General features: G+C 45.8%; 40 protein-coding genes and 1 pseudogene (1 of these 41 cut by a window edge). 35 read left to right on the top strand and 6 right to left on the bottom strand.

The annotated features are described in order from the left end of the window. The 4 genes and pseudogenes from CYJ37_RS27525 to CYJ37_RS22855 all read left to right on the top strand — a co-directional run. Positions 1 to 210, top strand: a pseudogene (locus CYJ37_RS27525) (hypothetical protein); the annotation flags it as partial. A gap of 430 nt (positions 211 to 640) precedes the next feature. Further along, positions 641 to 1258 (top strand): SLATT domain-containing protein, encoded by a 618-nt coding sequence (locus CYJ37_RS22865; protein WP_094769785.1) that lies wholly within the window; start codon positions 641 to 643, stop codon positions 1256 to 1258. Positions 1259 to 1270: 12 nt separating this feature from the next. Beyond that, positions 1271 to 2590 (top strand): nucleotide-binding domain-containing protein, encoded by a 1320-nt coding sequence (locus CYJ37_RS22860; protein WP_094769786.1) that lies wholly within the window; start codon positions 1271 to 1273, stop codon positions 2588 to 2590. Positions 2591 to 3062: 472 nt separating this feature from the next. Then, the gene (locus CYJ37_RS22855) at positions 3063 to 4112 is read left to right on the top strand and encodes an NAD(P)/FAD-dependent oxidoreductase (RefSeq protein ID WP_094770026.1); all 1050 of its coding nucleotides are present in this window, start codon (positions 3063 to 3065) and stop codon (positions 4110 to 4112) included. A 43-nt stretch (positions 4113 to 4155) separates the two neighbouring features. Here CYJ37_RS22855 and CYJ37_RS22850 read toward each other — a convergent pair whose 3' ends face one another. Continuing rightward, positions 4156 to 5685, bottom strand: a complete 1530-nt coding sequence (locus CYJ37_RS22850; RefSeq protein WP_101552083.1) for a PH domain-containing protein — start codon at positions 5683 to 5685, stop codon at positions 4156 to 4158. Beyond that, complete coding sequence (locus CYJ37_RS22845; protein WP_022543275.1) at positions 5682 to 6176, bottom strand: PH domain-containing protein; 495 nt, start codon at positions 6174 to 6176, stop codon at positions 5682 to 5684. Before CYJ37_RS22845 ends, CYJ37_RS22850 begins: the two co-directional genes overlap by 4 nt. Before the next feature lie 333 nt (positions 6177 to 6509). Here CYJ37_RS22845 and guaC point away from each other — a divergent pair, with 333 nt between their 5' ends. The 3 genes from guaC (at position 6510) to CYJ37_RS22830 (ending at position 9315) form a co-directional block, all read left to right on the top strand. Then, positions 6510 to 7493: a GMP reductase gene (gene guaC, locus CYJ37_RS22840; RefSeq protein WP_094767991.1), complete on the top strand. Its 984-nt coding sequence runs from the start codon at positions 6510 to 6512 to the stop codon at positions 7491 to 7493. Between the two features lie 132 nt (positions 7494 to 7625). Further along, entirely contained in the window at positions 7626 to 8159 is a 534-nt protein-coding gene (locus tag CYJ37_RS22835; protein ID WP_101552161.1) for a sigma-70 family RNA polymerase sigma factor, read from the top strand. Continuing rightward, on the top strand, positions 8143 to 9315 hold the full coding sequence (locus CYJ37_RS22830; protein ID WP_101552081.1) for a hypothetical protein: 1173 nt from the start codon (positions 8143 to 8145) through the stop codon (positions 9313 to 9315). Before CYJ37_RS22835 ends, CYJ37_RS22830 begins: the two co-directional genes overlap by 17 nt. Positions 9316 to 9347: 32 nt before the next feature. On the opposite strand, the gene CYJ37_RS22825 is transcribed toward CYJ37_RS22830, so the two are convergent. Beyond that, positions 9348 to 10556 (bottom strand): MFS transporter, encoded by a 1209-nt coding sequence (locus tag CYJ37_RS22825; RefSeq protein WP_101552079.1) that lies wholly within the window; start codon positions 10554 to 10556, stop codon positions 9348 to 9350. Between the two features lie 182 nt (positions 10557 to 10738). On the opposite strand from CYJ37_RS22825, the gene CYJ37_RS22820 reads away from it, so the two are divergent. Together CYJ37_RS22820 and CYJ37_RS22815 are read left to right on the top strand one after the other, a co-directional pair. Continuing rightward, entirely contained in the window at positions 10739 to 11263 is a 525-nt protein-coding gene (locus CYJ37_RS22820; protein WP_101552077.1) for a sigma-70 family RNA polymerase sigma factor, read from the top strand. After that, the gene (locus tag CYJ37_RS22815; RefSeq protein WP_101552075.1) at positions 11253 to 12563 is read left to right on the top strand and encodes a DUF4179 domain-containing protein; all 1311 of its coding nucleotides are present in this window, start codon (positions 11253 to 11255) and stop codon (positions 12561 to 12563) included. The genes CYJ37_RS22820 and CYJ37_RS22815 overlap by 11 nt, the downstream gene beginning before the upstream one ends. Positions 12564 to 12605: 42 nt before the next feature. Here CYJ37_RS22815 and CYJ37_RS22810 read toward each other — a convergent pair whose 3' ends face one another. Beyond that, positions 12606 to 13805 carry an MFS transporter gene (locus tag CYJ37_RS22810; RefSeq protein WP_101552073.1) on the bottom strand — a complete coding sequence of 400 codons (1200 nt, stop codon included), beginning with the start codon at positions 13803 to 13805 and terminating at the stop codon, positions 12606 to 12608. Beyond that, positions 13802 to 14278, bottom strand: coding sequence for a MarR family winged helix-turn-helix transcriptional regulator (locus CYJ37_RS22805; RefSeq protein WP_165352692.1), 477 nt, complete (start codon positions 14276 to 14278; stop codon positions 13802 to 13804). Before CYJ37_RS22805 ends, CYJ37_RS22810 begins: the two co-directional genes overlap by 4 nt. A 153-nt stretch (positions 14279 to 14431) precedes the next feature. Here CYJ37_RS22805 and CYJ37_RS22800 point away from each other — a divergent pair, with 153 nt between their 5' ends. The 20 genes from CYJ37_RS22800 (at position 14432) to CYJ37_RS22705 (ending at position 35722) form a co-directional block, all read left to right on the top strand. Then, entirely contained in the window at positions 14432 to 17629 is a 3198-nt protein-coding gene (locus tag CYJ37_RS22800) for a DEAD/DEAH box helicase (RefSeq protein WP_101552071.1), read from the top strand. A gap of 34 nt (positions 17630 to 17663) precedes the next feature. Then, positions 17664 to 18338 (top strand): YdeI/OmpD-associated family protein, encoded by a 675-nt coding sequence (locus CYJ37_RS22795; RefSeq protein ID WP_101552069.1) that lies wholly within the window; start codon positions 17664 to 17666, stop codon positions 18336 to 18338. Between the two features lie 212 nt (positions 18339 to 18550). Then, entirely contained in the window at positions 18551 to 19090 is a 540-nt protein-coding gene (locus tag CYJ37_RS22790) for a bifunctional transcriptional activator/DNA repair enzyme AdaA (protein WP_180827428.1), read from the top strand. Then, positions 19087 to 19986, top strand: coding sequence for a DNA-3-methyladenine glycosylase family protein (locus CYJ37_RS22785; protein WP_101552066.1), 900 nt, complete (start codon positions 19087 to 19089; stop codon positions 19984 to 19986). Before CYJ37_RS22790 ends, CYJ37_RS22785 begins: the two co-directional genes overlap by 4 nt. Further along, positions 19979 to 20467 (top strand): methylated-DNA--[protein]-cysteine S-methyltransferase, encoded by a 489-nt coding sequence (locus CYJ37_RS22780; RefSeq protein WP_101552064.1) that lies wholly within the window; start codon positions 19979 to 19981, stop codon positions 20465 to 20467. The genes CYJ37_RS22785 and CYJ37_RS22780 overlap by 8 nt, the downstream gene beginning before the upstream one ends. A 90-nt stretch (positions 20468 to 20557) precedes the next feature. After that, on the top strand, positions 20558 to 20863 hold the full coding sequence (locus tag CYJ37_RS22775; protein ID WP_308302727.1) for a DnaJ family domain-containing protein: 306 nt from the start codon (positions 20558 to 20560) through the stop codon (positions 20861 to 20863). 176 nt (positions 20864 to 21039) lie between these two features. Further along, entirely contained in the window at positions 21040 to 21360 is a 321-nt protein-coding gene (locus CYJ37_RS22770) for a YrhK family protein (protein WP_257964289.1), read from the top strand. A 282-nt stretch (positions 21361 to 21642) separates the two neighbouring features. Beyond that, entirely contained in the window at positions 21643 to 22635 is a 993-nt protein-coding gene (locus CYJ37_RS22765) for a LacI family DNA-binding transcriptional regulator (protein WP_101552062.1), read from the top strand. A gap of 176 nt (positions 22636 to 22811) precedes the next feature. Then, the gene (locus tag CYJ37_RS22760) at positions 22812 to 24095 is read left to right on the top strand and encodes a sugar ABC transporter substrate-binding protein (protein ID WP_101552154.1); all 1284 of its coding nucleotides are present in this window, start codon (positions 22812 to 22814) and stop codon (positions 24093 to 24095) included. Between the two features lie 101 nt (positions 24096 to 24196). After that, a complete protein-coding gene (locus CYJ37_RS22755; RefSeq protein ID WP_101552060.1) occupies positions 24197 to 25453 on the top strand; it encodes a carbohydrate ABC transporter permease in 1257 nt (418 codons plus the stop codon). A gap of 2 nt (positions 25454 to 25455) precedes the next feature. Continuing rightward, the gene (locus CYJ37_RS22750) at positions 25456 to 26304 is read left to right on the top strand and encodes a sugar ABC transporter permease (protein ID WP_101552059.1); all 849 of its coding nucleotides are present in this window, start codon (positions 25456 to 25458) and stop codon (positions 26302 to 26304) included. Between the two features lie 26 nt (positions 26305 to 26330). After that, positions 26331 to 28391 carry a beta-galactosidase gene (locus CYJ37_RS22745; RefSeq protein WP_101552057.1) on the top strand — a complete coding sequence of 687 codons (2061 nt, stop codon included), beginning with the start codon at positions 26331 to 26333 and terminating at the stop codon, positions 28389 to 28391. A gap of 161 nt (positions 28392 to 28552) precedes the next feature. Further along, positions 28553 to 29542 carry a LacI family DNA-binding transcriptional regulator gene (locus CYJ37_RS22740; RefSeq protein WP_009792476.1) on the top strand — a complete coding sequence of 330 codons (990 nt, stop codon included), beginning with the start codon at positions 28553 to 28555 and terminating at the stop codon, positions 29540 to 29542. Positions 29543 to 29566: 24 nt separating this feature from the next. Further along, positions 29567 to 30757, top strand: a complete 1191-nt coding sequence (locus CYJ37_RS22735; protein ID WP_101552055.1) for a galactokinase — start codon at positions 29567 to 29569, stop codon at positions 30755 to 30757. Then, positions 30754 to 31743 carry a UDP-glucose 4-epimerase GalE gene (galE, locus tag CYJ37_RS22730; protein WP_009792474.1) on the top strand — a complete coding sequence of 330 codons (990 nt, stop codon included), beginning with the start codon at positions 30754 to 30756 and terminating at the stop codon, positions 31741 to 31743. Before CYJ37_RS22735 ends, galE begins: the two co-directional genes overlap by 4 nt. A 12-nt stretch (positions 31744 to 31755) precedes the next feature. After that, positions 31756 to 33255 (top strand): UDP-glucose--hexose-1-phosphate uridylyltransferase, encoded by a 1500-nt coding sequence (galT, locus tag CYJ37_RS22725; RefSeq protein WP_101552053.1) that lies wholly within the window; start codon positions 31756 to 31758, stop codon positions 33253 to 33255. Positions 33256 to 33299: 44 nt separating this feature from the next. Continuing rightward, complete coding sequence (locus CYJ37_RS22720) at positions 33300 to 34346, top strand: aldose epimerase family protein (RefSeq protein ID WP_101552051.1); 1047 nt, start codon at positions 33300 to 33302, stop codon at positions 34344 to 34346. Positions 34347 to 34656: 310 nt separating this feature from the next. Beyond that, a complete protein-coding gene (locus CYJ37_RS22715; RefSeq protein ID WP_101552048.1) occupies positions 34657 to 34926 on the top strand; it encodes a hypothetical protein in 270 nt (89 codons plus the stop codon). A gap of 6 nt (positions 34927 to 34932) precedes the next feature. Next, complete coding sequence (locus CYJ37_RS22710) at positions 34933 to 35487, top strand: GNAT family N-acetyltransferase (protein ID WP_101552152.1); 555 nt, start codon at positions 34933 to 34935, stop codon at positions 35485 to 35487. 34 nt (positions 35488 to 35521) lie between these two features. Further along, entirely contained in the window at positions 35522 to 35722 is a 201-nt protein-coding gene (locus CYJ37_RS22705; protein ID WP_101552046.1) for a transcription initiation factor TFIIIB, read from the top strand. 104 nt (positions 35723 to 35826) lie between these two features. Here CYJ37_RS22705 and CYJ37_RS22700 read toward each other — a convergent pair whose 3' ends face one another. Further along, positions 35827 to 36135 (bottom strand): hypothetical protein, encoded by a 309-nt coding sequence (locus tag CYJ37_RS22700; RefSeq protein ID WP_101552044.1) that lies wholly within the window; start codon positions 36133 to 36135, stop codon positions 35827 to 35829. A gap of 273 nt (positions 36136 to 36408) precedes the next feature. Between CYJ37_RS22700 and CYJ37_RS22695 the strand changes: the two genes are divergently transcribed. From CYJ37_RS22695 to CYJ37_RS22670, 6 genes are all read left to right on the top strand, one after another. Next, positions 36409 to 37428 (top strand): NADP-dependent oxidoreductase, encoded by a 1020-nt coding sequence (locus CYJ37_RS22695; RefSeq protein ID WP_101552042.1) that lies wholly within the window; start codon positions 36409 to 36411, stop codon positions 37426 to 37428. Positions 37429 to 37714: 286 nt separating this feature from the next. After that, on the top strand, positions 37715 to 39247 hold the full coding sequence (locus CYJ37_RS22690) for a response regulator transcription factor (protein WP_180827421.1): 1533 nt from the start codon (positions 37715 to 37717) through the stop codon (positions 39245 to 39247). A 13-nt stretch (positions 39248 to 39260) separates the two neighbouring features. Next, complete coding sequence (locus CYJ37_RS22685) at positions 39261 to 41006, top strand: cache domain-containing sensor histidine kinase (protein ID WP_248138479.1); 1746 nt, start codon at positions 39261 to 39263, stop codon at positions 41004 to 41006. A 167-nt stretch (positions 41007 to 41173) separates the two neighbouring features. Then, entirely contained in the window at positions 41174 to 42463 is a 1290-nt protein-coding gene (locus CYJ37_RS22680; protein WP_101552038.1) for an ABC transporter substrate-binding protein, read from the top strand. Between the two features lie 124 nt (positions 42464 to 42587). Further along, positions 42588 to 43538 carry a carbohydrate ABC transporter permease gene (locus CYJ37_RS22675; RefSeq protein WP_374703166.1) on the top strand — a complete coding sequence of 317 codons (951 nt, stop codon included), beginning with the start codon at positions 42588 to 42590 and terminating at the stop codon, positions 43536 to 43538. After that, a protein-coding gene (locus CYJ37_RS22670; protein WP_022543283.1) for a carbohydrate ABC transporter permease crosses the window boundary here: on the top strand, positions 43531 to 43840 show its start. The gene runs 515 nt beyond the window's last position; 310 of the gene's 825 nt are visible here — the first part of the coding sequence; its start codon is at positions 43531 to 43533; its stop codon lies off the right edge, out of view. Before CYJ37_RS22675 ends, CYJ37_RS22670 begins: the two co-directional genes overlap by 8 nt.

The following is a 43840-nucleotide window of genomic DNA, read 5'->3' as shown; positions in this document are numbered from 1 at the left end:
ATCCATTATGATGATTTATGGCCAAATGTGGAATGGATTCATCCAACCGAGTTCCCTAATCTTGATTGGAAAAAGGTAGCAACGTTCATTGATATACATGAAGTTGGATTCACTGTAATAACTAATGATAATAGAATCAATAGTACAATAAAAATGTTAAATTACATTCCAAAAGAGTACGAAATTGACCTTGATAACTGTGATATTTGATTTCAGTGTTCTTAAAGTAAAGGGTGCTTATGTTCCAGATCAGCTGCTACACCAGGCAGCTTTTCTTATTTGATAAAAGGGGCAGGTTTGTTGAAGAACCAGATCCTAAACCTCCAGAGGAACATTTGGAGAGTCGGAACCAGGTGGAACCACTCCTGAATAGCAGGCATTTGGTCCTAACGAATTTTTTAACTTCTCTATTACAGAAAGTAATCAATTCCTTTTTAAAACCACCTAAGAAGGTATTCGGCTGCCTTCGGGTTAACTTCAAATAATTTTTATAACCTTGACGGCCTAATAAGCCCTTTTACAACAACCAGTATAGATAAAAATTCATTAATATTTAATAGAATATTGACAAGGTTACAATTGTAAATATTTGTTATAATAGATATATTATTCAAGGTACTGGGGAATAGGGAGGATTATATTGGACAAGAACAGCCTTTTAAAATCCATTGCGTTGAAAGGGTATGATGTAGGTTTCGGCGCAAAAAAGCATTTCGCAACTTATGATCTAGCAGCCAAAGCTCCCAACCTTTTTGCACTAGGAACTTTGACTGCCGGTGTCATTCAACTAGCTTTTGAGATAGAGGATGATATCAATAAAATACTTTCTGTCTTTTTGATTTTTATCGGTATTGTGACTATTTTTATCAACATATTTTCGGATAGAAAAAAGGAATATGAGGATGCAGGAGTCAAAATAAACCGGATTTATCAAGACTTACGCAATTTATATTTCAGTGTGCAAGGAGCAAATGAAACAGATAAAGAAGAGTTGGAAAGGCACGAAACCGAATACAAACGTTTGGTTGGAGAATTTAACAACACCGGCATTACACATCAAATGATGTTTAGTGATTGGTACGCACACTATAAGTTCTTCGTGCAATTAGAGACGGACTGGATAGAGGAACAACGTCCGTTTAAATTTCGAGATAAAGTTCCATTGGCCCTTAGATGGACTCTATATGCAATTGGAGCAGTTGTCCTTATAACAATTGTGACAATTGTTGTTTTATTTGTTCAAAATACATTTTTCTAATAGGGGGAAATAATGGGGATAGAAGCTGCTTTTGAAGAATTTGTAGAATATCTGCAGGATATCAAATTAGAGGATAAGGAAACCCGCCTAAAGAGAATTACCAAAAAGTTAAACAAAACCTATTATGAGGGAAATGACAGTGAAGTTGAACATTTCCTCTTAGTAGGGTCTCTTGGCCGCCATACAGCTATAAATGGTGTCAGTGATGTAGATGCTGCTTTTGTGCTTCCACGGGAGGTTTATAACCAATTTAATAAGCGAAGCGGAAATAAACAATCTCAATTGTTACAGGATGTCAAAAGCACGCTGTTGGAGCTATCTCCACGAACCATTATTCGAGGGGATGGACAAGTGGTGGTCCTTGAATATAAGGATTATGATGTGGAATTACTTCCTTGTTTTGAGTTGGAGGATGGTTCCTTTTTATACCCAGACTCCAATAATGGAGGACGTTGGAGGACTACTAATCCTCTTCCTGAAATCACTGCAAGTGAAATCAAAATTGATGAAACCAACGGCCACTTCAAAAATGTATGTAACTTGGTCCGAGCTTGGAAAAATCAACAAGGCTTCAAGATGGGTGGCCTGTTAATCGATACGTTGGTTTATAAATTTTTCAACCAAAATACCAAGTACAATGAGGCTGAGTTTTCGGATTATCCTCAGTTGTTGAAGGACTTATTTTATTTCCTTAAAGAACTGGATAAAGAGCAAGAATATTGGAAGGCTTTAGGCAGCAACCAGCATGTTTATAACAAGGATGGGAAGTTCGTCACAAAGGCCAAAAATGCTTACAATAAAATCAAGGATATTGGTAATGACAGTAATGAAATGTATGCCAAAATGCAAGAACTGTTTGGAACCAAATTTCCAAACCTTGTTGAAGAACAAGTTGAGAAAAGTCTTTTCACTCAATTTGCATCTAAAAATACAGAAGAGTTTATTGAAGACAGATACCCGGTGGATATAAGATATTCCGTTAGCATTGATTGCTTTGTATCGCAAGATGGATGGAGAGATAGAACCCCGCTGCGCCACTTGCCTTTCTTGAGAAGTGATAAACGATTGGAATTCTCCATCGAGCCGCTGGATGTAGATTGGGATTATGATGTTCTCTGGAAAGTTAGGAATGTCGGGGAAATCGCTCACCAAAGAGATAAAATACGAGGTGAAATAACCGAGGGAAACCTTGGGAAGTATCGTCACAAGGAAAGAACAGAATTCAAAGGCGAGCATTATGTTGAAGTGTACATTATCAAAAATGGGATAGTAGTAGCAAGGGATAAAATTGATGTTCCAATTAATATTGATAGGGCCCGTATTTCCGTATGATTAATATGATTGAATCGAAAGGCAGCTTGTATAGCTGCCTTATTTTTTGGGGAATGTATCGTAATTAGCTCTAGTCGATAGCCAATGAGCAATTAAATAAAGTACGAGATAAATGAGCTAAAGGTGCAACAGTCCAGTAATAAACGGCTAAGTTTGTGAAGAAATGCACTTAAACTATCGAGTGCTTTAGTTTACCAAGCAATTATTACAAAATGGAACTTCCAAAAATGAGGAAGTTCCATTTTTATTTATAATCTCAACATTGAACTTTAACAGTCTTATTTAAAAAGCAGAATGATACACCGATTAAACGGCCATGATTCCGGCCTGTCAATTATGCACCAGCCTGGTGAGACAGAAAAAAGAGAAACTGTGACATTTCGGATAAGTTTATTGTTGTGCTGGAGGGTAAAAAGGAGTATATTTAAATGAGAATGATAATCAATTCTATTGGTTATGAGGAGTGAGCGGAATGAATCAGCAGGAGATTTTTGATGTCACCATTATCGGCGGGGGGCCAGCAGGCCTTTATTCAGCCTTTTACAGCGGCCTCAGGGAAATGAAAACAAAACTGATTGAATTTCAGCCGCAGCTTGGCGGAAAAATACATGTTTATCCTGAAAAGATGATTTGGGACGTCGGCGGCCTGACGCCAACTCCAGGTGCAAAGCTGATTACACAGCTGGTAGAGCAGGGGCTGACCTTTGATCCGGAGGTTGTGCTTAATGAAAAGGTGGAAGCGATCTCCCGCGGGGAGGATGGAATTTTTGTCCTTTCCGGATCTTCGGGAAGGCTGCATTATTCAAGGACAATCATTGTCGCTGTAGGCAGCGGAATTCTGAATCCTCAGAAGCTGAACATAGAGGGCGCTGAACGGTTTGAGGTTTCCAATCTGAATTATACGGTAAAATCACTGCAGCATTTCAAGGATAAAACGGTCATCATTTCAGGCGGCGGCAATTCTGCGATTGATTGGGCGAATGAGCTGGAGCCGGTCGCACGCCAGGTGTATATCGCTTTCCGGAAGGAGAACCTTTCCGGACATGAGGCGCAGGTGTCCCAGCTTCTCGGGAGCTCAGCCATCTGCCTTGGCTGCACGTCTATCACAAAGCTGATTGCCGGTGAAAGCCATGAGGAGATTGAAAAGGTAGAGCTGACCAATTGTGAAACAGGAGAAGTTTCTTATCTGGATGTGGACGAAGTCATCATCAACCATGGCTATGAGCAGGATGCTTCATTATTGAAGAATAGCGGATTGAAGATTGATATTGCCCAGGATTTCTATATTTCCGGGAACAGCTGCAGTGAGTCATCCATTGAGGGTCTCTATGCAGCAGGGGATATCCTTCAGCATGAAGGCAAGCTTAACCTGATTGCAGGCGCGTTCCAGGATGCTGCCAATGCGGTGAACAAAGCAAAGCAATACATCCAGCCGGACGCCGGCAGGGCCGCGATGGTCTCGTCCCATAATGATGTATTTAAGCAGCGCAACCGCAAGATTGTCCAGCAGATGATTAAATAATAGACGTAAAGGCAGGTACCCTGATTTGGGCGCCTGCCTTTTTTTAGTATTCTTGATACTTGATTTCCGTTCCTCTTCCCACATACCATTCATAGAAGTCTGCCGCCATTTCTTTCGGCACATCATCAAGGCTGGAATGGAGGACCGGCTTGGCTCTGTTGACGGTTTCAATTGAAGCGAGTCCGAGCCACTTTTGAAAAAGATTGCTTGTTACGCTGACCTCGATCACCTTTTCCCGTTTAGAAATGAACAGTGAAGTGGATAGGCTTCCGGATTTCATCTGGATGAACTGACTGTTCAGAGTGTATCTTGTATTCCAGTAATCCAGGATTCTCAACAGGGCTATGATGATTAGGAGGCCAGCAGAAACGAACAGCCAGGCTCTCTCTGTATCAAGGATTTCAGGCTTGAACCATGCCAGCCCTGCAGTGGCCAGAATCCACACCCAGCTTGGCTTTAACAGGCGGATCCAGAAAGACTTCCCTGGCAGCCGCTTCATTTCCCTGGTGACCTCGTATTGCGGCAGGATTTCAGAAATCATTTCATAGGCTCTTTTAACAGGGAGGAACGGATACAATGTGCTGATTTCAGGCGAATCCTCACCGAGGCTTACACCGCCGGCGCTTGTCAGCTTTACTTCTGCAAGTCCCAGCAGCCTTTTGATGGGCGGCTGTTTCACCTCAATAGCCTGCACCCTCTCTTTTAAAATGGAGAATCTGGATTCATCGAGCACTCCCTGGACGATATAGATCCGTTCCTGATCTGAGGAAATTTCATATTTCCCGTATTTAAGATAAGTCCTTGCCACTCCGATCCCGGTCGAAACGAGCAGCAGAAGGATTAGGATGCCAGCAAGAAGAAGACTTGAACCCATCAATGCGGCAAAAAGGCCCTGGGCCTGCTCATCCAGGTCAAATACTTCATCGATTTTAAAATAAATGGACACAATGGCGGAAAAAAGGACAAGAAAGCTGAAGGAAGTGAATGATGCTTTAAGGATGTCCTTTTTTCCAGGGGTAAAATGGACGATCCTCCCGGCAGGAAGCACAGGCTGTGCAGTTTGCTCGTTTCCGGCTTCCTGGCCAGCCGGAGGAGCGTCCGCCGGATCCACAAGTGAAATGCCTTCCTCCTGCGGACGGGAAACATGTTCTTCCAGCTTTTCAGCTTCTTCCTTTCGGATGACCTTGAATTCAATCGCTGAATCTGCGCCTGTCATTCCTGTTTCAAACCGGATTGAAGTCAACCCGAATATCCGGTGAAAAAGGGAGGTGCGGTAATTCACATTCTGTACCTTTGAAAAAGGGATGGTCTGATTCGATTTGGTAAAAATCCCTTCTTTTAAATGAAAGGAACTGCCGTCAAGCTTATAGGTGCTTGTCAGCCATTTCAGGACAATTGAAACAGCGGAAACAGCCATGAAAAGGAAGAATACCAGCCTTCCGTATTTAACATACGCAGCATCAGAGCCAAATTTGATAACAAACAGAAAGAAAACGATGAATATGGAACCCTTCACCAGCTGGTAAAGATTCATCAGCATGATAAGCGGGTGATGGCGTTTTTCCTCGATCATTGTTCCACTTCCTTTATTTTGGCGAAACGGGCAATCGTATCCCGCAGCTGCATAGCCACTTCGTCAGGCAATGCAGGAATAGTGTGGGAAGAGCCCATCGTTTCAATCGAGATGGAATAGAGGCCATATCTCCTCATCAATGGTCCCTGGCTGGCAGATACAGATTGGATTTTTGTCATAGGGACCAGCTGGTGCTTCTCGGTAATCGCCCCGAACTTCAGCTTCAGGAATTCCTCGTCCACTCCATACCGCCAATTTTTATAAAGCAGCATCGGCCTGATGATCGACCAGGGAATAGAGAGAACTGTAATCACCACTAACCCAATCAGAATCCACCCGATCCACTCTTTCCATGCAAAATAATGATCCAGATACAATAGTATGCCGAGAACGGCGAAGGCAATAATGTCGCCGATCATATCGGCCGTAATCCAAACTTTTACCGCGTTTTTTGATAATCTGTTTTGAGGCGGTGCGATCCGCGATTCCAAAAATACCACTCCTGAAAACAATTTAATAGAAAGATTAAGTCCTTATGTTACTTACGTCGAAGGTTCTCATAAAGATTCATTTAATTTTGCGGATAAGAGGGGGATTTCTAGTTTACAGCCTGTTTCACACGAAAAATGGAATGTATCTGTTTTCAAAAGATATTTCACTTGTAAAATACGAACATTATTATAAGTTGACTTTTTATCGTTCGTGTATTAAACTCTTTAATGGGTTGGGGCAATAAATGCCCGCCGAATAATAATAATAGTGACTCTGGATGCTTCCGAGGAAGCAGGACCTTGATTTTATACACATATAAGGAGTGTTTACTCATGGATAATGTATTTGATTACGAGGATATTCAATTAATTCCGGCAAAATCAATTGTGAACAGCAGGACTGAGTGTGATACAACGGTTGAGTTTGGAGGACGCACCTTTAAGCTGCCGGTTGTGCCTGCCAATATGCAGACAATTATTGATGAGCGCATTTCCATTCAATTAGCAGAAAAGAATTATTTTTATATCATGCACCGCTTCCAGCCTGAGAAGCGCCTTGCATTTGTAAGGGATATGAAATCACGCGGATTATATGCGTCAATCAGCGTCGGTGTTAAAGAGGAAGAATACACTTTCGTTCAGCAGCTGGCTGAGGAAAATCTGGTTCCTGAATATATTACAATCGACATCGCCCATGGCCATTCCAATGCAGTGATCAAAATGATTCAGCATATCAAGCAGCTCCTTCCGGGAAGCTTTGTCATCGCAGGAAATGTCGGCACGCCTGAAGCAGTCCGTGAGCTGGAGAATGCGGGTGCTGATGCAACGAAAGTTGGAATCGGGCCAGGGAAGGTCTGCATTACGAAAATCAAAACCGGCTTTGGAACCGGCGGCTGGCAGCTGGCGGCATTAAGATGGTGCGCCAAGGCAGCAAGCAAGCCGATCATTGCGGATGGGGGCATCCGCACACATGGCGATATTGCCAAATCAGTCCGTTTCGGCGCTTCTATGGTCATGATTGGTTCCCTTTTTGCGGGACATGAAGAATCTCCTGGAGAAACAGTCGAAGTCAACGGGAAGCTGTACAAAGAATACTTCGGATCTGCTTCCGAGTTCCAAAAAGGCGAAAAGAAGAACGTGGAAGGCAAGAAAATGCACGTTGAATACAAAGGTGCTTTAGAAGATACGCTGATCGAAATGGAACAGGATCTACAGTCCTCCATCTCCTATGCGGGAGGAAACAAGCTGTCCGCCATCAAGAATGTGGACTATGTTATTGTCAAAAACTCCATCTTCAATGGAGATAAAGTATACTAATCAGCAAGCCGCCTGTCCTGGATAGGCGGTTTTTTGCTGCATTCAGAGGATAAAAATGAAATAAGAGAGACTATTTTTGAAACCAGAACATGTTCGGAATTGTCTAACTGCCGGGAAGAAGGGGGGAAGGAATTGGAGAAAATAGAAAGAGACCAACTGCTTACAGAAGCCATGGATGCATATGGGCATTATCTGACACGGCTCGCTTATGCCTTCGTGAAAGACGAAGCGAAAGCTGAGGATATCATCCAGGAGGTATATATCCGCTATTATCTGAAGCTGGAACAATTTGAAGGCCGGTCCAGCGTTAAAACCTATTTATACAGAATGACCGTGAATGAATGCAAAAACTACCTGAAAAGCTGGTCTTTCCGAAAAATAGATCTTTTTAATAGAAAAAGTGTGATGCCTTCATCCCATTTTAACCCTGAAGAGGAAGTGCTGAGGCGGGAGGGGGAAAGCTGGACTTTCCGGCTGATCGACAGGCTGCCGGCCAAATATAAGGAAGTCCTTTGGCTCCATTATTATGCAGAGCTTTCTGTAAAGGAGATCGGGGATATTTTGAAGTGCCCGGCCAATACGGTGAAAACCAGGCTGGCCAGGGGAAGGAAAATGGCGCGGCTGACAATGGGAGAGGAGGAGATTGAAGATGCCAAAGAATATTAAAAAGGAACTTGAGGACAGCATCCCGGATCATATCACCATGTCAGGCAGGCAGAAGCGGACAATTTTAACAAAGGCAGCCAAACGCCTCGAACGCAAGCCCCGACGCAGCAGCAGGCTCATTCTGCCCCTTGTCAGTGCTGCCGCTATCCTCGGGCTGTCGGGCATACTTGCCGCACCCTATGTCCAGGAGCAGCTGGAAGAGAATGAAGTACGGCAGCAGCTTGAAGATTCTTTAGAAAAAGTGACGGTTCCAGATGCAAGCTATCCTTCTTTAATCAACTCTAAATATATTGGGGACACCAAAGAGCTGGTCTACACAGACGGAAAAGGGTTCTATTCCTTTAATAAGGAAACGAAAACAACAGAGACGCTGGTCAAGCCGGAAGAGGGGGCAGGCTTGTATGAATTTGCTGTGGATGCCAATTGGCTTGTGTGGAACAGCGGGGTAAAGGGTTATGCATTAAATCGGCAGACTCAGGAAATGGAAGAAATTCCAAACGAGTTATTTGGTGATTATCAGGTTTATGGAAACCTGTTGAGTTATCTTTCTGTAGGTACTGACGATCAATTCACCGGATATAAACTGCTGGATTTACTGACATTGAAAGAAAGTAATTTGCATGAGCTCACAGGAGAAGGCACAAACAGCCAGACATCCCTTGATGACGGACATATTGTCATACCAGAAACCATTGTGGGAGATGGTGAAAAAAGTATTCTTTTTACCCTCTATGACTTGAAAAGCGGGGAAGAGAAAAGGGAGTTCACAGTTCCCTATGACCGGGCTGTGAATGTAACACTGACGGATGAGAAAATCTATGCGGAGCTTTACAATGACGAGGGGCCCCCGGTTTTGGCGTATATCAGCCTGGATGACGGAAAGCTCCACAAGGTAAAGACTCCTCCCTTCGATGCTTATGCTGTATACGAAGATTACCTGGCTTTGAGTATACCGGAAAAAGAAGATTCAAATTCGGTCAAACTGTACAGGGTCATTGATAATCGTGCAGCGGCCCTGCCTTCCTTCGAGCATGTAGAAGAACGGCTGGTAAAACCGAGGTTTACAGATGACGGGGTGCTTGTGGTAAACGGGGAAGGCGAGGACTTTTCTATGTATCTATTGGATACGGGTAAGGTCGAGGCAAACGGAAATTAAAAAACGGCACCCATCTAGGTGCCGTTTTCTGGTTATCCGGCTTTCTCAGCCAGCTCCATCCCGTTTTTCAGGCTCTTGAACCTCAGGTAAAAGGCGCATGTCATGAACAGGGACAAGGCCCCGAAGATGACGCTCATATACTGCAGGCCGACCGCATCAAGCAGGAACCCTGTCATAAGGAGGACGATCTGGAAGACCAGGCGGTCGAGCATGTTCCGGAAAGAGAAAAAGCGGCCATGGAAATCCTTTGGCACCCGTGTCTGGAAGATGGTGGCTGCAGTCGGGAAGAAGCAGCCGACCGCAAAACCGAAGATCAGGAATGCCAGGACAGACAGAACAGGTATATCAGCAAAATAAAGGATCAGCTGCGATATGCCGATGATAAAGGAAAAGAAAAACAGGATGCTGTATGGCGAGCTTTTGCCGCTGATTTTTTTTACCGCAAAGGCGCCGAGCATGAAGGCGACTCCCTCAGCAGTATAAATCCACCCTTTAATGGCCGAGCTGTCCTGAAGCTCGCTGATATTGATGACCATCAGGTTAAATCCGCCAAGAAATAACAGCGGGACAAGCGTCAGCACGAGTGTCATGAATACAATCGGAAGCCCCTTGATGACAGGGAAGACCTCTGAAAATCCTGCAGGCTTCTGTTTGGCATCTTCCTGCTTCTCCGGCTCCTTTTTCTCCTCAAAGCTCAGGAAGCATGTGAGAAGGAATAAGCCCAGATAGGCAGCGAGGGACAAGAGATACAGCATGGATAAAGACATGATGACCAGGAATACCCCGGCAACGGCAGTTCCAAGCACACGTGAAAGAGTGGATACATTCATGTACACGCCGTTCAGCTGCAAGAGATCTTTCTCGCCGACTACCATCGGGATGGCTGCCTGGAGGGCAGGGAAATAGAAGGCAGCCGAAATCTGCAGGCAGACGAGGAATACGACCATCCACCAGACTGAGCCGGTGTGGATGGCGATCAGCATAAATACAACGCTCACAGAGCGGGCGAAGCCGGAAACAAGCATGACGGTTTTCTTGCTTGCCTGATCTGTAATCCTGCCGGCTGCAGGACCGACTGCAAGGCCGGCAAGCAGACCTGCTGCAAGTATTAAAGATTTCAAGAAATCTGACGGCACTTTTTCCTGCATAAATTCAAGGTTTCCGATAATTCCGAGCCACAGGCCGAGCCCTGCAATGAACTCCCCTGTCAGTAAAATCCACACATTCTTATTTCTCCACATATCTGCAGCCTCACGTTTCTGAATTATTTCGTTTCTCTAAAGATACTACAGAATTGAAATTTAATGAATGGGTTTACAAAAACTTCTTGCTTTATACAAAAATAAAGAAAAAATTAGAAATGGAAGTCTTTTTGCGCTTGTGCCCTGTCTAACAGATAGAAATAAAAAAAGGGGGTATCTCCTTGGATACAGCAAAGTTCATTAAGAAAGCCAGGAAAGGGGATGATGAAGCTTTTTATGAGCTGATGCAAGCGCACAAAGTGCAGCTGCTCAAAATTGCCTATTCTTATTTAAGAAACGAGGAGGAGGCGCTTGAAGCCCTGCAGGAGGTCACATTCAGGGCATACCGGTCCATCCGCAGCCTGAAACAGGCAGATTATTTCTCCACCTGGCTGATCCGGATCATGCTTAACTACTGCCATGATCAAAGCAGAAAGAAAAAAAGAGCAGCACCTTTGGATCTTACAGAGTCATTGGCGGAAACATACAATTACAGCCAAGCGCTTGAAATTGAGGAAGCATTGGAAAAAATAGATTCAAAGTGCCGGGAAGTTATTATCCTGAAGTATTATCATGATATGAAAATAAAAGAAATCGCGAACCTGCTGGAAAGTCCGGAAAGTACCATTAAAACATGGCTGTATAAAGGGCTCAAGGCTCTTCGTGAGCAGCTGGGTGAAAGAGGTGAAGCCGCCAATGTTCAGTAATGAAGAGAGAGAGCTGGACCGTTCAAGGAAAGAACTCGACCGTTTGATGGTTTCAAATGAGCTGGCAGACCAGGCTATCATGGCTGGAATCAGGCAGGCTAAAGCGGCAGGCAGGAAAAGGAAAAAGTATGCCTCTCTTTTTACTGCCGCGGCCGCGGCTCTCATTTTGCTGTTTTCTGTTAAAGGAGGCAGCACGATGGCTGAGTATTTCTCTAGTTTGCCAGGCCTTGAGAAAGTTATGGAGCTTGTCAGCGGCGACAGAGGTCTGATGGCAGCAGCTGAAAATGAATATATACAAAAAATCGGAGCGTCTGCTGAACATAATGGCATAAAGGCAACCCTGGACTCCGCGATTTACGATGAACAGGCATTGATTCTTTTTTACAGCTATGAGGCCGAAAATAAAACTGCAGATGTTTACACGACAGATATAACCCTGCTTGACCGGGAAGGAAATAAGCTGCCATACCAAGCGAATCATGGGACTTTTTGGACTGCGGACAGAGAAGATTTGCATGAAATCCGTTTTCAGCTGGATGATGCGGCAGATCTTCCTGATGAATTGAGCCTTTCAATGGGGTTCACAGTGAATGACAGCCGCCAGTCTGAATCGGTCGTTCTGCCGTTTGCACTGGATAAAGAGAAGCTGGCTGAGAAAAAGGTGTACAGCCTGAATAAAACAGTAACGGTTGAAGGGCAGAAGATGACTGTAAAGGATGTCAGCATCTATCCATCACAAACAGCGGTGAGAATTGCTTTTGATCCGGATAATACGAAAAAAATCTTTGGGTTTAACGATCTCCATATCGCTGATGAAAATGGGGGCAAGTGGAAGGCCAATCATGTAAAAGATGAAAAAGTGAATGACAACGAAACAGTCATATATTTAGAAAGCAGCTATTTTGCAGATCCGAAAGAATTGTATCTGCGCTTCAACAGCATCCGTGCCCTGGATAAGGATGAACTCATTGTCCGGGTGAACCCCTCAGATAATAAAATCATAAAGGCGCCGAAGGATGGAAAGCTGAAATCAGCAAGTGTTTTTAAAGACGAGCTCCAGCTTAAACTGGAAGCACCTTTCAGCTTTTTGGATACAATGATTTTCATGCATGCAGCGGATCTGGAAGGCCGGACTATTGGAGAGGGGCTGTCTTTTGGGGCAGGCGGTTCGCCAGTCGATAAGGAGATCACCTATTATGTTCCGTATCCAAAGGAAGAAGCCGGTGATCAAGATATCCTTCTCGAGCTTCTTGACTACCCTGCATCCATCAATGGGAATGCAGAAATAAAATTGAAATAAGAAAAGGGGTATCCTCACATCTGAAGGATACCCCTTTTCTAATTACACTGCATCAGCAGCTGACCGTAAAGCATGATCTTTCCTGCCATGCAGGAAATAATACAGCACAGCAGACAACAGGATCAGTGCAGCCATCATGATATACAGGCTGCTGTAGCCTGTTATGGGAATGACGAGTCCAAGCAGGTAAGGGCCGAATCCAAGGCCGGCATCAAGGAAAATAAAGAAAGTTGATGTGGCCAGCCCCAGCCTGTGCGGAGCCGTCAGCTTGACGGCGATCGCCTGTGTGCTTGACTGCATATTCCCGAAGCCAAGGCCAATCAGGACGCCTGATAGGAGCAGGACAAAGCTTGACCCTGCTGTGCTTAACAGAATCATACCGGCTGCGAACAGGATGAATGCCGGATACATGATATAGTTGGCGCCCTTCAGGTCCATCAGGCGCCCTGTAAACGGACGGGACAGCAGGACGGCAACTGCATAGACAATAAAGAAAAAGCTTGCCGCGTCCACAAGATCAAGCTCCATCGCATAGAAATTGATGAAAGAAAGGACGCTGGAATAACAAAATGCGATTGCCAGGGTGATGACCGCAATCGGCAGCGCTTTTGGTTCCACAAAGTCCGAAACCCTGAAGCCTTTTGCTTCTGCACTCTTCGGAGAGCCTGTGACCGGCGGGACAGTGACAAGAAAGGCGGTCGCCAGACTTATAATCCCCAATGCCAGGCAAAAGCTGAATATCATTTCAAAGCTTGTATGCTGGCTCATATAAATCCCGATGAACGGTCCTACCGCTGTTGCCAGTGTCGCGCTCATGCTATAGTAGCCGATCCCTTCGCCTTTCCTGGCTGCCGGAATGATCTGTGCAACGATTGTACCTGTAGCTGTGCTGGCCATGCCAAGCGTGATTCCGTGAACGAAACGGTTGGCCAGAAGAAAGGCAACCCCGGCATGGACAAAATATAAAAGAGTCGTCAGCGTAAAGAAAACCAGTCCAATGAACAGCATCCTTTTGCGGCCGACCAGATCGATATAGCGCCCGATGAACAGCCTGCCGATGAGCGTCCCGATAATAAAGATCCCTGTTACTAGTCCGGCCTCGCTTGTCGATGCATCATATTCATTGACGGCATAGACAGAGATGGTGACCATCAGCAAGTAGAAGACAAGTGTTAAAAAAAAGTTGATGGAGGATACAACGATGAAGTCCTTCGTCCAAAGTTTTGCTTCTGAGCTGTTCAATGTGTTTCCCCCTGTTCCATTAAGTTGCTGCGTATGCCTTCCATGAGGCGGATGGCTTCAAGCTGTTCTTTTTCTGTAAAGCCTTTAAGGATTCTCTGCTCAAATTCATCAATGGTCAGCCGCACTTCACTGTACACTTTATGGCCGACCTCTGTGAGCTGCATCCTTTTTTCGCGGCGGTCTTTGCTGGGCACCTGCTCCACAAAACCGAGCTCCTCCAGCCGGGTGATCGTCCGTGTGACGGTCGGTTTTTCAACGCCCTGGTAATGGGAAAGCTCTACAAGAGTGGCTGAGCCAAAATTGGAGATATAATATAAAATCGTCCATTGCGCCCGCTGCAGCTGGTGCTGTGCGAGAAGCTGGTTAAGTTTATTTTCAAACGGACGGTAGAGCATCAATAGCTGATGAAAGAATTTCTGAAACGTTTTGATGGCAAACACCTCTATATAGTTATCAATAATAATAGTTACCATGAGTAACTATAACAATATAACAGAAAATGTCTGCTCCTGTCCAGAGACAGGCATATTTTTACAATTTTCAGGCAGGTCGGCAGGAAAGAGACATGGGGTTTTCCCTTTCTCTATGATAAAATTTTATTATCATAAATGGACGAGGGGATATAGTTGAACATTCAATTGGACAGCAAAAAAATAAAAGAGGCATGCGGGCTGGTTTCTTTTAGGAAAGGAGATACTTTTTTCCGTTCCAAAAAGGTAGTATTCAGCCGGTATGAGCCGGAATACTGCGAGGCAGATGTAATGGCCGCGGAGGATTTCCATGTGACGATCCAGGGGGACGGGAAAGGCGGCTATCATGCGGATTGCAGCTGTCCTAGGCTTGCTTCGGTTAAAACAGACTGCCAGCATATTGCCGCCGTCCTGCTGGCGATACTTGATCATCAGAAAAATGGCACAGCCCCATTGATGGATGCGGAAGGAGCGGGGCATGAGTCGCTGGCAGAAGGGCTGCTGACGATTTTTGAAAAAGAGCCTTCCCGCTCAAGCGGGGAACAGCTGCACTTCGAGAACAGGCAGCCTGCAGAAGCCTGCTTTACATGCATGCCGATATCTCTTGCGGATGGAAGCACCATGCTTGGAATGGAAGCCAGCATAGCTATGCACCCGGTCAGGGACATTAGGAAATTCCTTAAAGATGTAAAAGAAAGAAGCCAGAGTGCAGTTTCCCCCTTCTTTACATACGAACCTGCCGGGCATTATTTCCGGAAAGAAGATGATGCTGTTCTCCAGGAGCTGATGCGGATCATTGAGGATGAGCAGGCCCATAAAGAAGGACAGACTTTAGAAGCTGACGCGTCTATCCTGCTGATCCCGCCTACCTCCTGGAGGCGGCTCCTTTCCCTTTTAACAGCTGCCCCGAAGGTACAGCTCAAAAATGGCGGGCATGTATACGAAGGCATCAGCGTGCCGGAAGAGCAGCTGCCATTAACGTTCCGTTTTGAGCTGGACGAAAATAAAGGCGGCCGGCTTGTGGTGAAAGGCATGGACAAAATCTTAATTCTGCAGGCATATCAGTCTGTCTTGTACAGGGGTATGATCTATCAGCTTGAAAATGATGACTGCAAGCGCCTGGCAGACCTGAAGGGGATGCTCGCTGCTTCAGGGACGGACCGGATTCCCATCCAAAAGGATCAGGTCGGCTTTATGCTGGATAAGGTCGTACCAGGATTGAAAAAGCTGGGGGAAGTGCATCTCCCGGGCGGGATCAAGACTCAGCTCATCCAGTCGCCGCTGACAGCCAAACTCTACTTGGACCGCCTGAAAAACAGGCTCCTGGCGAGCCTCGAGTTTCAGTATGATAATGTCGTCTTTAATCCGCTTGAGGAGAAGGAGTTCCATACAGATTTCCTTCTGATCAGGGATGAGGAAAAAGAAAGAACTATCCTCGAAGTGATGGAGGAAAGCAGCTTTGCCAGAACCGACAGCGGCTACTATCTCCAGAATGAAGAGCTGGAATATGAATTCCTGTACCGGCAGCTTCCAAAGCTTCAGACGATGGTCAAGGTCTATGCGACAACCGCAATCAGGAACCGCATCTTCAGGGAAAGCATTCATCCGCGCATTTCCGTTAAAGTGAAAAAAGAACGGACCAATTGGCTGGAATTCAAATTTGCTATGGACGGGATCCCTGAGCATGAGGTTCGCGGCCTTTTGGCTTCGCTTGAGGAAAAAAGGAAATATTACCGGCTGCGGGACGGGGCGCTGCTCTCCCTTGAATCCAGAGAGTTTGATGAAATCAGACGGTTTTTGAATGAGGTTCCTGCCCAGGATGAGGATCTGGAAGAGGGGCTGAACGTCCCCATGGTCCCAGGGCTCCGCCTTATGGGATCACTGGAGGAAGGGGAAGTATTCAGCTTTGAAGAGTCTTTCCGGAACTTTATCGAGGAGGTCCGGACCCCTGGCAGCCGACAATTTGCCGTACCTGAAATCCTTGAGCCTGTACTGCGCGACTATCAAAAACAAGGCTATCAATGGCTGAAAACACTGGCGGTCTATGGTTTTGGCGGCATCCTTGCTGATGATATGGGACTGGGAAAGACACTCCAGGCTATTGCCTATATCCAGTCCGAGCTTCCGGCAATCCGGAGGCTGCAGCAGCCTGCCCTCATCGTATGCCCATCCTCCCTGACCTATAACTGGCAGAGTGAATTTGAGAGATTTGCACCGGAGATCAAGAGCATAGTGATGGACGGCAGCAAAGCTGAAAGGGAGAAGATGCTCGCAGAAGCAGGAGAGCTGGATGTCCTGATTGTGTCATATCCGCTGCTCCGCAAGGACATCAGCAGCTATGAGAAACAGCATTTCAGCACAGTCTTTTTTGACGAGGCACAGGCGTTTAAAAATCCTGTCACCCAAACGGCAAGGGCGGTTAAAAAGATCCAGGCAGGAAACCGGTTCGCGCTTACAGGGACACCTATTGAAAATTCACTGGAGGAACTATGGTCGATTTTTCATGTGATCTTCCCGGAGCTCTTCCAGGGGCTCCGTGAGTTCAGCTTTCTTGACAGGAAAACAATCAGCAGGAGGACCAGCCTGTTCCTCCTCAGAAGGTTAAAATCGGATGTGCTTTCTGAGCTCCCGGAAAAAACTGAATACCTTGAGTCAGCCGAGCTGCTGCCGGATCAGAAAAAGCTGTATGCCGCCTATCTGGCCAAGCTCCGCCATGACACACTTAAGCATCTGGACAAAGATACGCTCCGAAAAAACAAGATCAGGATCCTTGCCGGACTCACCAGGCTGAGGCAGATCTGCTGCCATCCGGCCCTTTTCGTGGACGGCTATAAGGGAAGCTCTGCGAAATATGAGCAGCTGCTGCAGATCATTAAAGAATCACGTTTGTCCGGCAGGCGGGTGCTGATTTTTTCCCAATTCACGAAAATGCTCGATATGATCGGAAGGGAATTGGCCAGGCAGGGCATCGGCTTTTTCTACCTGGATGGACAGACTCCCTCTGAGGAGCGGGTCAATCTGTGCGGGCGCTTCAACAGCGGTGAGCATGACTTTTTCCTGATTTCTCTGAAGGCGGGGGGGACCGGCCTGAATCTGACCGGCGCCGATACGGTCATCCTTTATGATCTCTGGTGGAATCCTGCAGTCGAGAATCAGGCTGCCGACCGGGCCTATCGAATGGGCCAGAGGCATAATGTGCAGGTGATCAAGCTGCTGGCCCGCGGCACCATTGAGGAGAAAATGAACGAACTGCAGGATAAGAAACGGAATCTCATTGAAGAGGTCATCGAGCCTGGCGGAAAAAGCGCGGGTATGCTCACAGAGGATGATATCCGGGAGATATTGAACGTCTGACAATTTTAAAAATAAGGACACAGGAGAAAAGCTTATGGCTAAAACAATCGCTGAAAAATTGAATCTATTAAAGTACAAAAAGGCAGCCGTTCTCCATATGCCTGAAGGAAAGAACTATTTACCTGAACTGGAGGGTTATAGTACCAGGCTTGCAGAAGGTACTTCCTACGACCTGGTTTTTGCATTTGTACTCGATATGCCTTCCCTGCAGGAAACTGTTTCTGAAATCATAAATGACCGTTATCTGGAGCCTGGCGGCTATCTGTACTTAGCTTATCCGAAAAAGGGCAATAAGGTGTACGGCAGTTTCATCCATCGTGATGAACTGCTCTCGGGCCTGGGAGCTGATGAGGATGGCTATGTTAACGGTAGCAGCATCAAATTCTCCCGGATGGTAGGGCTTGATGAGGTGTTTACGGTAGTGGGGCTTAAAGAAGATCCGGACGGAAAAAATAAAGCCTCTGCCAAGGCAAGCCAATGTGTGGATGATTATATCGATCAGATTCCTGAGGTAGAGGAAGATCTAGAAGACCGGCCTGATCTGCTCTCATTCTACCAGTCCCTTACCCCGGGATACCGGAAGGACTGGGCCAGGTATGTCTACAGCGCCAAGCAGGAAGCAACAAGGGATAAAAGGCGGGAAGAGATGAAAATGATCATGGCGGAAGGATATAAAAGCAGGGATTTGTACAGGAGAGACCGTTCGTAAGAATCTCACGCTGTCTGTACTGCCTAAAAGCAGAAGGCGGACAATAATTGTGTTTTCCTGTAAGCCTCCGTACACGGCTGATGATTTGCAGAGCATGGACCATAACAGCAAGATTGAAGACGAAACCGGCAGCTTTATCCTGTAAAATGGCCATACAAAGCAGATGGACAGGAGGGAGTAGGTTGGAGAAGGTTTCTTTGTCTTTTGAAGAGATGTGGGAAAAAATCCTGGCATGTGACCGGACATATGACGGCCTCTTTTTTACAGCAGTGAAAACAACCAAAATCTATTGCAGGCCATCCTGCCGGTCAAGGAAGCCGAAAAAGATCAATGTTGAATTCTATTTTAGTAAAGCGGAGGCGGAGCGGAAAGGCTATCGGGCCTGTAAAAGGTGCCAGCCGGAAGTGGAGCATTCCCCTCAAGTCGGGCTGGTCCGGAAGGTCGTTGCTTTTCTGATCAATCATTATGGGGAAAAAGTGACGCTGCAGGATATTGCGGAGGATGCAGGGATGAGTGCATTCTATCTGGAACGGTTATTCAAAGAGGAAACATCGGAAACACCGCGCGAATACCTGGAAAAGGTCCGGGTGGATAAAGCTGCCCACCTGCTGGCTCACTCCGGGCTGACGAATTTGGAGATATGCTTTGAAGCAGGATTTCACAGCCCTTCAAGTTTTTATAAAAGCTTCCGGAAGTTGAATGGCTGCACGCCAAGTGAATACCGGAAACGAAAGCAGGTGCCTCAGGAATGAGGTGGAAAGACGATCAGTCTTCAATGGAGCTGGAGCTGCCTGCTCATTTTTCTTTCAGTGAAGCCCTCATCTTCCTGGGCAGGTCAAGCCAGGAGATCCTCCATTATGTTGAAGGTTCTGCAGTTTTTAAGGGGATTATCTTTGATGGGGAAGTGATCCTTCTGAAGCTAAGCTCTACAGAAACCCATCTTCAAGCGAGCTTTCTGCTTGGGCCTCCATCCCATAATGGAAGAAAGAAGGCAGCAGCCTTTATTGAAGAGTGGCTTGATTTAAAGCGTGATGCAAGTGGTTTTGTAAGGATGGCCGCCCGTGACCCGCTTCTGAAGAGTCTGGCCGAACGGTATGCCGGACTGAGGATCATAGGAATACCGGATTTATTTGAAGCGCTTGTCTGGGCGGTCATCGGCCAGCAGATCAATCTCACCTTCGCCTATAAGCTGAAAAAGGCATTCACCGAAAAGTATGGGTCATGCTTTCCTTATGAGGGCAGGTGCTTTTGGTTATTTCCTGAACCAGGGATGATTGCTGCCCTTGAACCGGAAGAGCTGAAGCAGCTGCAGTTTACAGGCCGGAAAGCAGAATACATTATTGGGATTGCAAAGCTGATGGCAGAAAAAAAGCTGAAAAAGGATGATCTGTTAGGCCAGCCGGGGGCAAGGGATGTGCTGATGTCTCTTAAAGGAGTCGGGGCATGGACCGCAGATTATGTAAGGATGAAATGCCTGCTTGACCCTGCCGCTTTTCCAATTGGGGACGCAGGGCTTCAGAACGCCTTAAAGCTGCAGATGGGCTTAGACAGAAAGCCGTCTATTGAAGGAATTGAAAAAGCCGCAAGCCGGTGGGCAGGCTGGCAGGCTTATGCAGTCTTTTATTTTTGGAGGTCTTTATATGAGTGAAGTATATCGGGCTGATTACGAATCGCCGATCGGCACCATTGAAATTGCCGGCAATGAGCAGGCTGTTGTCTCAATATTATTTACAGATCGTGAAAAAGCGGAATACCCTCTGGAAAAATGGTTTCCTGAAGCCATTAAAGAATGCTGGCAGCAGCTGGACGAATATTTCAAAGGGGAGCGCAGAGAATTTACTTTTCCATATATGCTGCAGGGGACTGATTTTCAGCAGCGTGTCTGGAATGCTTTAACTTCCATTCCTTATGCCAGCACAGGCACATACAAGGATATTGCCTCCCTGATTGAAAACGAAAAGGCGGTAAGGGCAGTAGGGACAGCAAACGGAAGAAATAAGCTGAGCATTGTGCTCCCCTGCCACCGGATCATTGGCACAAATGGGACGATGACCGGCTATGCCGGTGGGATATGGAGGAAAGAGTGGCTTTTGGAGCATGAGCGGAAGCATTTCAGCAAAAAGAGCTGAGAAAAAGCTGTCCGGAAGTCTTGCGCATTATGTTAATATTTTGAAAATAATGTTAATATAATAGGTAAACGCTATGATGGGAGGCCTTCCATGGACAGGAAATACAACGATTTAATTGGCGATATTCTTGAAAATGCAGGTGAAAAAGATAACTTCAGCGGTAAAGGAAAGCCGCTGCCTAAAGAGTATTTGGAGCAGGATACCTACCAGCGTTTTCAGAAAATCGCCAAGGATGCGGGTTATTTGCCGCCTTGGCTCAAGCTCCAGAAAGAAATCTCCGAAATGGTCCATGCATGCCACTCAGAGCAGGATGCTGCTGCTATTAACGAAAAGATCAGGAAATACAATATGGCATGCCCCCCCGCCGATGCAGAAAAACATTATCCGCTTCCATGACCTGGAACAGGCAAAGAGGATCTGGCAGGTATAGGGGACTTTAACAGCTGCTTGCGGGCGGCTTTTTATTTTGTAAAAAAGAGAGGAACTTAGATACAGGCTTCACTCCTTCCGCTTTATTTTCCAGTAAATAACACGCATCCTTGCAGTGAAAAAGGGAAAACCCCAATGGGAGGGTGATTGCATTGCAGATTGAAAAAAAGGTGTATGATAATGATGAGGATGTGTATATTCAGGTAGGGAAGTATAAAATGATTGTGGAAAAAAGGTATAATCTGCTTTCCTGGCTGAATGATTTCTTTCTTGGTGTCTTATATTTTATCGGAAGCATCCTGTATTTAACTGATGTAGATCAAAGAATAGCTATATCATTTTTCCTCGCTGGCAGTGTCCTGATGATTGCCAGGGCGGTTTTAAATATATTGAAGGACTTGCATATCAGGAGTATTAAGCCGGGCAGCGGTAAAGGAAGATTGAAGGAACGGGAAAATGAATAACAGCTGTGGTCGGGAGAAGCTAACGCTGTCTCTCGATTTTTATTTACACATTGGCATATGATTTTCAATTTCCTTATACCAGGTTGTCGCTCACTGCAGAAGAATATACAATAAAAGAAGAGGAAGAAATTTGAAGGATTTTTAATCTCCTTGACTGCAGTAGTGTATTATAAGTAAAATATAAGTAAAATATTTTACTTAAGATGCTTGAACTGCTGTATGCGGAGATTTGGAATAGGAAAAGAAGCTGCAGTTTGCGTTTGAAGAGGAGGCGGAGGGTTAATGGCGACAATTAAAGGGATTGCAGAGGAAGCGGGGTTTTCGATTTCGACCGTCTCCCGCGTTTTGAATAATGATCAAAGCCTTTCAGTGCCGGATGAGACCCGGGAAAAAATTTATGAGGCGGCAGAAAAGCTTAATTATCGCAAGAAAACAATTAGGCCGCTCGTAAAGAATATTGCTTTTTTGTATTGGCTTACAGACATTGAAGAACTGGAAGATGTATACTTTAAGTCGATGAGGCTGGAAGTGGAAAAACTTGCGAAGCAGATGAATGTTGAATTGGAAACTTATAAAATATCAGAAGGTATCAATCGCATTCCCGAAGATATAGAAGGCTTTATCGCAGTAGGGACTTTTTCCGATAAAGAGCTTGAACATCTAAAGGGACTAACTAAGAATGGAGTATTTATAGACTCGACCCCTGAGCCGAATATTTATGATTCGGTCAGGCCGGATCTCGCTCAGATAACGAAAAGGACAGTTGATTTCTTTATGGATAAAGGGCACAGCGATATAGGCTTTGTTGGCGGCACTTTTCATAATCCTAACACCGGCGGAGAAGAAATGGATCTTCGTGAGAGAACCTTCAGGACTTATATGGAAGAGAAAGGATTGCTGAAGGAAGAATATATTTTCTGCCATAGAGGATTTTCCGTGGAGAATGGATACAAATTAATGAGTGAAGCCATCAGCAAGCTGGGGGGCAATCTTCCTTCTGCCTTCTTTATTGCAGCAGACCCCATTGCGGTCGGCTGCCTGCAGGCATTAAATGAGCATGGCTATGCCATTCCCAATAACGTAAGCGTTATCAGTGTGAATAATATCAGTGTGGCTAAATATGTATCTCCGCCGCTCACCACTTTCCATATTGATACAAAGGAGCTTTGCAAAAATGCTTTGGAAATGCTGCTGGAGCAGCTGGTGGAAAAGCGGAAATATGTAAAAACCTTATATTTAGGTTCGGAATTGATTGTCAGAAAAAGTGCGGATTAAGCTTTATGTAAGTAGGCGTCTCCATTAGGAGACGTATTTTCTTTTTTTCGTAAACTTTTTTACTTATTTTTAGTAAATTAATATAGACATATTTTCCTTGTGATGCTATATTAATTTTAGTAAAACGCTTTCATAAGGATTTCAGAATAGTCAATTATAAAGAAGGGGTGTCAATGATGAAAAATGTTAAAAAGTATTTCGGCATCATGAGCGGTATTGCTTTAAGTTTATCGTTAGTGGCTTGCGGCCCTCAGGAAAGCAGCAGTGATTCGTCAGGAAAGAAAGAAACAGCGGGTAAGAACGGCTATGATTTACTGGTTTGGGAAGATATAGAGAAGTCTGACGGCATTAAAGATGCCATTGCTAAATTTGAAGAAGATAATGATGTAACAATTAAAGTGGTGGAGAAACCATACGCACAGCAAATTGAAAATCTGCGTTTAGACGGTCCTGCTGGCACAGGCCCGGATGTACTGACTATGCCTGGAGATCAAATCGGGACAGCAGTAACAGAAGGGTTGATCAAGGAACTTTCTGTGGGGGACGAAGTGAAATCTATCTATACGGATGCAGCGATGCAATCCCAAATTGTCAATGAAAAGGCATATGGCCTCCCTAAAGCAGTGGAGACAACAATGCTCTATTACAATAAAGACCTGGTTTCAGATGAGGAACTTCCTCAGACGCTGGAAGAATGGTATGACTTTTCAAAAGAAACTTCAGATGGCAAAACGTTTGGATTCCTTGCTCTGTTTGACCAGATTTATTATGCCCAAAGCGTCATGAGCGGTTACGGCGGATATATCTTTGGCCGTGATGACAGCGGTAATTATGATCCAGCTGACATTGGCCTTAATAATGAAGGAGCAGTCGAAGGCGCCAAAGTTATCCAGAAATTTTATAAAGAAGGTCTTTTCCCGGCTGGGATCATAGGGGAGCAGGGAATCAATGTTCTGGAATCCCTTTTCACGGAAGGCAAGGCGGCTGCCATCATTTCCGGTCCATGGAATATTGAGCCATTCGCCAAAGCAGGCGTCAACTATGGCGTAGCCAAACTTCCGGCACTTGAGAATGGTGAGAATATGAGCTCGTTTATAGGTGTAAAGAGTTATAATGTCAGCTCTTATTCCAAGAATGCCGAGCTTGCTGAGGATTTAGTCGAATTCCTGGCAAATGAGGAAAACTCAAAAGCGAGATATGAAATCACTAAAGAAGTGCCGGCTGTCCAGGCGTTGGCTGATGATCCGGTAGTAACAGAAAGCGAAGCTGCCCAGGCAGTTGCGGAACAGGCCCAGTATTCTGAACTGACGCCTAATATTCCGGAAATGAACGAAGTGTGGACTCCTGCCGATGCGGCACTGCAAACGATTGCTACAGGCAAAGCGGAGCCAAATGAGGCGTTAGATCAGGCTGCCGGCACAATCAAAGGCCAAATCGAAGCGAAGCACGGCAAAAAATAATTAAAAGAATAATGGTGCCAAACGGTTACATGGTTTGGCACCATTTATGTTAGTGACAAGAAAACCATCCATTTGGATATTGGTTAAAGAGGTGAAAAACAGTGTCACATAGTCGAAAAGCATTGCTGTTATCCATAATCCCCGGAGCGGGCCAGTTTTACAATAAGCAATGGGTGAAAGGCCTTCTGCTGCTTCTTCTGGGGGCATCCTTCTTCCTTGTTTTCGGTGACCTGCTGAATATGGGTTTCTGGGGAATCTTCACTCTGGGAACAGAAGTCCCCCGTGACAATTCGATCTTTTTGCTGGCTGAAGGAATCATAGCCATCATAGTTACTTGCTTTGGGCTCGGATTATATTATTTCAATTTGCGTGATGCTTTTGTGAATGGAAGATTGAGAGATGAAAACAGGAAGCTCAATTCTCTTAAAGATCAGTACCAAAACCTGATTTCACAGGGCTATCCATATGTAATCAGCGGTCCTTCTTTGTTCATCCTGATTTTTGCGGTCATCTTCCCAATCCTATTCAGTTTTGCGCTGGCATTTACCAACTATGATCTCTATCACTCACCTCCTGCCAATCTGGCAGACTGGGTGGGCCTTGAAACGTTTGCCCAGATCTTTACGGTTGATATCTGGCGCGCAACCTTCTTCGACGTACTTGCCTGGACGGTTGTCTGGACTCTGGCAGCTTCTTCGCTGCAGGTTTGCCTGGGCATCTTAATGGCGGTCATCGTGAACAACAAGGACATTAAGTTCAAGAAATTTTTCCGGACAGTCTTGGTGCTGCCGTGGGCAGTTCCTGGATTTGTTACGATCCTGATCTTTGCCGGGCTTTTCAATGACAGCTTTGGAGCGATCAATAACGATATCCTGGCGGCACTTGGAATAGACCCTGTGCCTTGGATGACGGATGCGAACTGGTCGAGGCTTGCTTTGATCCTTATGCAGGGCTGGCTCGGATTTCCGTATATTTTCCTTGTGACAACGGGAGTTCTGCAATCCATTCCGGATGATTTGTATGAGGCGGCAACCATTGACGGGGCCTCCGTTTTCGCGAAGTTCAGGTTTATTACGATGCCGATGATCCTGATTGCAATGGCACCGATCATCATCACGCAATTCACGTTCAATTTTAATAACTTCAATATTATCTATCTATTTAATGGCGGCGGCCCGGCAAGCGCCGGTTCAACAGCGGGCGGTACTGATATTCTGGTGTCATGGATCTATAAGCTGACGATGCAGTCCAGCCAATATTCGCTTGCTGCAGCCTTGACGATTCTGCTGTCTGTTTTTGTTATAGCGATTGCCCTATGGCAATTCAGGCGGACGAACTCATTTAAAGAGGGGGCTTGAAGATGGCGAATGTGAAAAAGAGAAAGTTCGTGCACCTCTTTATTTTATATTTCATTTTGATAGCCATGTCGGTGATCATTATTTATCCCCTCCTTTGGACAGTAGGGGCAAGCTTCAACCCGGGCAATAGTTTGATCAGTACATCCATCATTCCGGAGAATCCGACGCTGGATCATTACAGGGAACTGTTTGCCGGCAAAGACAGCCTCCAGTATGGCCAATGGTATCTTAACTCTTTGAAAATCAGTATTTTTACTATGATCGGGACCATTTTGAGCGTTTCCTTTACAGCGTATGCTTTTTCCAGATTCCGTTTTAAGGGTAGGAAGAATGCACTGACCTTATTCCTTCTCCTGCAGATGATCCCGCAATTTTCAGCATTGATTGCCTTGTTTGTTCTGGCTCAATTGCTGGGAATGATGAACAGCCACTGGCTGCTGATCCTGCTTTATATCGGGGGGCAGATCCCGATGAATACGTATCTGATGAAGGGATATATGGATTCCATCCCGCTTGATCTTGATGAAAGTGCCAAGATTGACGGCGCCAGCAATACAAGGATTTTCTTTCAGATTCTTATGCCGTTATCGAAACCGATGATAGCTGTCGTGGCGATGAACGGGTTCACGGGCCCGCTCGGGGATTTTGTATTGTCTTCTACCATCCTTAGAACACCTGAGTCCTATACACTTCCCATTGGATTGTACAATCTGGTGAATGAGGTAATGGGTGCGAGTTATACAACTTTTGCAGCGGGTGCCATCTTGATCAGTATTCCAATCGCCATCATTTTCATCGTGCTTCAGAAGCACTTTGTGTCTGGATTGACGGCTGGAGGAACGAAAGGCTGATAAGCTGCACCGGGAGGAGAGTTTAAATGTCAACACTAAAGAAAACACAAGTGACAAAAGCGGATTTTATGCTTCATGGAGGCGATTATAATCCTGATCAGTGGCTGGACCGCCCTGATATACTGGCCGATGACATCAAATTGATGAAGCTTGCGCATACAAATACCTTTTCAGTGGGGATCTTCGCCTGGAGCGCCCTTGAACCTGAGGAAGGGCATTTTACCTTCGAATGGCTTGATGAGATCATCAATAATATCGACGGAATCGGCGGCAAGGTAATCCTTGCTACTCCAAGCGGCGCCCGCCCTGCATGGATGTCGCAGAAGTATCCTGAGGTCCTCAGGGTAAACGGAGAGAGGGTCAAACAGCTTCATGGCGGCAGGCACAACCATTGCTTTACGTCTGAGGTCTACCGCGAGAAAACTCGGAAGATCAACAGGCTCCTTGCTGAAAGATATGCAGGCCACCCTGCGCTCCTGATGTGGCACATTTCCAATGAGTATGGCGGGGAATGCCACTGCAGCAGCTGCCAGGCAGCCTTCCGGAACTGGCTGAAAGACAAATACAATCATAGTCTCAAAGCATTGAATGACGCCTGGTGGGGTCCTTTCTGGAGCCATACTTTCAGCGATTGGGAACAGATTGAGTCCCCTTCGCCGATCGGGGAAAATGCCGTTCACGGCCTTAACCTGGATTGGCGCCGCTTTATAACAGACCAGACGATCTCTTTTTATAAAAACGAAATCGTACCTTTAAGGGAGATTACACCCGGTATTCCAATCACAACCAATTTTATGGCAGATACAATGGATCTTATCCCGTTCCAGGCCCTTGATTATTCCAAGTTTGCCAAGCATCTGGATGTCATCAGCTGGGATGCCTATCCTGCCTGGCATAATGACTGGGAGTCCACAGCGAATCTTGCCATGAAGACAGCTTTTATCGATGATTTATACCGCAGTCTGAAACAGCAGCCGTTTCTGCTGATGGAGTCTACGCCAAGCGCTGTAAACTGGCACCCTGTCAACAAAGCGAAGCGTCCCGGCATGCACCTTTTATCTTCCATGCAGATGATCGCCCACGGATCTGACAGCGTTATGTATTTTCAATGGCGCAAGTCAAGGGGGTCATCTGAGAAGTTCCATGGAGCGGTTGTAGACCATGATAATAGTGCCGATAACCGGGTCTTCAAGGAAGTCGCGGCAGTGGGTGAAACTCTTGAAAAGCTTTCTGCTGTCGTAGGAACCAGCCGCCCTGCTGAAGCTGCCATCCTGTATGACTGGGAAAGCAATTGGGCCCTGAACGATGCCCAGGGGTTCGGTCTGGAAACGAAACAATATCCGCAAACACTACAGGAACATTACCGCACCTTCTGGGAGAAAGATATTCCAGTCGATATCATCACGAAAGAGCAGGATTTCACGGCATACAAGCTGATTATCGCCCCGATGCTGTATCTGGCAAGCAAAGAAACGATTGCTAGGCTGAAATCCTTTGTGGCCGGCGGCGGTACGCTGGTCATGTCCTATATCAGCGGTGTAGTGGACGAAAATGACCTGGTTTATTTCGGCGGATGGCCGGTGGACCTCCAGGAAACCTTCGGGCTAAAGCCTGTCGAGACTGATACTTTATATCCTGGGGACAGCAACACGGTAACATATAAAAACAAACAATATGTGCTGAAAGATTATGCGACTGTGATAGAACTGGCCGGTGCCAAAGCCGACGGGATATACGAACAGGATTTTTATGCCGGTCTCCCGGCTGTCGCAAGCCACCAGTTTAAAGAAGGAAATGCGTATTATATCGGGGGTCGCCTGGATGCTCAGTTCCACCGTGATTTTTACAGCGGATTAATGGCTGAATTGGACTTAAAGGCCGCTTTCCCTGTTAAGCATGAGAGCGGGGTTTCTGTGCAGGTAAGGCAGGATGAGGAGAAGGATTATATATTTGTCATGAACTTTACTGAAGAGAAGCAAGCTGTGGTTTTTGAGCAGCAGGCAAAAGAGATTCAGACAAATGAAGAACTGTCCGGCGAAATCACTTTGAAACCGTACGAAGTTAGAATAGCAGAAAGAACCAGATAAAAAGAAAGGGGTGATCCTGATGCGGTCACTCCTTTCTTTAATAGATGAGGAATTGTTAAATTAAAACTTTGTAAACTTTTTAGTAAAAACATTGATTTATTTACTAAAAGTAATAAAATAAAAGTAAGCGATTTATTCATTTGTACGGAAGGAGGCTGAGTATGGCGACAATCAAGAAAATAGCAGAAAAAGCAGGGGTATCGATTGCCACTGTTTCCAGGGTGCTCAATTATGATGCTTCCCTGTCAGTGACAGATGATACCCGCAAAAAGATTTTTGAAGCCGCGGAAGAGCTTGATTATAAGAAAAAACCTGTCAAAAAGGATGCCGCATTAAAAATTGCAGTCGTTCACTGGTATACAGAGAAAGAAGAGCTGGAAGATCTGTATTATATGTCGATCCGCTATGGCATTGAGCAGCGCTGCCAGCAGCTCGGCATCCAGTATGCCAACTATTTTTATGATGACCTGGAAAAAGCCAGAAGTGAAAGCCTTCAGGGCATTATAGCTGTCGGAAAGTTCAGCAGGGCGCAGGCTGATGCTTTGGGGGAAATTACGGACGCTGTTATTTTTGCAGACTACAGTCCGGATGAAGACCGGTATGACTCTGTTGTCGTAGATTTTGAAAAAGCGGCAGTGAAAATACTGAATTATTTAACAGGTAAAGGCCATCAAACCATTGGCTATATCGGCGGACAAGAGGTTTTTAAAGACGAATCGGGCGGAATTGAAGATGCACGTGAAAGAGCCTACAGAAATTATATGGCAAGCCGCGGGCTTCTGGATGAAGGTAATATCTATATCGGAAGCTTTACGGTGGACAGCGGCTATACGCTGATGAACAAGATGATAGAGGATAAAGGGGAGAGTCTCCCGACCGCGGTATTTGCAGGCAATGATCTGATTGCCATCGGCTGCCTGAGGGCCCTCCACGAAGCCGGCATCCAGGTTCCGGAGCGTGTCAATGTGATCGGGATCAATGATATCAGTGTATCCAAATATATATTCCCGGCGCTGACCACCTTGAAGGTGCATACAGAGCCGATGGGCGAGGTGGCCGTCGACTTATTCTTGGAAAGAAATCAGGGCAGGAAGATCGCAAAGAAGGTGTTTCTTGCGACTGAACTGATTGCCCGGAGCAGCAGTTTCTAACTTTGTGAAGCAGGAGATGACGATATGGAACTTCAAACAATGATTAATGACTTTCAAACCATATATACTGACTCTATGGTAGGGGATGCCAGGCTTTTCTTTTCTCCAGGGAGGATCAATCTGATCGGGGAGCACACTGACTATAATGGCGGCCATGTATTCCCCTGTGCCATTACGCTTGGGACATATGGAGCGGTTAAGAAGCGGAACGACAGGATTGTCCGGGTATATTCAAAGAATTTCCCTGATGCAGGCATCGTCGAATTTTCGTTGGGTGAACTGGAGTATAAAAAAGAACATGGCTGGGCGAATTTTCCGAAAGGTATGATTGCTTATATAGAAGAAGCCGGCTGGAAGCTGCCAGTCGGGATCGATTTATACGTGTACGGGAATATCCCGAACGGCGCCGGGCTTTCTTCATCTGCTTCACTTGAAATACTGATCGGAGTAACTGTTAATGAGCTATTTGGTTTTAATATCGGAAGGATTGAACTTGTAAAGCTTGGGAAAAAAGTCGAGAACGAATTCATTGGCGTCAACAGCGGCATCATGGATCAGTTTGCCATTGGCATGGGCCAGGCTGGAAGCGCCATCCTGCTTGACTGTAATACTTTGAAGTATGAATATGCCCCTATCAATCTGGAAGATTATCAGATCATGGTCATGAATACGAATAAGCGCAGGGAGCTGGCAGATTCAAAGTATAATGAACGGCGGAGCGAGTGTGAAGCAGCGCTTGCTAAGCTTCAGTCTAAGCTTTCCATTTCATCACTTGGTGAATTATCAGAGGATGAATTTGAACAGCATAAGCAGCTGATCGGGGATAAAGTCCTGGAAAAAAGGGCGAAGCATGCCGTCTGTGAAAACCAGCGGACGCTAAAAGCTTTCAAGGCTTTGCAGGAAGGGCGCCTTGAAGACTTCGGAAAGCTGATGAATGAGTCGCATCAGTCGCTGAAAAATGATTATGAAGTAACCGGAAAAGAGCTCGATGCTCTGGTGGAAGCCGCCTGGCAGCAGGAAGGCACGCTTGGGGCCCGTATGACCGGTGCGGGGTTTGGCGGATGTGCGATTGCCATTGTTGAGAAAGACAAAGCTGCTTCTTTCATTAAAGAGGTAGGCAAAAAATATATGAAAAGAATCGGCTATGCTGCAGATTTCTACGCAGCAAGTGTCGGGGATGGAACCAAGGAAATCATTTTGGAGGTGCATGGATGAGTATTTTAGTTCTTGGCGGTGCAGGATATATTGGTTCACATGCTGTTTATCAGCTGATCGACCAGAATTATGAAGCGGTAGTTGTTGACAGCCTTGAGACAGGCCACAGGGAAGCGGTTCACCCGGATGCGAAGTTTTATCAGGGGGACATCCGCGACAAGGAGTTTCTGCGCAGTGTGTTTGAAAAGGAAAGCATTGACGGCGTCCTCCATTTTGCGGCCAACTCTCTTGTGGGCGAATCTATGGAGAATCCGCTGAAATACTTCAACAATAATGTCTACGGTACTCAGGTGCTGCTCGAAGTGATGAACGAGTTCGATGTAAAGAATATTGTGTTCTCTTCAACCGCAGCCACCTATGGAGAGCAGAAAACAATGCCGATCACGGAAGAGATGTCTGCCAATCCTACGAATGCCTATGGCGAAACCAAGCTGACGATGGAAAAAATCATGAAATGGTGTGAAGCGGCCCATGATTTGAAATATGTATCACTCCGTTATTTCAATGTGGCGGGAGCAAGACCCACAGGTGAGATCGGGGAAGACCATCAGCCTGAGACCCATCTGATCCCGATCATTCTTCAGGTGGCCCTCGGCCAGCGGGAGCATATTTCAATCTTCGGCGATGATTATGATACAGAAGATGGAACCTGCATCCGCGACTATATTCATGTCGAGGATCTGATCGGCGCCCATCTGCTTGCCCTGCAATATCTGCAGAATGGCGGAAAAAGCGAGATCATTAATCTCGGAAGCGGGCAGGGCTTTTCTGTTAAGGAAATGATCGAAGCGGTCAGAGAGGTGACCGGGCATGAGATTCCGGCTAAAGTCGTTCCAAGAAGAAGCGGGGACCCAAGCACCCTCATCGCTTCATCAGAAAAAGCAAAAACAGTTCTTGGATGGAATCCGCAGAGAACAAGCATCAAGCAGATCATTGAAGATGCGTGGAGCTGGCATCAGGCGCATCCGCACGGCTATAACGATTAAGGAGGGCTTGGAATGGACGTTTATACGAGCATAGAGACGCTGGTGAGCAGGGCGGCAGCCCTCGGAATGATTGAGCAGCGTGACACAATTTATGCGCGAAATCAAATCATGTCTTTGATTGGGCTTGTTGACTATCCGGAGCATGCCGAAGCAGGGGAAAAGAGTATTCCCGATCTTTTGGAAGACCTGGTTGAGCATGCGGTGGCTGAAGGCATTATAACCAGCCTTGAAAGCGATAAAGATATTCTCTCAAGCAAAATTATGGATGTGCTTGTTCCAAAGCCTTCTTCTGTGAATAAAGAGTTCTATGAAAAATATGAGAAAAGCCCTGCTAAGGCCACCAGGTATTTTTACGATCTCAGCCGGAACAGCAACTATATCCAGACCAAAAGCATTGCAAGGAATATCAATTATAAAATCGCCACCGATTATGGCGAACTGGACATCACGATCAATCTGTCCAAGCCGGAGAAGGATCCGCAGCAGATAGCACGCGAACGGGAGATAAAAGTGGTCTCCTCCAATTATCCGAAGTGCCTGCTATGTGCAGAAAATGAAGGATATGCAGGGCGTCCGGGGCATCCGGCGCGCTCCAACCACCGGATCATCGACCTGGAGCTGTCTGATGAACCGTGGTTCCTGCAGTACTCTCCTTATGTATATTACAACGAGCACTGCATCGTCCTTTGCGGGGAGCACCGTGATATGAAAATCGACCGCAGCACTTTTGCGAGACTGCTCGAGTTTACAGGGAAGTTCCCGCATTATTTCGTTGGCTCCAATGCGGATCTGCCGATTGTCGGCGGATCCATACTCAGCCATGATCACTATCAGGGCGGCAGCTATGAGTTTGCTATGGCAGGTGCAGATGAAATAGGCTCGTTCCAGCTGAGCCGTTTCCCCGATATAAGCGCCAGTATGCTGAGATGGCCGCTGTCTGTTATCCGCCTGAAAGGCAAAAAACAGGAAGAGCTTGCAGATGCAGCAGAGATGATCCTTGAAGCATGGGTTCAATACAGTGATGCAGAAGCTGAAATTGAGGCATTTACAGGAGAGACGAGGCATAACACTATCACACCGATTGCAAGAATGCGGGATGGACTTTATGAATTGGATCTTGTCCTCAGGAACAACCGCATGAGCACTGAGCATCCGCTCGGCATTTTTCATCCGCATGCCGATGTCCATCATATCAAAAAGGAAAACATCGGCCTGATCGAAGTGATGGGGCTGGCCGTTCTGCCTGCGCGTCTGGAAAAGGAAATCAGTGAGATAGAAAAGTTCCTGCTGGATCAGCCTTCAGAGGTAAAGGATTACCACCTGCCATGGGCTGCTGAAATGAAAGAGAAGTATGCTGCTGAGTTAACCGGTGAAACAGCCGGATCTATTATACGTAAAGAAATCGGGTATAAGTTTGTAAGGGTCCTTGAAGATGCAGGCGTGTTCAAGCAGACTGAATCTGGCCTGGCGGCTTTCAGCCGGTTTGCTGGCTTTCTGGCAGAGCTTGATTGAGTGCAAATCCGGAACACATATTTAAAAGAATGGGAGTCTTGCAAATGAAGGCAGTTAAAGAGAAGTTTGCAGAGCTGGATGGACGGACAGTTTCCATCTTTACATTAGTAAATAGGCAGGGGATGGAGGTTTCCTGCCTCGATTATGGGTGCACTATCACAAAAATCCTTGTGCCGGACCGGGATGGGCAGATGGAAAATGTAGTCCTGGGCTTTGATACTCTGGAAGAGTACCAGCAGCATTCCCCATACTTTGGAGCAGTCTGCGGGCGCCATGCCGGGAGGATTGCCGGCGGGGAATTTGAGCTGAATGGCAAAACCTATAAGCTGGCCAAAAATAACGGCGGAAATAATCTTCACGGCGGAGTAGAGGGGTTTGATAAAAAGCTCTGGGATGCAGAAATCTCCGAAGGGCCGGATTATGCAAGTGTCATTTTCAGGTATGTCAGCAAAGATGGCGAAGAAGGCTATCCAGGAAATCTTGAGATGAAGGTTACTTACACATTGAATGACCGGAACGAGCTGGAGATCAGCTATGAAGGGACCAGTGATGAAGATACGATTGTCAATGTAACGAATCATTCGTATTTTAATCTGAGCGGAGATCTGAAAAGGGATATCCTCGATCATGAACTGACGCTTAAAAGTGACCGGTTTGCGGAACTGAATGAAGCGCTCATCCCGACCGGCAAGCTCGTGCCTGTCAATGGAACGGTATTTGATTTTACAGAGGGCCGAAAACTCAAGGATGGGAACACTTCGGATAACCCGCAGAATATACGGGTCGGCAGCGGCTATGACCATCCATTCCTCCTCGCTGAAAACGAGAATGAAGAAATCAGCTTATATGACGCAGAAAGCGGCCGGCGCCTTGTAGTTGAAACCGATCAGCCTGCAGTTGTCCTTTATACAAGCAATACACTGGAGGGGCCATTCTCCATACGCGGTGTAACAGCAGCCAATCATTTGGGCGTTTGCCTGGAGACCCAGGGGCTGCCGGATGCAGTGCATCACCCGGAATTTCCATCCTGTATTTTGATAGCAGGGGAAAGCTTCCGGTCAGTTACTGCTTTTAAGTTTTCACAAGAATAGTAGGGAGATAATAGGCTAAGCCTGTACAGTATATCTGTGCAGGCTTTTCTATTGGTACAGGAAGTAAAAGCATTCTTATAGAGATTTGTTCAGCATTGAGGGACGGGGATAACTGGTTACCTCAAGAAGTATTCTGAAAATCTTTCCAGTAGAATGCAACTTAATCGAATCTTCGTCGTAATATAGAGACAGACAGGTATCCCGCTGAAAGGATTTTCTATAAATCAAGGAAACAAATGCTCTTAAAGGTTCTCTAAAATGCAATCCTTTTTAAACCAGTGTTTTCTAATTTAGAAGGGAGTTATGACCAATGAAAAAGGTAAAGCTGTTCGCGGGTCTATTCTTAAGAGAACCGCTGTGGTTCAAGATTTTGATCACAGGATCTCTGCTTTTGTCGATTTTATTCAGCAGTTCTGTTTTCTCAGATGATTCAATCTTTCAAGGGGCTTCTAAAGCTGCGGCTGCCGTATTCTTTGTAGCCTGGGGGATAAAGCTGAAGGCTAGCCGGGGGGCTGCAGCCGCTATGTTTTTAGCATCTGCAGTATGCCTTGTTCTGGCAGCATCGGCAGTTTATCAATAGATGAGGATGAAAGAAATGCATATCAGAAGACCTGTTTACGGGGATACAGCGGAACTGAATGGCTTTTTTAGAATGGTGATCACCGATACGTTTAACAAGGAAGGCATCGGAGGGCTTTTAGATGATATTGAGAAAGAGATTGAAGTAAAAAAAGAGTACCTGCTGGAGGATCTTTCAAGCCGGGGGGAGAATCGGTATTTTCTGCTTGCGCAGGTGGATGGAAAAGTGATCGGCACTGTTGAATTTGGACCCGCCAGCAATCTGATCCTGGAAGGCACTGGCTGGGAGTACAGCGGTTTATTTGAAGTGGGCACAGTTTTTGTCCACCCTGATTTTCAAGGCCGGGGAATCGGCAGCCGGCTGCTGAGCAGCCTGCACCCTGTCTTCTGTGAAAGGGGAATTGAAGAGTTTTGCCTCGACAGCGGGTATAAAAGGGCCCAGGAAATATGGAAGCGGAAGTTTGGACAGCCAGTGGTTGTCATGGAGAATTATTGGGGAAAGGGTTCCCATCATATGATTTGGCGGCCGCGGAAGGATGAGCTGCTGGGGAATTTCAGTTAAATACAAAAGAGCACTAAAAAAGGAGGAGATACCGATGAAAAAAATAGCAGGAGAATGCCCGAAATGCGAAGGGAAGGAATTGGGCAAAGGCAGTCAGCACGGATATGGGACAATCATACCCGACAATAAGATGAGCTTTGGATCACCCGTTGAGCATATCATCTGCACTGGCTGCGGGTACATAATTGAAAGCTACGTTACAAAGCCTGCGAAGTTTAAGGGGACTATTTTTTAGGAGGATGCTGCCAGTGTCAGGCACCGTGTGTAGACAAATAGCGGGTATTTGTCTTTTTGCGGTGCCAGGCACGCTGAACGAGGAAGAGGCATGATCTCAGCCGATCATGCCTTTTCCTGCTGCTTCCATTTATAGTAGTTGTAGCAGAACTGGCCGATGAACACGAAGAACAGCAGGGCGGAAAGGGACAGCTTATAGATAGTTTCAAGTTCCGTGAGATAAAACATCAGGGTCAGGAGGAGAATGATGAAAGGAAGCTCCCATAAAGTACGGATCACTTTTCTTCTATGGCTCAATTGATAGTAAGACAAAACAAATCCCTTGTCCTTCTTTTTTCCGTCCTTCGTAATATAGGATATAAATGCAGAAAGAACTAAAACGATGCAAAGGTTAACAGCAAGTATGGTCGGCATAGGGGTTCACCTCTTTCATGATTATCATCAGGGATGGAAGAGTTGTAATTACATAATCTTCCTTGTCATTATATACGAACGAGCAGCCATTTTGTTTCACCGTGTCTGGCACCCTTCGTGGACAAAAGGCTGAAAACTGTCTTTTTGCGGTGCCTGGCACGGCGGGAGGAACGCTGGGTATTTCGTCGGGATATGCGGAAGCTGGCCCTTCAAGATTGAATCACCATTCAGCAATATGGTAAAGTGCAATTATCATTTAAGAGGAGGATAACCATGCTACCGAATACTCAGCAGCAAATTCAGCTTGCTTCACGTCCGAAAGGGACACCTGTGAAGGATGATTTCCGTTTTGCCGATGTTAAGGTCGAGGAGCCGAAGGAAGGAGAGGTTCTTCTTCAGACGGTCTATCTGTCTGTGGATCCTTATATGCGCGGGCGGATGTCTGACGCAAAATCGTATGTAGAGCCATTTAAGCTCGATGAGGCGCTTCACGGCGGAGGGGTGGCCAAGGTCGTAAAGTCCAAGTCGGATGCTATTAATGAAGGTGATTATATTGTCGGAATGCTGCCATGGCAGGAATATTCCGTTGCCTCAGAAAAGGCTGTCCGCAAAATTGATCCTCAGGTTGCACCGGTCTCAACTCACCTTGGGATCCTGGGAATGCCAGGTTTGACTGCCTATTTTGGGCTTCTTGATATCGGGCAGCCGAAGGAAAATGAAACCGTCGTTGTTTCAGGTGCGGCAGGAGCAGTAGGATCCGCAGTCGGCCAGATTGCTAAGATCAAGGGTGCCCGGGTAGTCGGGATTGCAGGGTCTGATGAGAAGATTTCTTATCTGAAGGATGAGCTTGGATTCGATGAAGCCATCAATTACAAAACAGCTGGCGATATTCGCGAGGCTTTGGAAAAGGCCTGTCCGGACGGCATTGATGTTTATTTTGAAAATGTCGGCGGAGAAATTGGCGATGCAGCCATCAGCCTTTTGAACAAATTTGGCAGGGTGCCGGTATGCGGAGCTATCTCAGCTTATAACAAGCAGGGTGAAGATACAGGTCCGCGCGTCCAGGGCCAGCTGATCAAAACGAGCGCGCTCATGAAAGGCTTCACAGTCGGGGATTACGCCAGCCGCTACAAAGAAGCAGCTGCCGACCTCGGCAAATGGGTCAGCGAAGGAAAGCTCAAATACGAAGAAACAGTAACGGAAGGATTTGATAATATCCTTGATGCCTTCCTTGGACTATTTGAAGGAAAGAATATGGGCAAGCAGCTGGTGAAGGTTGCAGAAGATAAATAAAAATGAATGAAGGGAAGCGCTGGTCCAGAGGGGCTGGCGTTTTCTTGTTTTTACCATAAAATGTATTATTTGTTGAATCAAGTGATTTTTATGTAGAAAAAAGCAAAATTTATGTAGAATCATTCAGTTTTTATGTAGAAATATTAAAAAATTTGGTAGAATCATATTCATTTAGATAATCTATCGCTATCTTACATCGGAATTTTCCTGTATTTAATTATGAAAACGTTTACGGCAGTGATTTATAATAAAGAAAAACACAAATTCCTGCATGGAGGGGTCAATTATGCCAAAGGAAGAGCTGTGCAGAGTGCTGATTGTAGATGATGAGGTTTTAATCAGGCAGGGAATTAAGCATTATATGGATTATGAGCAGGCTGGATTCAGGATTGCGGGAGAGGCATCGAATGGGCAGGAGGCACTGGACATGATTGAGGCGTTGCGGCCGCATATCATTCTGACAGACATTGTCATGCCAATTATGGATGGAGAAGAACTCACAAGGATTGTGACTGAACGTTATCCTGATATAAAGATTGTTGTATTGAGCAGCTATGGGGAGTTCGACTATGTCAGAGCAGCTTTCCAGAACGGGGCGGTTGACTATATATTAAAACCGAAGCTTGATGCGGAAGGGCTGCTGAAAGTACTCCAGGCAGCTGCCAGCAAGATTCCCTCCCTCCTGCAAACCGGGGGAAACAGCAGCCATTCAATAGAATCAGTGATAGAAAAGCTGGCTGCAGGCTATGAAGCGGTTATGGACCAGTCAGCTATAGAAGAAAGTTTTCCCTTTGGAACTTTTTATCTTCTTGGCATTGAGGCAAAACGTGCAGCAAGTACTGCCGCAGAGCTTGTCCATCAAGTTAAAGCAGGGATCAGTCAAAAGGCGCCTAAAGCCGCTGCAATTCCCTTTTTTACAGACGAAAGCATTGCAGGGATATTGATCAATATAGAAAAAGAAGAGGAAGCCCGGCTTTTCCTTGTGATTGAGGAAGCTGCAGCACGTGCAGATACGGCTGCAGTGGCGCTCAGCCGTAAATTTGAAGGCTTATCCGATCTCGGTGCTGTGTGGAAGGACAGCATACTGAATCTGCTTCCCTATTCCTTTTATTTTCCTGAAAAAGGGGTCTTAAAGGAAGAAGATCTGCCTGCAGCTTCTTCAGAGAGGAATGAGTTCAGCCTGGAACGGTTTACAGAGGAATTCAAAAACGGAAATGTTCATTCTGCACTGGCCTATCTGAGTGAGCATACCTCTTCCCTGGCGAAGGACAGTTCTATTGCGCCTTTTGAATTTAAAGCATTTTTAGGGAATGCGATTTTTAATATTACGGTCATTCTGGGAAATATGACTGTTGAAGCGGATGCGATCCAAATGAAAAAATATGAATACTTTAAGGCTGTTGAAGATGCAGGGACTGCCTCAGAGGCACTTGATGTTCTGGCACGTTTTATAAAAGAGGTGGATGAATTACTGATTCCTGCTGACAACCAAAACGGGATTACCATAAAAAAAATTATTGAATACATGAAAGAACACTATGCCGAGCCTATTACACTGACAGAAGCAGCCAGACACTTTCATTTTAATCCGTCCTATTTATCCAGCTACTTTTCGGCCCATAACGAGGGAAGCTTTATTGAGCAGCTGAACAAAATCAGGATTGAGGAGGCCTCTAAGCTATTGCTGAAGGGGGAGGCCACGATATCGGAAATCAGCGGGCTGGTCGGATTTTCAGATCACAGCTATTTCTGCAGGGTGTTCAAGAAAAGGACGGGGCTGCCGCCAAGCCAGTATAAACGAAAATATTTTACAAGATAAGAGATGAGCGACTATGAGACTTAACGGATTATTTATGAAGCAGTTCCTTTTCACAGTGTTTATTATTATATCGGTTGCCGCTGTGCTGACTGTCACAATCGTCAGGATGTCAGAGCAGTTTTTTATCGACAGGTTCAGCATAACCAACTCAAAGGTAATGAATCAGGTGAAGGACAGCTTTGAATCCTTCCATTACTCTATCGTGACAGCTTCCAATAATGTTCTGCAAAATGGGACTGTCAAACGGATACTGACAGATGAAGAAACAGAATATGAGCAGATGGTTTCATATTTTAATATGTACCAGCAGATGAACAGGATCAAATCCTATCTTGACGCCTATGAAATTGGCATTGTCGTGACAGGCAAGAATGGAATAGACTATGCGACCGACCGTCCTTATTGGCCCATAACCGATGAGGAGCTTAGAAGGAGTGCCATCCGGAAAAACACCCTCCGGAATCCCAAGAGGCTTTTGTATCAGTATGACTATAGGCCGGGGAAGGATATTGAGTCGGATGACAGGAATTTCATCGTCGCCACGAGAGCCATCAGGGAGCCGATTTCGGGGAGGGATTATGGTGAGATGTATTTTGCCATCCAGGAAAAAGAATTCAAAAAGTTTTATGCCAGTTATACCAGTCCTGGAAATCATGTCTTCATTACCAATAATTCGGGTGTGATACTTTCCAGCAGCCGGCCGGACCTGATTGGCCGGACGTCAACTGATCTGCGCCGCTATACGGAGGAATTGAAAGGACCTGAGCCTTATAAAGTGGGGAATTTCATGGGAAAGGATCACATCATCCTCATGGAATATCTGCCTTCCTTTGATTTGTATCTATTCAATGTCATAGATAAGGAAGTAGCGTTCGGAGATTTGATTGATAAAAGCGATATCGCGCAAATTGTCATTTTAATTGTAATTGCCGTCCTGTTTATCGTGTTTTTTGCTTCACGCCGGCTTACAAATTCTCTTTCCACTTTAGCACGGCAAATCTCAGGGGCTGCGAAGCATGACTTTGTCCAGTATGTGACTGTGGGAGGGACCTATGAAACAAAGAAAATCGCCTATGCATTCAACAGTATGCTGGACGAGCTGCATGATTATGTCGAGGAACTGATGCAGACACAGAAGGAAAAGCGCAATGCCGAGCTGGCAGCCCTTCAGCAGCAGATCAATCCGCACTTCTTATATAATACGCTCACATCAATCCGTTTTATGGTTCAGCAGGGCGGCAGGCAGGAGGCGGAAAACACCATCATGGCGCTGATATCACTGCTTCAAAACACAATCGGCTCTCCGAGTGAAACCGTGACGGTTAAGCAGGAGCTCGATAATCTTAAAAATTATGCTTTTATTAATCAAAAGCGTTATGGAGACCGAATTAAGACCAATTATTTTGTTTCACCGGACTGCCTGAATGAGCCTATTCCAAATCTGATCCTTCAGCCTTTTATGGAAAATGCCTTTTTCCATGCGTTCAATCGGAAGGATGGAGGCTATATCAATGTACTGATCTGGAAGGAGAACAGCAGGCTGATTTGCGAGGTAGTGGATAATGGTGACGGAATGGAGATTGAGGAAGATAAGCAAATGCCTGCTAAAAGCAAGCAGCAGCTTTTCACCGGCATTGGCGTGAGAAATGTGCATGATAGACTGCAGCTCATTTATGGAGACGATGCGGGTGTATCCATCTCCAGTAAGGCGGGAGACGGGACAACCATCCGGCTCACCATACCGCTCCCACAAGCTTAAAATCGTCCAAATTTCTAAAGAAAGTCCAAAGAACAACCGGTGAAAACGCATTCATGAGACAAAGATATTACAAATGTAAAAAAAAATCCTCCTAATACTCCCTCCTTTTAAGATGCTACGATAAAGACAGAAAGATAACGCTTACAAAAATAGATGGAGGGGAATCAATGAAAAAGCTGCTGGCCTTTTTATTAATTGCGGTATTGATGCTGTCTGCCTGTTCTTCAGGGTCAGATACTGAAGATGCTTCAGGAGAATCAAAAGATACAAATGAAATAACAGTTTGGGCATGGGATCCAAACTTCAACATCAAAGCTCTCGAACTGGCAAAAGAAGCCTATCAGAAAGAGGATTCTGAGCTTGACGTAAAGATTGTTGAGAATGCACAGGCGGATATCATCCAAAAGCTAAACACAAGCCTGAGCTCAGGGACGGCAAAGGGTCTCCCGAACATCGTCCTGATCGAGGACTATCGGGCGCAAAGCTTCCTGCAGGCATATCCTGATATGTTCTACGAACTGACAGATTCATTCAATGCAGATGATTTCGCACAATACAAGATCGCGCCGACGAGCCTGGATGGCAAGAATTACGGGCTCCCGTTTGATACAGGTGTCACAGGGCTGTATTTCAGAACTGATTACCTTGAGCAGGCAGGCTATACGCCTGAAGATATCCAAAACATTGACTGGGACAAATATATAGAAATCGGTAAAAAGGTTAAAGAAGCTACAGGCAAACATATGCTGACTCAAGACCCGAAAGATCTTGGGCTGATCCGCACCATGATTCAGTCCAGCGGCTCCTGGTATCTGAAGGAAGATGGAAAAACACCTGATTTGGCAGACAATGAAGCATTGAAGGAAGCTTTCAAGACGTACAAGGCAATCCTGGATGCAGACCTTGTTAAACCGGTTTCAGACTGGAGCCAGTTCGTGGCAGGCTTCAACAGCGGAGATGTGGCAACTGTTCCTTCGGGCAACTGGATTACTGCATCCATCAAAGCAGAAGCTGACCAGTCCGGCAAATGGACAGTAGCAGCACAGCCGAAGCAGTCCGGCGTTTCCGGATCAGTAAATGCTTCCAATCTCGGCGGCAGCTCATGGTACGTGCTGAACATCCCTGGAAAAGAGAAAGCTGCAGAATTCCTGGCAAAAACCTTTGGTTCTGATTCAGAGTTTTATCAGACTCTGAATACCGAGATCGGGGCAATCGGCACTTATAAACCAGCTGCTGAAGGAGAGGCATATACATCAGGCGATGACTTCTTCGGCGGCCAGGAGGTTATTTCTGACTTTGCCAAATGGACAGAGCAGATCCCTCAAGTAAACTACGGATTGCACACCTATGCCATTGAAGATATCCTTGCAGTTGAAATGCAGAACTATCTGAAGGGCAAAGATTTGGATAAGGCACTTGAAGACGCACAGGCACAGGCAGAAGCGCAAATTCAATAAAATTAAATAAGAATTAAGCCTCGGGAATTCGCCGGCTACTCCTTTCGGTTTAATGGAGCTAACTGATTATCAGGCGGATGAACGGGGCTTTTTCCTACTAGAACAAGGTTGGGAGCTGATGAATATGATGCCGGCAAAAGCCAGCCAGACAGTTACAGCAGAAAAGCCAGGGCAGGGCCCAGGCACAGCAAGGCCAAATAGAAAATTAAAAATAAAGAATGGTGCAGTGGGATGGTCATTTATCGTCATTGCAGCAGGATTGATTTGCTTGTTTTATTTTTATCCGATGGTACAGGCATTACTTCTTTCGTTTCAGTCAGGGACAGGAGCAAATCTTCAATTCACCGGGATTGATAATTATACCCGGCTTTTGAAGGATCCTACTTTTCTGACGACTCTTAAGAATACTGTGATCTTCTTGATTGTTCAGGTGCCAGTGATGATTATTCTGGCTTTATTCCTTTCTGTATTGCTTAACAACAAAACACTTAAGTGGAAGGGATTATTCCGGACAGCCATCTTTTTACCGTGTGTGACCTCACTGGTAGCCTACTCGGTCATCTTTAAGTACCTTTTCAGCCAGGATGGAATCATCAATATTATGCTGATGAAGCTGGCGCTTATTTCTGAGCCGATTTCCTGGCTCACTGATCCGTTCTGGGCAAAAGTAACGATCATTGTGGCCATCACTTGGCGATGGACGGGTTATAATATGATTTTTTATTTATCGGCTCTTCAAAATGTGGATCAGTCAATCTATGAAGCAGCCAAAATGGACGGGGCCTCATCTTTTCAGCAGTTCTTCAGAATAACGGTGCCCATGCTGAAGCCGATCATTCTCTTTACATCTATTACATCAACAATCGGTACACTGCAGCTGTTTGACGAAGTCATGAATATCACAGCGGGCGGACCGGCAAATGCAACCATGACAATCTCTCAATATATTTATAATCTTTCCTTTAAGTACACACCTGATTTTGGCTATGCTGCAACGGTTTCATATGCCATTGTCATCTTGATTGTCATTTTCTCCATCATTCAGTTTAAAGTGGCAGGTGACAGAAATGAGTAAATCGAATCGTATAATAGGCTACACCGTTCTGATAGTGGCTTCTATCATTTCCATATTCCCATTTCTATGGATGATCGTCAGCTCGACAAACAGGTCAGCAGATGTAACAAAAGGCAGACTTCTTCCGGGCAGCCATTTTATGGATAATGTGACGAATCTCCTGAATACGGTTGATCTCGTTCCAGCCCTGATGAACTCAGCAAAAATCTCGATTTCTACGACTCTGCTGGCGCTTCTGATTGCTTCCCTTGCAGGCTATGGCTTTGAAATCTACCGAAGCCGGGCGAAGGATATTGTTTTCA

The sequence above is a fragment of the Bacillus sp. UMB0728 genome (assembly GCF_002858875.1).
GTDB classification, from domain to species: Bacteria; Bacillota; Bacilli; order Bacillales; family Cytobacillaceae; genus Bacillus_AB; species Bacillus_AB infantis.
This window is presented reverse-complemented; position numbering and strand designations above follow the sequence as displayed.

Coding starts and splice junctions, on each gene's coding strand:
- CYJ37_RS22690 (WP_180827421.1), top strand. CDS start 37,715: ATGCCAAAGGAAGAGCTGTGCAGAGTGCTGATTGTAGATGATGAGGTT.
- CYJ37_RS22785 (WP_101552066.1), top strand. CDS start 19,087: ATGAGGTGGAAAGACGATCAGTCTTCAATGGAGCTGGAGCTGCCTGCT.
- CYJ37_RS22850 (WP_101552083.1), bottom strand. CDS start 5,685: ATGATCGAGGAAAAACGCCATCACCCGCTTATCATGCTGATGAATCTT.
- CYJ37_RS22720 (WP_101552051.1), top strand. CDS start 33,300: ATGAAGGCAGTTAAAGAGAAGTTTGCAGAGCTGGATGGACGGACAGTT.
- CYJ37_RS22855 (WP_094770026.1), top strand. CDS start 3,063: ATGAATCAGCAGGAGATTTTTGATGTCACCATTATCGGCGGGGGGCCA.
- CYJ37_RS22830 (WP_101552081.1), top strand. CDS start 8,143: ATGCCAAAGAATATTAAAAAGGAACTTGAGGACAGCATCCCGGATCAT.
- CYJ37_RS22735 (WP_101552055.1), top strand. CDS start 29,567: ATGGAACTTCAAACAATGATTAATGACTTTCAAACCATATATACTGAC.
- CYJ37_RS22775 (WP_308302727.1), top strand. CDS start 20,558: ATGGACAGGAAATACAACGATTTAATTGGCGATATTCTTGAAAATGCA.
- CYJ37_RS22765 (WP_101552062.1), top strand. CDS start 21,643: ATGGCGACAATTAAAGGGATTGCAGAGGAAGCGGGGTTTTCGATTTCG.
- CYJ37_RS22710 (WP_101552152.1), top strand. CDS start 34,933: ATGAAAGAAATGCATATCAGAAGACCTGTTTACGGGGATACAGCGGAA.
- CYJ37_RS22805 (WP_165352692.1), bottom strand. CDS start 14,278: ATGGTAACTATTATTATTGATAACTATATAGAGGTGTTTGCCATCAAA.
- CYJ37_RS22675 (WP_374703166.1), top strand. CDS start 42,588: ATGATGCCGGCAAAAGCCAGCCAGACAGTTACAGCAGAAAAGCCAGGG.
- CYJ37_RS22705 (WP_101552046.1), top strand. CDS start 35,522: ATGAAAAAAATAGCAGGAGAATGCCCGAAATGCGAAGGGAAGGAATTG.
- CYJ37_RS22750 (WP_101552059.1), top strand. CDS start 25,456: ATGGCGAATGTGAAAAAGAGAAAGTTCGTGCACCTCTTTATTTTATAT.
- CYJ37_RS22680 (WP_101552038.1), top strand. CDS start 41,174: ATGAAAAAGCTGCTGGCCTTTTTATTAATTGCGGTATTGATGCTGTCT.
- CYJ37_RS22795 (WP_101552069.1), top strand. CDS start 17,664: ATGGCTAAAACAATCGCTGAAAAATTGAATCTATTAAAGTACAAAAAG.
- CYJ37_RS22780 (WP_101552064.1), top strand. CDS start 19,979: ATGAGTGAAGTATATCGGGCTGATTACGAATCGCCGATCGGCACCATT.
- guaC (WP_094767991.1), top strand. CDS start 6,510: ATGGATAATGTATTTGATTACGAGGATATTCAATTAATTCCGGCAAAA.
- CYJ37_RS22790 (WP_180827428.1), top strand. CDS start 18,551: ATGTGGGAAAAAATCCTGGCATGTGACCGGACATATGACGGCCTCTTT.
- CYJ37_RS22695 (WP_101552042.1), top strand. CDS start 36,409: ATGCTACCGAATACTCAGCAGCAAATTCAGCTTGCTTCACGTCCGAAA.
- CYJ37_RS22745 (WP_101552057.1), top strand. CDS start 26,331: ATGTCAACACTAAAGAAAACACAAGTGACAAAAGCGGATTTTATGCTT.
- galT (WP_101552053.1), top strand. CDS start 31,756: ATGGACGTTTATACGAGCATAGAGACGCTGGTGAGCAGGGCGGCAGCC.
- galE (WP_009792474.1), top strand. CDS start 30,754: ATGAGTATTTTAGTTCTTGGCGGTGCAGGATATATTGGTTCACATGCT.
- CYJ37_RS22760 (WP_101552154.1), top strand. CDS start 22,812: ATGAAAAATGTTAAAAAGTATTTCGGCATCATGAGCGGTATTGCTTTA.
- CYJ37_RS22815 (WP_101552075.1), top strand. CDS start 11,253: ATGTTCAGTAATGAAGAGAGAGAGCTGGACCGTTCAAGGAAAGAACTC.
- CYJ37_RS22700 (WP_101552044.1), bottom strand. CDS start 36,135: ATGCCGACCATACTTGCTGTTAACCTTTGCATCGTTTTAGTTCTTTCT.
- CYJ37_RS22825 (WP_101552079.1), bottom strand. CDS start 10,556: ATGTGGAGAAATAAGAATGTGTGGATTTTACTGACAGGGGAGTTCATT.
- CYJ37_RS22740 (WP_009792476.1), top strand. CDS start 28,553: ATGGCGACAATCAAGAAAATAGCAGAAAAAGCAGGGGTATCGATTGCC.
- CYJ37_RS22860 (WP_094769786.1), top strand. CDS start 1,271: ATGGGGATAGAAGCTGCTTTTGAAGAATTTGTAGAATATCTGCAGGAT.
- CYJ37_RS22715 (WP_101552048.1), top strand. CDS start 34,657: ATGAAAAAGGTAAAGCTGTTCGCGGGTCTATTCTTAAGAGAACCGCTG.
- CYJ37_RS22685 (WP_248138479.1), top strand. CDS start 39,261: ATGAGACTTAACGGATTATTTATGAAGCAGTTCCTTTTCACAGTGTTT.